The following is a 54,849-nucleotide window of genomic DNA, read 5'->3' on the forward strand; positions in this document are numbered from 1 at the left end:
ACCGTCGAGGCGCGCACGCGCACGAGGAGCTCGCCGGGCCCGGGTTCCGGCTTCGGCACTTCGGCAACGTGCACGACCTCGGGAGCGCCGAAGCGTTCGGTGACAGCAGCACGCATGGTCGTTCGAGTAGTGGCGGATGCCGCCGGCCGGCGCGATTCGATGGACATGAAACGGCTCCCTTACGTTGTAAGACTTACGGCGTAAGATACGCCGACGACGCCCCTATGTCCAGTCCCGGCGGACGATTGCCTGACGCTGTAAGGTGAGGGCATGCCGCAGCGGTCAGTCGTGCGCCCCCAACTCACTCGCGAGAGCGTGCTGCAGGCGGCGCTGCAACTCGCCGATCGTGACGGCATCGAGGCGCTCACGATGCGCGCCCTCGCCGAGCAGCTCGGCGTCGAGGCGATGTCGATCTACTACCACCTGCCGAACAAGGATGCGATCCTCGACGGACTCGTCGAGGTCGTCTTCGCCGAGATCGAGCTCGAGGTCGGCGGGTTCACAACTCCCCCGGCGACGGATGCCGCGAGCTGGACGTCGGCACTCCGCGAACGCATCCTCGGGGCGAGGCGGGTGCTGCTGCGGCATCCGTGGCTGCCGAACGTCATGAACGCGCGCGGCGCCTCGGGACCGGGCGCGATGCGCCATGTCGACGGCGTCGTCGGCATCATGCGGGCCGGCGGCATGTCGCACGACCTCATCCACCACTCGCTGCACGCGATGGGCAGCCGCATGTACGGCTACGTGCAGGAGCTCAGCGACGACGGGGCCGCCCCCGCACCCCGCGAACTCGAGCAACTGGCGGCACTCGCCCCGCATCTGGCCGCGATGCTCGCCGAGGTCGTGCACGACGACCCCGAGTCGACCCTCGGCTGGTGCGACGACCAGACGGAGTTCGAGTTCGGACTCGACCTGCTGCTCGAGGGGCTCGAACGGCGCCGGGCGGCGCAGGCTGCGCGGGACCAGCCGATCGAGTAGCGAGCGCCAGCGAGCGTATCGAGATCCGCCGGCGGGGCCGGACTCAGAGCGCCCCGGTCGCCGCCGTCTCGATCACGTTCGGCGTGCCATCGAACACGAGCAGCCGGTCGGCGAGCTTGTCGACGAAGAACCGGTCGTGCGACACGACGATGACGGCGCCCGGAAAATGCGTGAGCGCCCGCTCCATGACCTGCGTCGAGGTGATGTCGAGGTGGTTCGTCGGCTCGTCGAGCACGATCACCGCAGCCCCCGACAGCAGGCACTGCGCGATTGCGACGCGCGCCCGCTGCCCGCCCGAGAGCGTGCCGATCTTCTGCTTCAGGTCGGCCTCCGAGAACTGCAGCATCGCGAGGAATCGGCCGACGCTCTTCTTCGTCGCCGTGAAGGCGAGGGAGTCGGGGTAGGCGTTCACGGCGTGCCCGACCGTATCTTCGAGGTCGAGCTCGGCGTAGACCCGGTTGTACGAGACGTACCTGGCGCCCTTGGCCCAGCGCACCGTGCCGAAGTCCGCCTCGGTCTCGCCCGTCAGCACGTCGAGCAGCGTCGACTTGCCCGAGCCGTTGGAACCGAGCACCGCGACCCGATCACCCCTTCGCAGGTCGAACGAGAGACCTTCGAACAGCGGCGCACCGCCGAAGCTCTTCGTGAGTCCCGTCACGGTCAGTAGGTCGTTGCTGACCCGCAGCCCCTCGTAGATGCCCGTGATGATCTGGTCGATGGGGCGCGGCGCCTGCCGCTTCTTGATGTCGGCGAGGCGGCGGGCGACCGCGTTCGACGGGTTGCGGGCGGCCTCGCGGCGCGCGGCCGATGCCGCCTGCTCGTAGGCCAGTAGCTCCTCTTCGTGCGCGAACTGCTTCTCGAGCATCTTCAGCCGCGACTGCTTCGCGTGCACGTACGCGGAGTAGTCGCCCTCGTACTCCTGCAGGCGGTAGTTCTCGAGTTCGATGATGCGGGTGACGACCCCGTCGAGGAACTGGCGGTCGTGCGAGACCACGAGCACGGCGCCCGCGAAGCCCGAGAGCCAGTTCTCGATCCACTTCACGCCGTCGAGGTCGAGGAAGTTCGTCGGCTCGTCGAGCAGCAGCACGTCGGGCGACTGCACGAGGATCTGAGCGAGCGCGGCGCGGTTGCGCCATCCGCCCGACAGCCGGCCGACCGACAGCGCACGTCGCTCCTCGTCGAAGCCGAGCCTCGTGAGCACGGTGTCGATCGTGGTCTCGTAGGTCCAGCCGCCGATGTGGTCCATGCGCTCGAAGAGCTCGCCCTGCTCGGTCAAGAGTCGCGTCATCGCGTCATCCGCCATCGGCTCGACGAGCGCCATGCCGATCTCGTCGAGCCGAGCCTGAGTCTCGTGCACCTGGGCGAAGTGCCCGCTCAGGATCTGCTGGATGGACTGCTCGCCGTCGAGCTCCGAGAACTGCGAGAAGTACCCGATCGTGGTGCCGAGGGTGACGTCGCGCGTGCCGCCGCTCGGCTCCCTGCGCCCGAGCACGACCTCGAGCAGGCTCGTCTTGCCCGTGCCGTTCTTGCCGATGAGGCCGACCCGGTCGCCCTGCTTGAGCTTCAGGAACGCCTCCTTCAGCACCGGGCGGCCGTCGAACTCGATGCTGACGTCGTTCAGGCGGATCAGGCTCACGGGTGTCCTTGCGGTGAAGAGGTGGAGAGGTTCGGCGAGACGGATGCCTCGAGCCGCGCGCCAACTCTACCGACGCCGCCTGAGCGGCCGCCGTCCGGCGCCGGGGTCGGAAGGTTCTCGGCGCCCGCCGCGTTGGCCACTGCATGAGAGCGATCACGTATGCCAAGACCGGGGACTCGTCCGTGTTGCACCTCGTCGAGCGGGAGGTGGCTGAACCCGGCGCCGGCGAGGTGCGCGTGCGCATCGCGGTGTCGGGCGTCAACCCGACCGACTGGAAGGCGAGGGTCGGTGCACGGCCGGGCGCTGCGGCCCCGTTCGCGGAGGTCGTGCCGAACCAGGACGGCGCCGGCGTGATCGACGCTGTCGGCCCCGGTGTTGCCGGGTTCGAGGTGGGCGACCGGGTCTGGGCCTACCTCGCCGCGCACGAACGCCCGTCGGGCACCGCGCAGCAGTTCGCGGTCCTCTCGGCCGAGCACGTCGTGCCGCTGCCCGATACCGCGAGCTTCGACCTCGGCGCCACACTCGGCGTGCCCGCCATGACGGCGCACCGCGCGCTCACCGTCTCCGAGGCCGGTCCGTCCCGACTCGGCCCAGGCACGCTCGACGGCCGCGCGGTGCTCGTCGCCGGTGGTGCCGGCGCCGTCGGGCATGCGGCCATCCAGCTCGCCCGTTGGTCGGGAGCCACGGTCATCACGACGGTGAGCTCGCCCGAGAAGGCCGCGCTCGCGACCGCGGCCGGAGCCCACCACGTCGTGAACTACCGCACCGACGACGCTGCCGCCGCGATCCGCTCGATCGCCCCGCACGGCGTCGACCAGGTCGTCGAGGTCTCGCCTGCCCGGAATGCCGAGCTCAACTCGCGGGTCATCGCGAACCACGGGACGATCTCCGTGTACGCGACCGACGGCGGTGCCGACATGACCCTCGACGTGCGCCGGCATTTCGCGCTCAACGTGCGCTACCAGTTCCTGCTGCTCTACACCGTCGGGCAGGACGCCCTCTCGGCTGCGGCGGAGGACATCGGCCGCGCTCTGGCCGACGGCGCGCTGCCCGTCGGCGAGGACGCCGGTCTTCCGATCACCCGTTTTCCGCTCGAGCGCACGGCCGAGGCGCACGACGCCGTCGAGGCGGGCACCGTCGGCAAGGTGCTCATCGACGTCGACCCCGAGATCGCCTGACCCTTCGCCGGGCGAGCGGGGTTCACCCGGCGGTGAGGTGCCCGACCTGCTCCACGACGAGCGCCACGGCGAGCACGACCATTGCCGCGCCCGAGATGCGTGAGACGAGCCGTATGGCCGACGGCCGGGCGCGCAGCACCGTGCGAGCGCCCATGCCCACGGCGAAGTAGACGACCCCGCAACTGCCGACGAAGATGAGGCCGAGCACGGCGAGCTGCAGCGGGATCGGCCAGGCGCCCGCGGCATCCGTGAACTGCGGCAGCAGCACGACGAGCACGAGCAGCCCCTTCGGGTTCAGTCCGCTCACGCCGGCGCCCTGCACGAGACGGAGCCACGGTCGTGTCGGCGCCCCGCCGGTCGCCTCGTCACCCCCGGCAGCACCCAGTCCGGGCGGCTCCATCAGCACGCGCACGCCGAGGTACAGCAGGTACGCCGCCGCCGCGAAGGTGAGCGCGATGAGCACCCACGGCAGGGCCGCCACTGCAGCGCCCACCCCGACCGCGACGGCGAAGACCGCGGCGAGGTAGCCGATGAGGATTCCGGAGAGGGCCGGCAGGATGCTTCGATCACGCAGGCCCGAGGCGATGATGTACGCCCAGTCGGGGCCCGGCACGAGCACCATGAACGTCATCATCGCCCAGCAGGCGAGCAGCAGTTGCGTGTTCACGACGGCCTCCTTCCGGCGAATACGACGAACACGACGAGTGGAGCGACAGAAGCCGCTGCCATATTCACCCCGAATCACGCCGCCACGTGGAAGAATCCACCTCATGGATGCCATCGATCGGAGAATCCTTGCTGAACTCCAGCAGGACGGGCGGCTGAGCCTCACCGACCTCGCCGCGCGCGTGCAGCTGAGCATGTCGCCGACCCACCGCCGGCTGCATGCGCTCGAGGCATCCGGGGCCATCTCGGGCTACCGCGCAGTGATCGACCCGGAGGTGGTCGGGCTCGGCTTCGGCGCGCTCGTGTTCGTCACGATGGACCAGGCGAACCGGGCTACGATCCCGGCCTTCGACGCGGCCGTCGCGGAGATCCCCGAGGTGATCCAGGCACTGCGTCTGTTCGGCGACCCCGACTACCTGCTGCGCGTCGCCGTGCCCGACCTGCCGGCGTACCAGCGACTGTGGGATGAACGGCTCTCGGCGCTGCCCGGCGTCCGCCGCGTCGAGTCCACCCTTGTCATGAAGACCATCGTCGACGACCGCCCGCTGCCGCTCTGACGAGTCGGCCCGCGACTCCTGCCCCTCGACGCTGTCGGCGGCGAGGCGTACCGTGGCCGACGAAGCGTCAGCCCGAACGAGGAGGTTCCCGATGGCCGAGCTCTCACCCATCCAGCCGTGCCTGTGGTTCGACGATCAGGCCCGTGAGGCCATGGCGTACTACGTCGACGTCTTCCCGAACTCCCGCATCAGGCAGATCGACGAGTACCCCGACGAATCGCTCGACGAGCACTTCGCGGGCATGTCGGGCAAGGTGCTGAACGGCCAGTTCACGCTGAACGGCGTCGACTTCGTCTGCCTCGACGGCGGGCCGCTCTTCACCTTCAACGAATCGATCTCCTTCGTCGTCGAGTGCGCCGATCAGGCCGAGATCGACGACTACTGGTCGAAGCTCTCGCACGTGCCCGAGTCGGAGCAGTGCGGCTGGTGCAAGGACCGCTTCGGCGTCAGCTGGCAGATCATCCCCGCGAACATGGGCGAGCTGACCCGGCGGCCCGAGCAGATCCAGGTGATGATGCGACAGAAGAAGGTCGTGATCTCAGAGCTCGAGAACGCCTGAGATCAGCGGATGCCGCGGCTCGCCGTTCTTCGATCGCGCGCGCCGTTCGCCCCTCCTCCCCGCAGCTGTTGCACGCGTGCGCCGGTATCGACTCCGCACCGACTGCCCAGCTGGACGATCTAGGCTCGAGTCACCGCACCCACCTGAGAAGGAGCCAGCCCGCAATGAGCGACGCCGCGAACCTTGACGTCTTCGACCGCCGCGAGTCGGAGGTGCGCGGCTACGTCCGCGCCTTCCCCACCGTCTTCGACCGGGCGAACGGCTCCAAGCTGATCGACGCCGACGGCCGCGAGTACCTCGACTTCTTCGCGGGCGCGGGCGTCTTGAATTACGGGCACAACAACCCCGTCTTCACCCGCGCGCTCATCGAATACCTCGAGCGCGACGGCATCATCCACGGGCTCGACATGGCGACCTCGGCCAAGCGCGCGTTCATCGAGGCGTTCGAGCGGTACGTGCTCGAGCCGCGCGGCCTCGATCACAAACTGCAGTTCACCGGGCCGACCGGGGCGAACGCCGTCGAGGCGGCCCTGAAGGTCGCACGCCAGGCCACCGGCCGCACCAACGTCGTCGCGTTCACGAACGGATTCCACGGGCTGAGCGTCGGCGCCCTCGCCGCGACCGGCAACAGCACGTACCGCGAGGCCGCGGGCATGCCGCTCGGAGGCGTCACCCGCCTGCCGTTCGACGGGTACCTCGGCGCGGGGGTCGACACGCTCGACCTGTTCGAGAAGATGCTCGACGACCCCGGATCGGGCCTCGACCTGCCCGCCGCCGTCATCGTCGAGGCGGTGCAGGGCGAGGGCGGCATCAACGTCGCGAGCGTGCCCTGGCTGCAGCGTCTCCGCGCGCTGACCGCCGACCACGGCATCCTGCTCATCCTCGACGAGATCCAGGCAGGCGTCGGCCGCACCGGCGCCTTCTTCGCCTTCGAGGCCGCCGGCATCGTGCCCGACATCGTGACGGTGTCGAAGTCGATCTCGGGCTCGGGCCTGCCGATGTCACTCGTGCTGCTGCGCCCCGACGTCGACGTGTGGAAGCCCGGCGCCCACACCGGCACGTTCCGCGGCAACAACCTCGCCTTCGTGTCGGCGCGCGTCGCGCTCGAGACCTACTGGGCCGACTCCGCATTCACCGACGCCGTCGACGCGAAGTCGGCGCTCCTGCGCGCCGAGCTCGACGCCATCGCTGCCGCCCGCCCCGAGCTGGGCCTCGTTCCGCGCGGCCGCGGCCTGATGTACGGCCTCGCCTGCGACGGCGACCGCACGCTCGCCGGCCGCATCTCGAAGGAGGCGTTCACGCGCGGCCTCGTGATCGAGACGTCGGGGGCCTTCGACGAGGTGCTGAAGTTCCTGCCCGCGCTCACGATCACCGACGACGAGCTGCGCGCCGGCCTCGCGATCGTGCGCGAGAGCCTCGACGCGGTGCTCGCGGCCTGACAGGTCGGTCTGGGATTCAACATGTATCCTAGGCCGCGATGTCGAACTCCCCTGCACCGAAGCCCGTCCACCCGCTCGCGCGCAAGCTCCGCCTCGCGCGCATCCTGAACGTCGTGCTCGGCGCCGTGACGGCGTTCCTGCTCGTCGTCGTGATCGCGCAGTCGGTGCCGAACGCCGGGCAGGCCGCCACTGACTCGACGCAGCCCACCGCGACCGACGAAGCCGGCACGGCCGAGTCGGGCACCGGCTCGGGCACTGGCTCGGGCACCGGCGCCGAGATCGCCACGCGAGACCCGAACGACCCGCTCGCGATCGGCGACGTCGACGCTCCCGTCGTGCTCGTCGAATGGGCCGACTTCCGCTGCCCCTTCTGCGCGGTCGTGACGAACCAGACGTTGCCGACGATCTTCGATGAATACGTCGACGCGGGCCTCGTGCGCTACGAGTTCCGCGACGTCGCGTTCTTCGGCGAGGAGTCGATCGACGCCGCCGTGGCCGCTCGAGCCGCCGGCGAGCAGGGCAGGTTCCCCGAGTACCTCGAGGCCGTCTTCGCCGCCGCGCCCGAGAAGGGCCACCCCGACATGCCGCGCGAGAAGCTCATCGGCTTCGCGACCGAGGCGGGCGTGCCCGACCTCGCGAAGTTCGAGCAGGACCTCGACCGCGCCGACCTCCGCGATGCCGTGCTCGCCAGCACGGCGGAGGCGCAGAAGCTCGGCGTCACGAGCGTGCCGTTCTTCGTCGCGGGCGACCAGGCCATCGCCGGCGCACAGCCGATCGACAACTTCCGCGCACTCCTCGACGAGCAGCTGGCCACGGCGGGCGAGTGATCGACCTCGGGCTCGCGGGTGCCCTCGTCGGAGGCATCCTCACCCTGCTGAGCCCGTGCTCGGTGATGCTGCTGCCGGCGTTCTTCGCCTACGCGTTCACGAGTCCGAGCCGCCTGATCGCCCGCACCGGCGTTTTCTACCTCGGGCTCATCACGACGCTCGTGCCCATCGGCGTGCTCGCCGGCACCGTCGGCGCCTTCGTTAGCACGAACCGCACGATGCTCGTCACGGTCGCCGCGATCGTGATCATCGTGCTCGGCGCCGTGCAGCTCAGCGGCACCCCGTTGCCCGCGTTCACGCGCAGCGGGGCGGCCGAGGGCACCGGCGTGGCATCCGTGTACCTGCTCGGCACCGTCTACGGACTCGCCGGGGTCTGCGCCGGGCCGCTGCTCGGCTCGGTGCTGGCGCTCGCGGCCCTCGGCGGCCAGCCGCTGTACGGCGGCATCGTGCTCGCCGTCTTCGCGCTCGGCATGACCGTGCCGCTCTTCCTGCTGGCCTTCGCGTGGTCGCGGTCGCCGCGGCTCCGCGGCCTGCTGCGCCCCCGCACGGTGCGCATCGGACGCTGGACGAACACGTGGACGCAGATCGTCGGCGGCCTCCTCGGCATCGGCATCGGCGTGCTGCTCATCGCCACCGAGGGCACCGCCTCGCTGGGCGGCGTGCTCGGCGCCTCGCAGCAGTTCGCGGTCGAGAGCTGGGTGCTCGAACGCACCGCGGGCGTCTCCGACCTCGTCTTCGCCGCGGTCGCGGTCGCGGCGCTGGCGGGAGCGTGGGGTGTCCACCGGTGGCGCAGCCGTGCAGCACGGCGAGCGGATGCCTCGGGCAGCGACTCCCACGAGGCATCCGTGACACCTCTGGCAGCCGGCGAAGACGACGCCTCGTGACGTTCGTCGCGCACGAGACCGGGGCAGCGGATGCAGCGGGGCCGATGCAGCGCCATGATGGTGGGATGCCGACCGTCGACAGCGCAGCAGAGCGGGCCCGCACCGCGATCCGCGCCGGGATCCTGGACGGCACCCACCGGCCCGACACGATGCTCAGCGAGAACGAGCTCGCCGCCGAGCTCGGCATGAGCCGCACCCCCGTGCGGGCCGCGCTCACCCGACTGCAGGACGAGGGCTGGATCACGATCTACCCGAAGCGCGGTGCGCTCGTTCGCTCGCTCAGCGACGGGGAGATCGCCGACCTCGCCGACGCGCGGCTGATCCTCGAGTCCGCCGGGGTGCGCCGGGCCGGCACCGAAGCCCGCCGTGCCCTCGCCGACCGGCTCGAGCCAGGCCTCGAGGCGCAGCGCGCCGCCCTCGAAGCGCGCGACCTCGACGGCTTCGTGACGCTGACGATCGCCTTCCACCGATCGTTCGTCGAGGCCGGCGGCAATCGCACCCTCACCGAGATCGGCGACCGGCTCACCGCGCGACAGCGCCTGCTGCTGAGCGCCCACCGCGATGCGCTCTTCGAGCGGCCCGACCAGGTCATCGACGAGCATCGCGCCCTCGTCGAACGGCTGCGCGCCGACGACCCGGCCGGCTTCGCCGAGGCCCTGCGCACCCACCTCATGGAGACGCACGGCCCCGAACTCGGCCCGATCTGACAACTGCAATCAGTCGTCTTCGGGCACCGGCTCCGTACGACTCGCGCGCTGGTTCACGAGCCGACTCCGCCCGGCGCGCGTTCGACGTCGAGCGCGCTCGCCTCCGCGGCCACGGCCTCGAGGTTCCACTCGGGCCGCGGCACGGAGTCGATGAGCAGTCTCGTGTAGGGATGCTGCGGGTTGCCGAGCAGTTCGACCGTGCGTCCGCGCTCGACGATCTCGCCGGTCTTCATGACGACCGTCTCGTCGCAGAGGCGGCGCACGACGGCGAGGTCGTGACTGATGAAGAGCACCGTGAGGCCGCGCTCACGGCGGATCTCCTCGACGAGGGAGAGCACCTGCGCCTGCACCGACACGTCGAGCGCGCTCGTCGCCTCGTCCATCACGAGCACGTCGGGCTCGATCGCGAGCGCCCGGGCGAGCGCGACGCGCTGCCGCTGTCCGCCCGAGAGGGTGCGCGGGCGCGCCTGGGCGTGCACGTCGCCGAGGCCCACCTGCTCGAGCAGCTCGAGCACTCGCTCGCGCGCATCCGTCGTGCTGAGGCGCCGGTGCAGTCGCATCGCGTCTTCGATCGCCTTGCCCGCGGTGATGCGCGGGTCGAGCGAGAGGTACGGGTCCTGGAAGACCATCTGCACCGATCGCGCGTGCTCGAGCCGTTCGACGCGCGAGCTCGGCACCGAGGTGCGAACCCGCCCGGCGATGCGGATGTCGCCGGCATCCGCCTGCTCGAGGCCCACGATCATGCGGGCGAACGTCGACTTGCCCGAGCCCGATTCGCCGACGACGCCGAGGGCGCCGCCCCGTGGGATCTCGATCGAGGCGTCGATGACCGCGTGCACCGGCTCCTTGCCCCGGCGCACGTAGGTCTTCGAGATGCCGGTCGCCGAGAGCATCGGCTCGCTCGCAGGCACCGCGACCGACGGCGAAGCGGATGCCGCTTCGACGGTCGTCGCCGGAACCGCCGCGTCCGAGATCGTCGGCGCCGCGGCATCCGTGCCCGCATCGACCGACGCGCCCGAGCCGCGCGCGACGACGATCGTGGGCGTTGCCGCCACGAGTCGCTTCGTGTACGCCGCCTGCGGGTTGCGGAACACCTGACGGGCGTCGCCCTGCTCCTCGACTCGGCCCGCGCTCATGACGTAGACGCGATCGCAGATCGCGGCGGCGAGGTTCAGGTCGTGGGTGATGAACAGCATGCCCATGCCGCGGCTCGCGCGCTGCTCGGCGAGCACGCCGATGATCTCGGCCTGCGTCGTGACGTCGAGCGCGGTCGTCGGCTCGTCGCAGATGAGCAGCCGCGGCGAGCTCGTGAGCGCGCCCGCGATCATGACCCGCTGCAGCATGCCGCCCGAGAGTTCGTGCGGGTACTGGTGCAGGTGCTCTTCGGGGCGCGGCAGGCGCACCGCCTCCATGAGCGAGATGGCGACCGCTCTCGCGTCGGCCGCCGAGCGGCCCTCGCAGAGTCGCATCGTCTCAGTGAGGTGGTCGCCGACCGTGCGCATCGGGTTGATGCCCGCCCGAGGGTCCTGGAAGATCATCGACGCACGGGTGCGGCGGAGGCCCAGCAACTGCTTGCGGCTCGCGCCGAGCACCGACTGGTCGAGCAGCTGCACCGAACCGCCCATGGTCGCGCGGCTCGGCAGCAGGCCGAGCACGGAGCGAGCCGTGAGCGACTTGCCCGAGCCGGACTCGCCGACGAGGCCGACGGTCTCGCCGTCGGCGACCGTCAGGCTGATGCCGTCGAGCAGTCGCTTGCCGTTCGGCAGGTCGAGCGTGAGCTCGGAGATGTCGAGGAGTGTCATGCGGGGATCTCGCCTCCGATGCGGTCCGAGAGTTCTTCGCCGATCACGTTGACCGCGACGACGACGGCGACGATCGCGACCGCGGGCACGAGTGCGGGAAGGAAGTAGCCGCCGATGAGGCCCGACTGCGCCTCGTTCACCATCGCGCCCCAGTCGGCCATGGGCGCCTGGACGCCGAGGCCGAGGAACGAGAGGGCGGCCAGCTCCGCGAGCACGTAACCGAAGTTCAGCGTCGACTGCGCGCCGACGATCGGCATGACGTTCGGCAGCACCCGGCGGAGCGCGATGAACGAGCCGCCGAATCCCTGCACGCGATACGCGGCGACGTAGGGCCGCGATCGCTCGGAGGCGATGAGCGACCGGGTGAGCCTCGCGACGAACGGGGCATAGGCGATGGTCATGGCGACCACGGGGGCGACGAGGCCCTTGCCGAAGAGCGCGACCGCCATGATCGCGAGGAGCAACGCCGGGAAGGCGAAGATCACGTCGAAGATGCGGCCGAGCACCGAGTCGATCCAGCCGCCACGCCAGCCGGCCAGCAGGCCGAGGAGGATGCCGACGACCGTCGAGAAGATCACGACGAGCAGCGGTGCGAGCAGCGCGGTGCGCGCTCCGAACATCATGCGGCTGAGGGTGTCGCGACCGAGCGCGTCGGTGCCGAGCCAGTGCGCCGGGCTCGGGCCGGCCTGGATGTTCAGCAGGTCGACCTGGTTCGGCGGATACGGCGCGATCAGCGGGGCGAAGATCGCCGCGAGGGTCACGACGCCGAGGAACACGACGCTGATGAGGAACGTGGTGCTCGAGCGCCGCGCGCGCGGCGCCCGCAGCACCTTCATGGCCATGGTCGGGGTGGTCATCGGGCACCAGCTCCTGCAGCGGCTCGGGGGTCGATCCAGGGTTCGAGCACATCGATGATGGCGTTCACCACGACGAACGCCGTGACGATGAGCAGCACGATCGCCTGCACGACCGGGAAGTCGAGACGGTCGACCGAGGCCACGAGGAGCGAGCCGATGCCGGCGAGGCCGAACGCCGCCTCGACGATCGAGCTCGCGACGAGCAGGCCCGCCACGAGCACGCCGCTGACGGTGAGGATCGGGCCGATCGAGTTGCGGAAGACGTGGCGACGGATGACCGTGCCGCGCTTCAGGCCGCGACTCGTCGCGACCTCGACGTGCTCACGGCCGAGCTGCTCGACCATCGAGGAGCGGGTGACCTTGCCGACGAGCACGACGAACACGATCGCGAGCGCGATCGACGGCAGCACGAGGTGGTAGATCGTGTCCCAGAACCCCTCGCCCGACCCGAACGACGGGAACCAGCCGAGCTGCACCGCGAAGATCGCGATCAGCACGATGGAGCCGACGAACGACGGGATGGCGCCCAGCACGGTGAGCCCGATGAGCACGGCGCGGTCGAGCACCTTGCCGCGATTCAGGGATGCCACGATGCCCGCGGTGAGGCCGACGATCGCGATCATCGTGCCGGCCATGACGACGAGCCCGAGGGTCACGGGCAGTCGATCGCCGATCACCTGCGAGACATCCTGCCGATACTGCAGCGAGCGACCGAAGTCGCCCTGCAGCACGCCGGTCAGCCAGTTCAGGTACTGCTGCCAGGGCGGCAGGTCGAGCCCGTACTGGGCGGTGACCTGCGCCACGGCCTCGGGGCTCGGCTTGCGGCCGCGCAGCAGGAAGCTGATCGGATCGCCCGGCACGAGGAACCGCGAGAAGAACACGAGCAGTGAAGCGAGGAAGAGCGTGAGGAGCAGGGCGCCGAGCTTGCCCGCCACCCGGCGGAGCGTGGTCATCGAGAGACCCCCGCTCCGCCGAGGTGGACCAGACTGCGCCCGTCGGTGCTAGCGTGCACCAATGGTCGCTGCCCAGGGGTAGTACAGGAAGGCGACCGACGGGGCGACACCGGTGATGCGCTCGCCCATGAACAGCGTCACGGGCGCCTCGAACATCGGCAGCCACGGCAGTTCCTCGTTCGCGATCTGCTGCGCCTCCGCGGTCTTCTCCGAACGCGCGGCGGGGTCCTCGATCGCGAGCGCGTCGTTCACGACGGCGTCGAACTCGGGGTTCGACCAGCCACCGTAGTTGCTGAACTCATCGGTGCGCAGCACGCTGTACATCTCGAGCGGGTCGGGACTCGAGAGGTACCACGAGGTGTAGAACAGGTCGACGCCCTCGCGAGCCGTCGGGTCGGAGAACAGCGCCGTGTAGGCGTTCGGCGTGACGGTCTCGATGTTGACCTTCAGGCCGATCGACTCGGCTGCGGCCGCGGTGGCCTGTGCGTAGACGTTGAAGTCGCTGCTGATCGGGGCCGTCACATAGGTGAGCTCCTCGCCGGCGACGCCCGCTTCCTCGATGAGCTTCTTGGCTGCTTCGATGTCGTAGGGGTACTCCTCGACGTCGCCGAATGCGGAGGCGATCGCCGCGTCGCTCGCGCCGTCCCACACCGACTCGGTCGTCAGCACGTCGGTCGTGGTGCCGTAGCCCTTGACCGCCGCGTCGACGATGCCCTGGCGGTCGAGCGCCATGAGCAGCGCCTGGCGCACGCGCACGTCGCCGAGCGGGCCCTCGAGGTCGGAGATGATCAGGTTGTTGACGGCCGTGTTCAAGCCGAAGAGCATGTCGCCCTGGTCGGAGTCGAGGAGCTGGGGCACGGCGTCGGCCGGAATCATCCAGCCGCCGTCGACCTCGCCCGACTTGAGGGCGTTGGTGCGCGCGTTGGCGTCGTTCATGAAGATGAACTTCACTTCTGCCGAGCGCGCGGTGAGCTCGGGGTCCCAGTAGCCGTCGTAGCGTTCGAGGGTGATGGACTCGCCCGACTGCCATTCGCCGAAGCTGAACGGGCCGGTGCAGTTCACACCGCCGGTCGAGTTGCCGTAGTCGGCGCCCTTCTCGTCGAGCGTCGCGGCGGACTCGATGACACCGGCGGAGCCGCCCATGCCGAGGTTGAACTGCGAGTCGGGGCCGATCATCGTGACGGTGACCTGCATGTCGCCGGTCTGCTCGATCGAGGCGACGTTCTGGTAGGTCGAGTACCACGACGAGCCCACGGCGGGGTCGAGGTGGCGGTTCATCGACGCCACGACGTCGGCAGCGGTCAGCGGAGCGCCGTCGTGGAAGCTCACGCCGTCGCGGATCTCGTAGACCCAGGTCTCGGGGGTCGGGTGCGAGACCGACTCCGCGAGGCCGGGCGACAGCGTCCAGTCGGGGTTCAGGCGCATGAGCGACTCGCAGACGTTGGCGAGCACCATGTTGTCGGCGTAGTCGAACGCGTACGCGTAGTCGAGCGAGTAGGGCTCGGCGTAGTTCGCCCACGTGAACGACTCGAGATCACCCGAGGGTGCATCGGTCGTCGCCGTGAGCTCCCACTCGGCGGGCTGGGCCTTCTCGGGTTCGGCGCCGGAGCAGCCGGTCAGGACGAGTGCTGCTCCCAGCCCGGCGGCGACGATCGACGCGACGCGACGACCGTTGCCTCGGGAGGGCATGACGGGGGACGATGACATTTGGGGGGCTCCTCTTGGTCAGGCAGTGCGGGTGAATGCTGGCGTGCCCTCGATCCAGGTGGAGGTCACCGTCGCGCGGTGGATCTCCGCCTCGGGGAGGCTGAAGGGGTTCGGTTCGAGCACGACGAGGTTCGCGAGGTACCCCTCGCGGATGTACCCGGTGTCGTGGTCGCGGTGGTTCACGTACGCGGTGCCCGAGGTGTACGCCGCCATCGCCGTCTCGAGGTCGAGTCGCTGGTGCTCGCCGCCGAGGGGCTCGGCGTCGAGGCCGGGCGCGACGCGGGTGACGGCGATGTGAATCGCGTCCATCGGATCGGCGCTCGACACCGGCCAGTCGCTGCCCGCGGCGAGACGGGCACCGTGGCGCACGAGGTCGCCGAAGGGGTACTGGCGAGCCTCGGCGCCGTCCTGCAGGAACGGCAGCGTCAGGTCGTCGATCTGATCCTCATGGGTCGCCCAGAGCGCCTGCAGGTTGGCGACCGCGTCGAGCGGGGCGAAGCGGGCGGTCTCCGACTCCTCGACGATCTGGAGGTGGGCGAGGTGGTGACGGCCGTCGGTCGGACCGTTGGCCGTGCGTGCCGCCTCGATCGCGTCGAGCGCCTCCCGCACGGCGCGGTCGCCGAGGGCGTGGAAGTGCACCTGCATGCCGGCGGCGTCGAGCTCGGTCACGACCTGCTTCAGGAAGGCGGGGTCGACGAACGAGAGCCCCGTGTTGTCGGTGTCATGGCCGTGGCTGTCTCGGTAGGGCGTGAGCATCGCGGCGGTCTGGTTCTCGGCCACGCCGTCGACCATGATCTTCGTCGTGCCGAGCGAGTAGCGCTCCGTCGTGCCGGCGGCGACGAGTTCGTCGCGACGCGCGAGCATGCGGGTGACCTGCTCGATGCCGCCGTCGCGCTCCCACCACTGGGCACCGACGACGTGCACGCGCAGAGTGCCCTCGGCGACCGCGCGGCGGTAGATCGCGTCGAGGTCCTCGATGCCCGCGAGGCTGCCGATCATCGCGTCCTGCCAGCCGGTGATGCCGAGCGCGACCAATTCCTCCTGCGCGCGCAGCAGTCCGGCGTAGGCGAAGTCGGCGTCGACGCCGGGGCGCACCCGGTTGAAGAGATGCTCGGCACCCTCGTGGAAGGTGCCGGCCGGGAACCCGTCGGCCTCGCGCTCGATGCGCCCGTCGACGGGGTCGGGGGTCGACCCGTCGAGCCCCGCGAGCGCGATGGCGGCGGTGTTCGCCCACACGCTGTGGTGGTCGCGGCTCGAGAGCACGACGGGGCGGTCGGGCACGACCGCGTCGAGCAGCGCGCGCACGGGGGCACCGCCCGGGTACTGGTCCATCGACCAGCCGCCGCCGAGGATCCATGCCTCGTCGGGGTTGGCATCTGCGTACGCCTTCACCGCGGCGACTGCCTGTTCGGCGCTCTCCGCCTCGGTGAGGTTGCACATGAGCAGCTCGACGCCGGCACCGATCGGGTGCACGTGCGCGTCTTGGAAGCCGGGGCTCAGCAGGGCCCCGTCGAGCTGGATGACCTGCGTCCCCTCGCCGATGAGCGCCTGCGCCTCGGACTCGGGAACGACCGCCGTGATGCGATCGCCGGTGACGGCCACGACGTGGCCTTTTCTCGGTCGGCCGGTTCCAGTGAACACGGCCCCTCCGGTGAACAGCACGTCGGCAGCTGACACGTCGCCCTCGCTTCCTCGTCGAACGGGTTGGTGAAGGTGACGTTAGCGACGGTCCAGCACCGCTGTCAACTGTGTTGACAACATTGCTCTCGTATTCGTTATGCTGACGTTGTCGAGCGCGCTCCACGGTCCGACGAACCGCGGAGCGTGGCACGATGGACTTCGAACTTCGAGGATGAAGAGGGCGACTTGACTGCGACTGACTCCACCCGCGGCGGTGCCGCGCGCGCATCGACCGGCCGGGCCCGCCTCGACCGTGAATCGATTGTGGCGGCGGGCCTCGAGCTCGCGGCGACCTCTGCGACCCCGACGATCTCGGTGCGCGAGCTCGGCACGCAGCTCGGTGCCGATCCCACCGCGATCTACCGCCATTTCCGCAGCAAGGAACAGCTGATGGAGGCGCTCCTCGACGAGCTGACGCTGCGCGCCATCGCCTCGATCGACGCAGAGAAGCTCGATTGGCGCGAACGGCTGAGACAGCTCGCCCGCGCCACGCTGACGTTCTACTCCGCGCACCCGGCCGTCGGCGCCGAGGCCATCGTGCTCACGACCCACGGACCCGGCGAGCTCGAGGCCATCGAGATCATGCTCGAGTCGTTCGCGGAGGCCGGCCTCGAGGGCGACGATGTCGTGCGGCACTACGCACTGCTCGCCTCGCACGTACTCTCGAGCGCCGCGGGCATCGCCCGAGGCCGAGCCGAGCGTGGAGACGGCCCCGAACCAGGCCCTTGGTTCGACGGCCCCATCCTCGCCGACCCGCGCCGGTTCCCGCTGATCACGGCCTTCAACAGCGAGCTCGCCGACCTGAAGGACGAAGACCTCTTCGCCCTCGGCGTCGAAGCGGTCATCCAGTCGGCCGAGCTGACCGTGGCGCGGAACGCGGAGTAGCGGGGTTCACGCGCCGGTCGGCGCCGGTCGCAGCGCCGCGAGACCGAACTGTTGGCCCTCGCGCCGAACGGCACCGGGCGTCGAACCGTGCTGCCGCTTGAACGCCCGTCCGAATGACGCCTCCGAGGAGTAGCCGACCCGCCTCGAGATCGACGCGATCGAATCGGTCGTGCTCATGAGCTCGGCGCGCGCCTGCTGCAGGCGCCAGCCCGCGAGGTAGCGCATCGGCGATTCGCCGACGAGAGTCGTGAACCGATCGGCGAACGCCGACCGCGACATGTTCGCCTCACGCGCGAGCTCGACCAGCGTCCAGTCGTGGTCGAGCGTGGCGTGCATGCGGCCGAGGGCACGCCCGACGTGCGGGTCGCGGAGGGCGGTGAGCCATCCGGTCTCGGACGGTTCGCTCGTGCGGAGCCACGAGCGAAGCACCTGCACGACGAGCACGTCGGCCAGGCTCGTCATGACCGCCTCGCCGCCGGGCTGGATGGCCTCCGCCTCTCGCGCGAGCAGTCGCAGCACGGTCTGGAACGCCCCAGCCTCGCCGTCATCCCAGGCGTCCACCCGAATGAGCGGCGGAAGTTCCTCGATCAATCGCGCCGAGAGTGCACCGTCGACCTGCAGTGCGGCATAGGCGACCTGGGCGCGATCGCCTCCTCCCCCGAAGCGCATGTGCTCGTAGGTGTCGCTGACCTGCTCGACGGGGATGTCGAACAGGGGCGCGCTCGAGGCATCCGCTGCACTCAGCATTCGGTGCGATGCGCCGCGCGTGATGAGCGCCGCACTGCCGGCTTCGAGCGGATGCCGCGTGCCATCGATCTCGAGGATGCATCTGCCCGCGAGCACGACCGGCAGCATCATGAATCCCTCGAGCGCGGGGAACTCCACGCCCCACGGCGCAGTGAGCTCGGCGCGGCAGTAGAGCGCGCCGGTGAAGCGAAGCAGGTGGAGCCCGTCGCCGAGCAGATCGCCGGCGACGGGAGTGCGCGGGTTGACCATGCGTCCAGCGTGTCATGCCGTTCGACCGGACGTCCGGACTTCTGGACGAACGGCATATGAATGCGGTGATTGAGCGATTGCACATCCGGCGGCGCGACCTGAGAGTGGATGCACCACCCACCGAAAGGACACGCTCATGTCACTGGAATTCGCCGTCATCGGATCCACCGGCAAGACCGGCCGGCGCGTCGCCGACCTGCTCGAGGCGCGGGGCCACCGCGTTCGCCGCTTGGCCCGTCGCACCACCCCGGTGTTCGACTGGGAGCATCCGGAGCACTGGGCCGCAGCGCTGCAGGGCGTCGACCGCCTGTACGCGGCCTACGTGCCCGACCTCGCAGCACCCGGCTCCGAGGCCGCCATCACTCGCCTCGCCGAAGTCGCGCACGAGGCCGGCGTGCAGCGCATCGTGCTGCTCTCGGGCCGCGGGGAGGACGGGGCACGACGCTGTGAAGACATCCTGCTGGCGTCGACCGTGCCCGCGACCATCGTGCGTGCGAGCTGGTTCGCGCAGAACTTCACCGAGGGCGTGCTGAGCGATGCGGCCGTCACGGGAGTGCTGGCGCTTCCGGCCGGCGACGTGCGAGAGCCGTTCGTCGACGTGGACGACGTGGCGGCGGTCGCCGTCGAGGCACTCACGGGCGCGGGCCCCGACCACGAGCACCGCGTGCACGAGGTGACCGGGCCGGAGTCGCTGACGTTCGCCGAGATCGCCGTCATGCTGTCGGAGACCACGGGCCGCGAGATCGTCTACGTGCCGATGGGGTTCGACGAGTTCCACGCCGCCATCGCCGCCGAAGACGGCGAGGATGTCGCGACCCTGCTCACCGAGCTGTGCCGCGAGACCCTGGACGGCCGGAACGTGCTCCCGACCGATGGGGTGCGCGCGGCGCTCGGCCGGGCGCCGCGGGGCGTCCGGTCGGTGCTCGCTGCGGCGGCAACCGCATCGACTCCGACTCCGACTCCGGCGTCCTGACCAGGAAACCGCGTCAGGCGTCTCCCTGCCCCGCCTCCCCGGCGACCTCCTCGACCCACTCGAGGAGGTCGCCGGGCTGGCATTCGAGCACGCGGCACATCGCATCGAGCGTCGTGAAGCGCACGGCCTTGGCGCGGCCGTTCTTCAGCACCGCGACGTTCGCAGGCGTGAGCCCGATGCGATCGGCGAACTCCCCCACGCTCATCTTGCGCTTGGCCAGCTCGACGTCGATGCGCACGATGATCGGCATCAGATCACGTCCTCGAGGTCGCTGCGCAGCAGGGTCGCCTGACGGAGCAGCGCGCGCATCACGACCATGGTCAGCACGAGCACCGCACCGATGAGCACCATGCCCGTCAAGACGATCGGGATGCCGGGGTCGCGCAGCTCGGGCGTGAAGTAGATGATTGCCACGAAGTAGCCGGCCACTCCGGCGAGCAGCAGCCACGCGACGACCATCGCCCAGACGATGCCGTCGACCCAGGCGAACGCCTCCTCGCTGAAGATGCGGTCGGACCTGACGAGGGTCAGCAGTCGCCACGTGCAGACGATGACGACCTGGAAGCACAGCACCTCGAGGATCCCGAAGGTCAGCAGCAGCCACGGGATGAATCCGCTCTCGGGCTGCTCGCTCGCCATGTGCGAGAACTGGCCGGGCAGGCTGAACAGCTGGGCCACCAGCAGCCCGACGAAGACGAGCACGAGCAGCACTCGCAGGGGCACGATGACTCGTTCGATCGTTCGCATATATCGAGTTTCGTGACTTCTCTATCGTTTGTCAATCGATTTCGAACGAGACGGATGTCGCGGGCCGACGCCGATGGCCGCCCGATAGGCTCACGGCATGCTCGCCGCCATCGTGCTCTGCGTGATCCTCGCCGCACTCGCCGTCTTCCAGCTCGCGCTCGCCCTCGGTGCGCCGATCGGCAGGTTCGCGTGGGGCGGTCACCACCGCGTGCTGCCCGCGCGGCTCCGAATCGGCAGCGCGATCTCGATCGTGATCTACGCGGTCATCGCGGTGATCGCCCTCGACCGCGCAGGCGTCATCGACGTCGTCTCCGACGCAGTCTCGACCATCGGCATGTGGGTCGTGTTCGCGTACTTCGTGATCGGCATCCCGATGAACGCGATCTCGCGCAGCAGACCCGAGCGCTACACCATGACCCCGGTCGTCGCGGTGCTCGCCGTGCTGAGCCTGCTCGTCGCACTCGGGTAGACGCGGAGCGCCGTCGTCAGACGACGCGCACCCCAGTCAGAGCGCCCCGAGTCAGTCGACGAGCGCACCGGCCGTGAGGTTCGAGATCACGCCGGTCATCGAGCGCGCCCGATCGGATGCCGCGAACGCGAGGTACTCCGCGACCTCGGCGAGCGACGGCAGCCGGCCGAGCAGGGTCGTGCCCGCGAGGCCGGCGAGCCACTCGTCGCGCCCCATGCCGCCCGCCGCCGCGATACGGCCGAACATCTCCCCCGTGTACGAGGTCTCGTAGGCATCGGCCATCGCGTGCGGGCGTACGCAGACGACCCGCACGCCGCTCGGGCCGAGCTCACCGGCGAGCGCCCGCGAGAAGCCCTCGAGCCCGGCGCTCTGTGCGGCGTTGCCGATGAGCCCCGTGCCCGCGAGCCGCGCGCCCGGGGTCGAGATCGTGAGGATCACGCCGCCGCCCTGCGCGAGCATGGGCCGCGAGACGGCCTTGGCCGTGACGAAGTTCGTCTGCAGGTACCCGGTGACGGGGTGCAGGTAGTCGGCGAGGGAGGTCTCGGCGATCGGCAGGCCCTGCACGTGGTCGAAGCCGACGGCGTTCAGGGCGATGTCGATGCGCCCCGCGGCATCCGTCACCTCGTCGACGTGCCGGTCGACGGCCGCCTGGTCCATCGCGTCGACGACCGCGATGTCGACGGATGCCCCGAGCTCGCGCGCCTCGACCGCCGCGGCCTCGAGTCGCGGGAGGCTCCGACCGGCCAGGAACAATCGGGCACCCTCTCGCGCGAACACCCGTGCGGTCGCGGCCCCGATGGACCCGCCGCCGCCGTGGATCACGGCCACCTTGCCGTCGAGCAGCATCATGAAGCTCCGTTCTCTGCGAGTGTTCGGGCGAATCGGTCGATGATCTCGGTCCAGCCCTCGGTGTGCCGCTGCACGGCCGCCGCGTCGGGCAGTCGCTCGTGGCGCACCTCGACCACCGTGGCGTCGCCGTCGGGCGTGAAGGTGACGCGCACGAGCGAATCGGTCTGGTGCGTGGCGATCGAGCGCCACGTGAACTCGAGCGTGTGCGGCCGGTCGATCACGGTGTAGTTGCCGGCGTGCACGAAGGAGCCGCCCGGGTCGTTCATCGTGATCGCGAAGGCGCCCCCGACCCGGCGGTCGGCCACCGCGCCCGACGGCGCACTGCCGTCGCGGTGCATCCACACGGCGAGGCTCTTCGGGTCGAGCCAGGCGTCGAAGAGGCGCTCAGCGGATGCCGCGATGCGACGGCTGACCGTCACGACCGCGGCGTTCATCGCTCTCCCCCGCTGCCCGTCGTGTCCTCACCGTCTCCCAGCATGAAGGCCTCGAGCGCGGCAAGGCGCTGCTCCCAGAAGTCGCGATACTGCGTCATCCACGCGACCGCGTCGCCGAGGGCTTCGGCACGCAGCGACAGCACGTGGTCGCGGCCGCGCACGTGCCGCTCGACGAGCCGGGCGCGTTCGAGCACCTTGATGTGCTTGCTCGTGGAGTTCAGCGAGATCGGAAACTCGCTCGCGAGGTCGGTGACGCGAGCGTCGGAGACGAGGAGGCGGTCGAGGATCGCGCGTCGCGTGGGATCGGCGATGGCGCTCAGCACGGTGTCGAGTTGATATTCACCCATGAGGGTGAATATATGCCTGACATGCCCGCTCGTCAAGGGCCCCGACGGCCCGGGCCGCGATCTTGCCACGCCGGCACCGCGATGCGAGAGTGAATCGATGCCCTACGAACCGATGCCCTTCGCCCTGCGCACCGAACGACTGTCACTCCGCCTCTGGGAGGAATCGGATGCGCCGGGTTACCGGCTGCTCGTGGGCGAGCGCGGCGACGCGACGCCGACCCTCGAGGAGGCGACGGAGGAGATCCGCGGTGCGCGTGAGAGCGCCCCGGGTCGCGGCATCCACCTCCTGACGCTTCGCCGCCACGACAGGGCCGGGTTCCTCGGATACTGCGGGCTCGTCATCGGTCGCTCGAACCTCGACGAGCCCGAACTCGCGTACGAGCTGCTGCGGAGCGCGCACGGCAACGGCTACGCCACCGAGGCGGCGACCGCCGTGGTCGCCGCGGCGCGCGCGACGGGCCGTGAGCGGCTCTGGTCGACCGTGCGCGCGTGGAACACGCCGTCGTTCCGAGTGCTCGACAAGCTCGGCTTCCGCCGCGACCACTCGACGACCGACGAGCTCGGCGAGATCGTCTGGAGCGTGCTCGAGCTGGCATGAGATCACTGTGCGCGTCGCACGGTTCCGGATGTCGGCTGGCGGTGGCAGGCTGACGGCATGCCGATCGAGGTACGCCCCGCGACCGAGTTCGACGACGTCGCGGCCGTCGTCGGGCCGAAGAACCCTGCGTCGAACGTGTGCTTCTGCCTGAGCTACCGACTGCTCTCATCGAAAGAGAACGTCGAGCTGCGCGGGCCTGCGCGTGCCGATCGGGTGCGCGAGCTCTGCGCGCTCGACCCGCCGCCCGGCGTGCTCGCGTACGACGGCGACGAGGTCGTCGGCTGGGCCGGGGTGCATCCGCGCGCCGACACGAGCTTCGCGAAGAACCGCAAGATCCCCCACGTCGATGACCTCGACGTGTGGTCGGTGTGGTGCATCCGCGTGCGGCCCGGGCACCGCAAGAGCGGCATCAGCCACCACCTGCTCGCAGGCGCGGTCGAGTTCGCACGCGCCCACGGTGCGCCGGCGATCGAGGGCTACCCCGTCGACAATCAGGGCGAGAAGGTCGACCTGACCATGGCCTACGTCGGCACCCGCGCACTGTTCGAACGCGCCGGGTTCACGAAGGCCTCAGACACCCAGTCGGTCATCAGCGGGTTCCCGCGCGTGCTCATGCGCCTCGATCTGCGCTGAGCCCCGCCGCTTCGTCGGGCTCCGCGTCGCCGATCTTCACGTCGCCGGTCGAGGCATCCGTCGCCGTGTCGCCGGCCCTGGCCGTCGTCTCGCCCGTCGCCGCGCCGCTCGCAGGAGCCCCGTGCACCGGGTGGCTCCGCTCGAGCGCCGCGCCCTCGACGTCGACATCGGGCAGCAGGCGGTCGAGCCACTTCGGCAGCCACCACGCGGCCGGACCGAGCAGGTGCATGATCGCGGGCGTCAGCAGCATGCGCACGATGAACGCGTCGAACAGCACGCCGATCGCGAGGCCGAAGCCGAGCGGCCGCACCATCGTGAGGTGCGAGAAGACGAAGCCGCCGAACACGGCCGCCATGATGATCGCCGCCGCGGTGACGACGGCTCGCCCGCCGCGGAGGCCCGCGACGACCGCGAGGCGCGCGGGAGTGCCGTGCACGTACGCCTCGCGCATGCCGGAGACGAGGAACAGCTGGTAGTCCATCGCGAGGCCGAACAGCACGCCCATGACGATGATCGGCGCGAAGTTCAGCACCGGCCCCGGGTTGTGCACGCCGAACACCTCGCCGAGCCAGCCCCACTGGAAGATCGCCACCGTCGCGCCGAACGCCGCGAACAGTGAGAGCACGAAGCCGGCGGTCGCGATGAGCGGTACCAGGATCGAGCGGAACACGAGGATCAGGATGATGAGCGAGAGGCCCACGACGACCGCGAGGTAGAGCGGCAACACCCCGGCGAGCTTCGCCGAGATGTCGATGTTGCCGCTCGCCCCGCCCGCGACTCCGAGCTCGACGCCGTCGAGCTGGGCAGCGGATGCCGCGTCGCCGTCGATCGGCGACTGGCCGCGCAGCTCGTGCACGAGGGCCTCGGTCGACTCGCTCGACGGCCCGTCGCTCGGCACGACCTGGAAGGCGAAGAAGTCGCGCTCGTCGGAGACGCCCGCAGGAGCCACGGCGACGACGTCGTCGACGCTCATGAGCCACTCGGCGAGGTCGGCCTGGGTGGCGGCGACCTCGTCTTCGGCGACCGCGTCGGGCAGCGTCGCGGTCACGAGCAGGGGTCCGTTCTGGCCGGCGCCGAAGGCGTCGGAGACCGCAGTGTAGGCCTGGTAGGTCGTGGCATCCGGCGACTCGGATGCCCCGTCGGGCAGGCCGAGCCGCATCGAGAGCGCCGGAATCGCGATGACGAGGAGCAGCACGATCGAGACCACTGCCGTGACGATCGCCCGCCACGTCGGCATGGCGACGAGCTTCGGCGCCGCGTGCGACTCGTGGCCGATCTCGGCGCGAGCGCGCTTTCCGAGCACGCGCACGCCGATCAGCCCGAGGAGCGCCGGGGTGAGCGTGACCGCGATGAGCACGGCGACGAGCACGCAGACCGCGCCGACGGTGCCCATGATGCCGAGGAACGGGATGCCGGTGACGTTCAGGGCGAGCAGGGCCACGAGCACGGTCGAGCCGGCGAAGACGACGGCGTTGCCCGCGGTGCCGTTGGCGAGCTGGATCGACTCGCGCAGCTCCATGCCGGCGAGCACCTGGCGCCGGTGCCGGTTGATGATGAAGAGCGCGTAGTCGATGCCGACGGCGAGGCCCAGCATGACGCCGAGCACGGGCGTGACCGACGACATGTCGACGACGTCCGAGAAGGCGAGCGACCCGGCGACGCCGATGCCGACGCCGATGAACGAGGAGATGATCGGCAGCGTCGCGGGCAGGAGCGCGCGGAACACGATGATGAGCACGAGGGCGGCGATCAGCACGCCGACGATCTCGCCGATGCCGATGAGCCCGTCGATCGAGGCGGCGATCTCCGAGGAGTAGTCGACGTTCACGCCGTCGATGTCGGCGCCGTCGAGCGCGGCCGCGACCTCGGCCTTCAGCTCGCTCGAGAGCGAGAAGAGATCGTCCTCGAACATGACGACGCCGATCGCGGTGGACTCGTCGGTCGACACCGTGCGGATCTCGGCGGCGGCGTCCATCAGCCGCTCTCCGTCGTCGAGTTCGGCGGCCGACTCGTCGAGCTGGGCTCGGCCGTCGTCGAGCTGTGCCTGCTGGGCGTCGAGCTCCGCGGTGCCCGCGTCGAGCTGAGCCTGCTGCGCGTCGAACTGCGGGGCGGCCTGTTCGTAGACGCCGGCGGCCTTCGCCTGCTCGACCGCCGCGTCGAGCTGCGCCTGGCCCGCCGCGAGCTGGGCGCTCGCGGCGTCGAGCTGCGCCTGGCCCGCGTCGAGTTCGGCGCGGCCGGCCTCGATCTGCGCGGTGCCATCCGCGAGCTGGCCGGCTTGGTCATCGCGAGCGGATGCCGCGGCGAACGGGTCGACGACCTCCGCGACGCCGTCGATCTCGGCGATGTCGGCGAGGAGCGCGGAGATCTCCTCGCGCTGCGCCTCGGTCAGCGCCTCGCCATCATCGGTCTGGAAGACCACGGTGCCGTTGGCTCCGCCGAGACCGTCGAGCCGGGCGTCGAGCTGCTCGGTGACCCGCTCGGTCTCGGTACCGGGGATCGACATGCTCTGCGTGAGCGTGCCGCCAAAGGCGAGGAAGGCGCCGCCTGCGAGGGCGAGCACGCCGAGCCATCCGACGAGCACGAGCCATGCTCGTCGTGCCGAGAATCGACCGATGCGGTACAGAAGTTCAGCCATGGAGCCGAGGTGCCCTTCATGAAGTGTCGGGGAATCGGCGCTTCATCGAGCCCTCTCGAGGATAACCGACATCTGTTGGAAATCTTGACGCTTCGGGACATCCGGAGCTGGCAGAATCCCCCTATGGACGTCAGGGTGGAGCGAACGCGGCGACGCCTGCAGAGCGCCCTGCTCGAGCTCGCTCGGGAGCGGCCGCTCGACGAGGTGACGATCGCCGAGATCACCGCGCGTGCCGGCGTGAACCGCAGCAGCTTCTACCAGCACTACTCCGACAAGGAGACCCTGCTCGCCGACGCGCTCGACGCGGCTGCTGAGACGGCCGCCACGATGCTGCCCGATCGCTACGAACCGCCGAGCGGCCCGCCGCAGGCGCTCATCGTCTTCCTCCAGCACGTCGACGAGCACGCCGAGCTGTATCGCTCGGTCTTCGGGGCGACGGGGTCGGCCGTGGTGCTCGCCCGGCTCCGCGGCCGCATCGACGCGATCGTGCGTGCCGGCTTCGTTTCGGCCGACTCCGGGGCGTACGGCGGCCTGCCGCTCGACATCATCGCCGCGGGCATCACGGGCTCCGCGCTCGGAGTGGTCGAAGCGTGGCTCCTACGGGACCCGCGTCCGTCGGTCGAGGTCGGCGCCGACTGGGTCTGGCGTGCGCTGCTCGGCCCAGGCGTCGACTGGGAGTGACGCCGTCGGAGGTCTCCGCTAGGTTGACCCCGACGAAAGGACCGCGATGACCTCCGCATCCGAACTGCTCGCACTTCGCGCCGAACTCACCGGCACGCTCCTGCTCCCGGGCGACACCGACTACGAGGCGGCGCGGCGCCCATGGAACCTCAGCGTCGACCAGCACCCTGCGGCGATCGCAGAGCCGGCGGATGTCGCGGACCTGCAGGCGATCCTCCGCTTCGCGGCTGCGGCCGGGCTCGGCGTCACCGTGCAGCCCAACGGCCACGGCGCGAACGGCGACCTGCGCGGGGTCGTGCTCGTTCGGCCGGCGCGATTCGACTCCCTCGCCGTCGACACGCAGGCGCGGGTGCTGCGCGCCGGGGCGGGCGTCAATTGGGGCCGGGCGCTCGACGAGCTCGACGGCACCGGCCTCGTCGCGCTCGCGGGCTCGAACGCCGAGGTCAATGTCGTCGCGCTCGCGATCGCCGGCGGGCACTCGATGTTCAGCCGCCGGTACGGCATCACTGCCCGGTCGATCATCTCCGTCGAGCTCGTCGACGCGGCAGGCGTCGTGCATCGGGTGAGCGATGCCGACGACGCCGAGCTCATCTGGGCGCTGCGCGGCGGCGGCGGGCTCTTCGGCATCGTCACCGAGATCGAGCTCGCCCTCTATCCCGGTGACGCGATCTTCGGCGGCGGCCTGACCTTCCCCGCGGAGTCGGCCGAGGCCGTCATCACGGCCGCGCTCGAACTCGCCCGCGACGAGCCCGAACTCGGCGTCGACATCGGCATGATGCGCTTCCCCGATGTCGAGCACCTGCCGCCGCACCTGCGCGGCCGCACCGTCGCGACAGTGAACCTCGTGCACCTCGGCGACGAGGCGACCGGGCGCGCGTTCGCCGATCGCATCACCTCGGTCGCCGAGCCGATCGCCGACGCGCTCACGAACTTCACGATCGGCGGGCTCGCCGCTGTCGCGGCCGAGCCGGTCGACCCCATGCCGTCGGCCGAGTTCGGCGCCGCCATCACCGGTCTCGATGCCGCGTTCGCTCGCGAGTTCGTCGACGCGTTCCTCAGCGGCGCCGATCGCGGGCTCATGCGCTGCGGCATCCGCCTCCTCGGCGGCGCGATCGCCGACGAGCTCGGGGCCGACCGCGCCGTCGTCGGCGCGATGCAGGCCGACGGCCTGGTGAGCGCGGGAGTGCTGCTCTTCGATCCGACGATCGACGTCGACGCGGCGTTCGCGCCCCTCCGCGAACTCGTCGCGAAGCACCCCGGCGGGCGGCCGCTGCCCTCCTTCCTCGGTTCGGGGGCGACGCTCGCCGGCGCCTACGACCCCGACGTGCTCGAGCGCCTCGCCGCCGTCAAGCAGCGTGTGGACCCGGGCGGGGTGATCCGCAGCAACCGCCCGTTGGGCTGGCTGGATCAGACTGTCGGCTGACCTCGAATGCATCTCACGGCTGACGATCGGCGATCGCCCCGTCGGTAGCGTCGAGCGGATGAAGCACTCGCCCTGGCTCACCGCACCCGTGCTCGTCGTCGGCGGGCTCGCCGCACTCGTGATGTTCCTTCCGTTTCCCGGCAGCCTGAGCGTGGTGCTCTTCGAGGCGATCGCTCCGACGACGTCGCGCTGGCCGGGCATCGACGTGCCGGCGCTTGCCGGGCTCTTCCCCCTCGCCGCCCTGCTCGCGATCGCGCTCCTGCGAGCGTGGCGCACGGATGTCGCGCGCTTCGCCGCGGGCGGCGCTGCGGCGCTCGGGACGGCGCTCGCGTATCTCGCGAGTGAGGGGCTGAAGCTCGTGGTCGCCCAGGACCGTCCGTGCCGCGATGTCGTCGCGGTGGCGGAGTGCCCGCCCGCGGACGACTGGTCGTTCCCCTCGAACCACTCGACCGTCGCGTTCGCCCTCTTCGCCGCGATCGTCGTCGTGACCCATCGCAGCTGGGTGCCCTGGGCGGCCGCACTGCTCGCGGGCGTCGTCGCGAGCGCACGGGTGGCCGAGGGCGTGCACTACCCGCACGATGTGGCTGCCGGAGCCCTGCTGGGCATGGCGGTGGCATTCGCCGCGAGCGCGGCGTTGCGACGCCCTGCGCTACGGGCGTCGACGAGGGTTGCCGGGCGCCGCACGAATCGCGCGCACGATGGCGAGTCGCTCAGGAGATGACGAACCGCGAGATCAGTCCGCCCGACAGCTGAAAGGCGAAGTCTGCGGGCCCGTTGTAGCCATTGCCCGAGACCGCGACACTGACGACGTATTCATCAGGCGCGTCGCCCGCCCGCACGCTCAGCACCTCGAACCGCTCCTGCCGGCCGATGTTGTCGGTCTTGTTCCAACTCGCGACGCCATCGCGCCCGTGGAACTCCCGCGACATGTCCTTCAGGTAGGCATCGGGCGCGAACGCCGCCACGAATCCGTCCGAGTCGCCGAGGTTCGTCGAATCGACGAACGCCCGGATGGCACTCGGCAGTTGTTGCTCCGTCATGCTGGCTCCTCTCGTCGGCGGGCTCGCATCGACGACGGCACCGTATCGCGAAGCGGTGCGCAAGCCCAAGCTGACGGGCCGGCGTCGGATGCGATGAGTACCGTGGCCCCATGGAGCCGCATCGTCTCGATCGCAGCGAGGCGCGACGCGTCGCGATTCGCGCGCAACTGCTCGACGCCCCTCGACCGACCGAGCTGCTCGGGGTCGTGCGGCAGCTGACGCTGCTGCAGGTCGACCCGACGGCGGCGATCGCACCGAACGCGGACCTCGTGGCGTGGAGCCGCCTCGGCAACGCGTATCGGCCGGGCGACCTCGTTCGCGCCCTCGAGCAGGAGCGCACGCTGTTCGAGGTCGACGCGCTCATCCGCCCGATCGAAGACCTCGCGCTGCATCGCGCCGACATGGCGTCGTGGCCGACGTGGCAGCGGTCGCGAGAGTGGCTCGAGCAGAACGCGTCGTTCCGCCGCGACATCCTCCGCCGCCTCGCCGGCTCCCCCGAACCGCTGCTCTCCCGCGAGATCCCCGACACGAGCGCGGTGGCGTGGCAGTCGAGCGGGTGGACCCACAACCAGAACGTCGGTCGCATGCTCGAGCTGCTCGCGCTGCGCGGCGAGGTCGCGATCGCGGCCCGGCGAGGGCGCGAGCGGCTCTGGGCGCCCGCCGATCGCGTCTACCCCGCCGAGTCGCTCGCGTCCCCTGTGATGCCGGCCGACGAAGCCCTGCAGCGACGCAACGAACGCCGGTTGGCGGCCCTCGGCATCGCCCGCGAGAAGTCGACGAAGATGCCGCTCGAACCCGTCGATGTGGGCCTCGCCGGCGAGCCGGCGATCGTCGAGGGCGTGCCCGGCGTCTGGCGGGTCGACCCCGCGGCCCTCGGCCGGCCGTTCGCCGGTCGAACCGCGCTGCTCTCACCGTTCGACCGGCTGACCTACGACCGCGTGCGGGCACAGCAGCTCTTCGACTTCGAGTACGTGCTCGAGATGTACAAGCCCGCCGCAGCCCGCCGGTGGGGCTACTTCGCCCTGCCGATCCTGCACGGCGACCGCCTCGTCGGCAAGCTCGACGCGAAGGCCGACCGCAAGGCGGGCACGCTCACGGTCAACGCGGTGCATGAAGACGTGCCGTTCAGCCGCGACATCCGCCACGCCGTCGACGATGAGGTCGCGAGCCTCGCCGACTGGCTCGGGCTCGAGGTCGTCGCGGCCTGAGCGGTCAGCCGACGACGAGTCGCTCGTCTTGGGATGCCGCCTCGGTTGAGGCTGCGAGCCCCTCGGGTCGTGGCTGCGCCGAGTGCGGGGTGTCGAGGAGGTCGGCCTGGAGTCGCCAGAGCGTGACCTTCAGTTCTTCGCGAAGCTCGGCGTACGCGGGGTCGAAGTACACGTTGTTCAGCTCTTCGGGGTCGGCCTCGAGGTCGTAGAGCTCCCACTCCGGCGGGTAGCGGTGCGGGGACGCACCCGGCAGGCCGAGGCCGTCGTTGTAGAAGTAGATGAGCTTGTGCCGGTCGGTGCGCACTCCGTAGTGGGCGAACGCGTGGTGGTTGACGTCGTCGTTCTCGAAATAGCGGTAGTACATCGCGGGCCGCGTCGGTCGTGCCGGTTCGTCGGTCAGCTGCGGCCAGAAGCTCAGGCCCTGCATCCGCGGGTGCGACGCCAGCCCGACACCGTCGAGGATGGTCTGCGCGAAGTCGACGTTCGTGACGATCTGTTCCAGCGGTTCCTCGCGGTGCGGAATGCGTGACGGGCAACTGATGAGCAGCGGCATCCGGAGTGACTCGTCGTACATGAAGCGCTTGTCGAACCAGCCGTGATCGCCGAGGAAGAACCCCTGGTCCGAGGTGTACATCGTGAGGGTGTCGTCGAACTGGCCGCGATCGCGGAGCCAGTCGATGACCCGGCCCACGTTGTCGTCGACGGATGCCACGCAGGCGAGGTAGTCCTCCATGTAGCGCTGGTACTTCCAGAGCGCCGCCTGCTCGTAGTCGAGGCCCTCGGGCGGCGCCTGCTTCAGGTCGGTCAGCGTCAGGTGATCGGCGATCCGCATCGCGGCACGATGCGCGGCCGACGACCGGGTGCGGTAGTCGTCGCCGAACGTCGCCGGCACCGGGATCGGCTCGGAGTACATGCCCTTGTGCCGCTCGTCGGGCTCCCACGGCCGATGCGGTGCCTTGTGATGGATCAGCAGGCACCACGGCTCATCCCCCTCGAGGGACTCGAGCCACTCCAACGAGAGATCCGTGATCACGTCCGTCGCGTAGCCCTCGACGATGCGAACCCCGTCTTCGGTCAGGATCTGCGGATCGAAGTACTCGCCCTGGTCGCGCAGCACGGCCCAGTGGTCGAAGCCCTGCGGATCGTGCCCGGGGCCCTCCCCCATGTGCCACTTGCCGACGATGCCGGTGCGGTACCCCGACTCGCGAAGCTGCGAGACGAACGTCGGCTGCGACGCGTCGATCGGCGTCTCGAGGGTCGTGACCCCGTTCACGTGGCTGTAGGTGCCCGTGAGGATCGACGCCCGGCTCGGCGTGCACAAGGCGTTCGTGCAGAAGCAATTGTCGACGCGTACGCCCGCCTCGGCGATCTCGTCGATCCGCGGGGTGCGATTGACGACCGAGCCATACGCTCCGATGGCGTGCGAGGCGTGGTCGTCGGTCAGGATCAGCAGGATGTTCGGGCGGCGTTCGGTGGTGCTCATGGATCTCATTCGTCTCGTGCGTGCGGGGTCGGCCGGGTCATCCGCTGCCGACCGGCGCGCGACGGAGCCGGAGCTCCGCCGCGCGACCGGCGGGCAGCAGTGCCGTTCGGCCCTACTTGCCGGCCTCCACGAACTGGTCGCCCAGGTAGTACTCGGTGGGGTCGGTCGGCGACTCGAGCTTGCCGGCGCTCACGAAGTACTCGTTGAGGCTCGTGAGCCACGTCGTGACGGTGCCGTCCTCGGTGAGTTCGGTGAGCTCGGCCGAGGTCAGGTATTTGGCGTTCGCAGCCTCGGCCGCGAGGTCTTCGGGCTTGAGCTTGGTCATCGTCGCGGTGAGCTCGATCGCCTCGTCCATGTTCTCCACGCGGAAGTCGATGGCCTCGCGGATGACGGCGATCACCTGCTTCGTCAGTTCGGGGTTCTCTTCGACGAAGGCAGGGCTCGCGACGAAGGCGCTCGGGAAGGCGACCTGGTCGGCGAAGTCCTCGTTCTCGGCGAGGATCTCGAGTTCGGGCACCTGCTGCTGGATCGTGTCGATGAGCGGATACCAGATGCCCGCGGCGTCGACCTGCCCGGCCGAGAAGGCCGCGACCACGGTCGCCGGATCCATGGCGACCTTCTCGACGTCGTCCATCGTCATTCCGGCGTCCTTCAACGCCATGGTGAGGATCATGTCGCCGGACGTGCCCTCGGGCACCGCGACCTTCTTGCCCTTCAGGTCTTCGATGGAGGTGATGCCCGGTTGCGCGATCACCCGGTCGGCGTTGCCGAGCGCGTTGATGGCGGCCACCTTCGCCTGACCGGAGGCGGGCAGCCACATCGCGCCCGGGCCGATGTAGCCGAAGTCGAGGTCGTTGGTGCCGAGCGCCTGGATCTGCAGCGGACCGTTCGTGAAGACGGGCGTCTCGACGTCGATGCCGTGCTTCTCCCACAGGCCCTGGTCTTCGGCGATCGCGGCGATGCTCGCGCCGTTGAAGTCGGCGATGTAGCCGAAGCGCACCTTCTCGAGTTCGGCGGGAGCGCCGGCCTCGTCAGAACCTCCGGCCGCGCTGGGCGCGCAACCTGAGAGGGCGAGGGCGACGACGGCTGCAGCGGCGGCGAAGACGCCGCGCTGACGGGATGAGTGGGTCATGAGATCTTCCTTGATGTCGTGCTGTCGGTCGACAGCGATCGGGGGTCGTGCTGGTGGGTGTCAGTGGTTCTGGTGGTAGACCGCGTTCCAGACGCGGTTGCGCAGCGCCGCGAACTCTGGGCTGAGTCGCATCTCCTCGGTGCGCGGGTACGGCAGGTCGACCTCGACGATCTCGAAGATGCGCCCGGGCCGTGCGGCCATGACGACGACGCGGTTCGCGAGGAACACCGCCTCGTCGACGTCGTGCGTGATGAACACGACGGTGCGCTTGTCCCGGCTCCAGGTGTCGAGCAGCTGCTCCTGCAGCTTCACCCGGGTGAGGGCGTCGAGCGCGCCGAACGGCTCGTCCATGAGCAGGATGCTGGGATTCACGGCATAGGCGCGGGCGATCGCGCAGCGCTGCTTCATGCCGCCCGAGAGCATCTTGGGCAGTGCGTCGGCGAACTCGGTGAGCCCGACCATCTCGATGAAGTGCTCGGCCTTCTCGCGTCGTTCCTTCGCGGGGAGGCCCGCCGTCTTCAGTCCGAACTCGACGTTCTTGCGCACCGTGAGCCATGGGAAGAGGGCGTACTGCTGGAAGATGACGCCGCGTTCAGGGCCGGGTCCGTCGACGGCACGACCATCGACGAGCGCCTGCCCCGCGGTGGGCTCATCGAGTCCCGCGAGGATGTTCATGAGCGTCGACTTGCCGCAGCCCGACGGCCCGACGACGGTCACGAACTCGTTGTCGGCGACGTCGAGCGAGACGTCGCCCAGGGCGACGAACTCCTCGCCCTTCAGGTCGAAGGTCTTGCGCACGTGGCGCACCGAGATGCGGGCGTCGGTGAGCTGGGCGGTCGTGGTCATCGTCGTTCCTGCCATCCGGTGAGCTTCTTCTCGGCGAGCAGCAGCAGGCGGTCCATCAGGAGGCCGAGGATGCCGATCACGATGAGGCCGACGAAGATCGTCGGCAGGTCGTAGTACAGCTGCGCCTGCTGCATGCGGGCGCCGAGCCCCAGCTGCGCTGCGATGAGTTCGGCGGCGACGAGCGTCGCCCACGCGGCACCGAGGCCGACGCGCATGCCGACCAGGATGAACGGCACGGATGCCGGCACCACGACCCTGAGGAAGATGGCTGCGTCCTTCGCACCGAGCACTCGAGCGGCGTTGATCAGGGTGCGGTCGATGCTCACGACACCTTGGAACGTCGAGATCACGCACGCGAAGAACGCCGCGAGGAAGATGACGAAGATCTTCGGGACCTCGCCGATGCCGAGCAGCACGATCGCGAGCGGAATGATCGCGAGCGGCGGGATGGTGCGGAAGAACTGGATCCACGGCTCGATGAGCCCGCGTGCCCAGGCGTACCAGCCCATCATGAAGCCGACGGGGATCGCGACGAGGGTGCCGAGCGCGAAGCCGATGAGCACTCGGCTGAGGCTCGCGAGGAGGTCGGCGATGAGCGTGCCGTCGATGAGCAGCTCCCACGCGCGCACGGCGACCTCGACGGGCGACGGCAGGCGCAGGCCGGCGGCGGAGAGCGCCCACCAGAGCAGGATGCCGGCGGCGACGCTGATGAGGTTCAGGGCGAGCATCCGGCGACGCGGCGATCGGCCCTTCGGGGTCGTCGTGCGTTGCGCGGAGGTCTGGCGCACGGTGGCGTCGGTCACTGCGACCATGCGAGAACTCCTTCGTTCACGCGAACTCCTTCGTTCAGGGGGGACATCAGTTGCTGCTCCTTCGCAATGGGGCGGTCGCGGGTGCGACGTCGGTCGCCGACTGGTAGCCGGCCAGCAGGGGGGAATTCTGGAAGATGGCGATGATGGCGCCGATAGCGCCGCCCTCGTCGCCGAGCGAGGCGGTGCGGATCGTCGGGGCGTACTCGCCGACCGGCAGCAGCTCGTAGGCCGTGGTCGCGGCGACCTGCTCGAGGATCACGTCGGAGACGTGGGCGATCTCACCGCCGATCACGATCTCCGACGGATTCAGGGCCACCGCGAGCGAGCCGAGCACCCGTCCGATCGCCTCGCCGGCGTCACGGAGCACGCCGATGACGATGGGATCGCCCTTGCCCGCGGCATCCGCCAGTTCGTCGAGCGAGGCCGTGGGCACGCCCGCGTCGGTGCATCGCCGCAGGATCGCCTCGATCGAGGCGACGGTCTCGAGGCAGCCGCGCTTGCCGCACCGGCAGAGCTCGCCGTTGCCGTCGAGGCTGATGTGGCCGAACTCGCCGGCCAGCCCGGAGGCGCCCGTGACGAGGCGCCCGCCGACGACGAGGCCGCCGCCGATGCCGTCGGAGAGGCGCAGGTAGAGCAGGTGGTCCGCCCCGGCCGCGGTGTCCCAGGTGGCCTCGGCGAGTCCGGCGAGGCGCGTGTTGTTGTCGAGCAGCACGGGCGCATCGAAGCGCTCGACGAACGCGGTGCGCATGAGGACGGCGCCGGCGCGGCGCGCTTCGGCGACGGGCTCCGACGGTTCGTGCGGCACTCGCGGCGAGAACGGCCCGGGGAACCCGATGCCGACGCCGAGCACGCCCTCGAAGTGCAGCTCACCCTCGACGCCCATGCGGTCGATGAGGTCGAAGGCGGCGGCGATGCGCTCGCCCCACGATGCTGCCGCGTCGTAGGCGACGGCGTCGGAGGCGATCAGGTCATGGGCGGCGTTCGCGACGACGATGCGAACCCGTCGGCGACCGAAGTCGACGCCGAGGTACTGCCCGGCCGCGGGGTCGAGCGTGAGCTTCTCGGCAGGGCGCCCCCGGCCGAGGCGCGGCGTCTCGTCGGCCGAGACCGAGATCACACCGCGCTCGAGCAGCTGCGAGGCGATCTCCGAGAGGGTGGTGCGCGAGAGGCCGATGCGCGTGGCGAGCTCGCCGCGCGTCATCGCACCGTGCTCGCGCAGCACCTGGAGGACCCGGTCTTCATGGGTCCGTCTGACGAGTGCATGCACTCCACTGGGCAGGGTCACAACGGACACGCTAGGAGGGCTGATTTTTTCCGTCAACACTCCGACATAATTCGGTTCGAAATCCACCGTGATGCGGATGAAGATGCCTCGAGCGAGAGACCGCGCGAAGCCGACGACGAAGGGCACGAGGTCGACGACCCTCGTGCCCTTCGTTCACGGAGCGACCGGCAGCGCCGATCGCCCGTTCAGCGGATCATGCCGTCACCCGCACCTCCGTGCCTCGTAGGGCAAGGTCGAGGCGGTGGAGACCGCAGCACCGTCGACCACGGCGGTCGCCTCGACCGTCACCTCGCCGGCCGGCAACTCGGCCAGGCGGGTCGAGAACACGTGGAACGCGTTCTTGCCCGCCGCAACGGTCTCGAAGGCCTTCGCACCGTACGGCGACGTGAACGTCACCGCGAGCGGCACGTCCTCGCCGTTCGTCGCCCGCACCGAGAGCACGGCCTTCGACGCGACGCACCTGCTCGTCACCACGGTCTCGAGGGCGAGCCCGGCATCGACCACGGTCACCGAGACCTCACCCGCCACGACCGGCTCACCGCCGGCGACCGACACCTCGAGCTGCCCGACGTGAACGCCCGCCGACTCGAAGGTCCGGCTCGAGGCGCCCGTGTAGGCCGAGTTGATCGTCATCGCGGCGATGTCGGTCACGGCAGTGCCGGTCAGCTCGACCGGCTGGCGCTGCCCGTCGTCCCACACGAGTTCGGCCGTGACATCCGCTGCCGCCGTGTCGGGCGCCATCACGCGCCATCCGATGCCGACCGGCGACCCGACTGCAGACTCACCGCCGCCCGCGACGTCGGGTGCGGCGTCGATGCGCCAGTCGACCGTCGCGGTCGGGAAGACGTTGACGCCCTGCGCGGTCATGCGCGGGCCCAGCTGCCCGACCCGGTCGATGAACTCCGCGAGCACCTTGCCGTCCTGCGGGGTCCAGCCCGCCTCGGCCGTCGCCAGCAGGCGGGGGAAGGTGTAGAACTGCGCCTGGTCGACGCCGCGGATGAACTCGCCCCAGAACGCCGCCTCGACGCCGAGGATCGACTCCTCGGCGACGCCCGCGATCTGGGTCGCCGGGTTCCAGTTGTACGCGTTCTCGAGCGTGCACGGCCCGCCGCACGCCCACGTGCCGCCGAGCGGCTGGCGGGAGTCCTGCTTCTGGGGCATGTACGTCTTGTTCGCGGGCGACAGGATCACCTTCGCGCCGCGGGTGTCCACCGCGGCGCGCGTGGATGCCCCGTCGCCGGTCCAGAGCTGCACGACCGCGGCATCCTGCGGCAGGTTCGTGCTCGCGTACTCGTTCCAGCCCACGACGGTCTTGCCGAGGTCGGCGACCGTCGCCGTCGCGAAGTCCACCATCTCGACGTAGTCCTCGTGCGAGGTCGTGTGCGCCTCGTCACCGCCGATGTGCAGGTACTCGCCCGGCGTGAGCTCGGCGACCTGGCGCAGCACCTCGGTGATGAACGTGTACGTGTGCTCGTTGTTCGCATCGAACGTCGAGATGCCGACCTGGCCCGTGCCCTGGTGCGGGGCGGTGGTCTCGCCCGGCAGCGGCTTCGGGTTCGACCCCGCCGAGTTCAGCTGCGGAATCGCGTGCAGGGCGGCGTTCGTGTGACCGGGCAGGTCGATCTCGGGGATCACGGTCATGCCGTTCTCGCCCGCGTACGCGACGATCTCGCGGTAGTCGTCCTTCGTATAGAAGCCCGTGTGCCCGAGCTCGGTGCCCATGAGGGCGCCCGTCGGGCTGTACGTCATCGCGGTCGCGCCGCTGATCGTGGTGAGGGCGTCGTAGTCGATGCCCGAGGGGTTCTCGGCCGGCACGTCCATCGCGAGGCGCCAGCCCTGGTCGTCGGTCAGGTGCAGGTGCAGGCGGTTGAGCTTCAGCGGCGCCGCGCTGTCGATGAGGCGCTTCATCTCGTCGACGGTGTAGAAGCTGCGCGCCGAGTCGACCATGAGGCCGCGGTGCTCGAAGCGGGGGTAGTCGCTGATCGCGACGAACGGCACCGACCACGGCACGTCGGCGACATGGTCGGACTCGACCCACGCCGGCAGCAGCTGTCGCAGCGTCTGCACCCCGTTCAGCGCGCCGGCCGGGGTGTCGGCGGCGAGCTCGATGCCGGCCGCCGTCACGTCGAGGGTGTAGCCCTCGGCCTCGTGCCCGGCGGGTGCGAGGCCTTCGGCGACCGAGATCTCGATGGCGCGCTCGCCGGCGTCGCCTGCGGCGACGATCGGCAGTTCGAATCCGGTCGAGGGCCGCATCAGCTCGGCGAGGTACTCGGCCGCGTCGAGAGCATCACCGGATGCCGCGATCGCGACGTCATCGGCGAGCACGAACTCGCCCTCGGCGCGCTCGAGCGAGACGGGCGCCGGCACGAGCGGCAGCTGCGGCTCGGGCTCGGGCAGCGGCTGGTCGTAGACGCGGAACTCCGAGATCGAGTACCCCCACGTCGACCAGCGAGTCACGCCCTGCATGCGCACGAACCCGACGGGCTCGTCGACGTCGATGTTGATCTCGTCGATGCGCGGGCAGGTGGCCTGCGCGCTGCGCTCGGCCTCGGTCGTCCACGAGACGCCGTCGACCGAGGTCTCGATGCGGAACGATCGCGCGCACGCGTTCGGCCAGTCGATCACGACGGTCGCGACGTCGGCGGGCTCGGCGAGCTCGAGCTGCAGCCAGCTCGCGTCGACGTACTTCGACGACCATCGCGTCGAGACATCGCCGTCGTTGACCTGCGTCGGCGCGAATCGCGCTTCGTCGAGCTCGGTCGACGAGGCCGTGGCGACGGCATCGAGAGCGAGGTTCGCCGGCATCGCGACGAGCGCGGTGGAGCCGGTGGCCGTGGAGCCGGGAGATGGCGCGGCTGGTGCCTGCTCGGTGGCCGAGGCGGCGACCGGCGCCGCCGCGAAGGCGAGCACGGCCACCGTCACGGCAGCGGCGAGACGGAATCTGGTTGGCATTGAACACTCCTCGTCGAGGCTTCAGCAATTGCTGCCCAACGCTAGGGAGGGCGATTTTTTCCGTCAACACTCCGTCGGAACTCGGCGGCCGGCGAGGCCCGTCACGGCCATAGAGTGAGCAGATGATCCGTCACACCGTCGCCTTCCGCCTGCACCACGCCTCGGGCTCGGCCGAGGAGGCCTCCTTCCTCTCCGACGCCGAGGCGCTCGCCGCGATCCCGGGCGTGGAGCGCTTCGAGCAGCTCCGTCAGGTGAGTTCGAAGAACGGGTTCTCGTACGGCTTTTCGATGGAGTTCGCCGACCAGGCCGCCTACGACGCCTACAACGAGCACCCGGCGCACGTCGCCTTCGTGCAGGACCGCTGGGTTCCCGAGGTCGAGGACTTCCTCGAGCTCGACTACGTGCCGCTCGACGCCTGAGCCGCAGACCTGCGCATGGATGTCACCGAGTGGCTGCTCGACTCCGATCCGGCGATCCGCTGGCAGGTCATGCACGACCTGCTCGACGCACCGCCCGATGAGGTCGATCGCGAGCGCGCCCGCGTCGCCACGGAGGGATGGGGCGCGCGCCTGCTGGCACTGCAGGCCGACGACGGCTACTGGGGCGGCCAGGAGTACGGCATCGACGGCGACCGCCGGAGCGTGATGTGGACCCTCCACCTGCTGCGACGACTCGGCATCGACCCGGAGGCCCCGCAGGCCCGCGCAGCGATCGCCCGGGTTCGCGACGGCGTCGTCTGGCGCGAGTGGGGCGACCTGCCGTTCTTCCACGGCGAGGTCGAAGAATGCGTGAACGGCGGCGTGCTCGCGCTCGCCGTCTACTTCGGCGAGCTGGGTGCCGGCAGCGAACGCATCATCGATCGGCTGCTGCAGGAGCAGCTCCCCGACGGCGGCTGGAACTGCGAACCGATCGAGGAGTCGACCCGCTCGTCGTTCGACTCGACGCTGTGCGTGCTCGAGGGGCTCGCGGCGTACGAGCAGGCGGTGCCGGGCGCGCCGCCCGAGATCGCGGCATCCCGCCGTCTCGGCGAGGAGTACCTGCTCGAACGCGAGCTGTTCCGCCGACGCTCGACCGGCGAGATCGTGCTCCCCCGGTACGCGAACCTGAAGTTCCCGCCGTACTGGACCTACGACGTGCTGCGCGCGCTCGACTACTTCCGCTCGGCCCACGATCGCCCCGACCCGCGGGTCGCCGACGCCGTCGAGCTCGTGGCCTCGCAGCGCGGCGACGACGGCCGCTGGCTCGCTAGCACCCCGTGGAACGGCCAGGTCTTCTTCGCGGTCGACGCTCCGGAGGGCGAGCCGAGCCGGTGGAACACGCTGCGGGCGATGCGCGTGCTGCGCTGGTTCGATCAGCGGTAGGCGTCAGCCGAGACGGGCGCCCAGCCGGTCGCGGCGGAACTGGCCGGCCGCCACGAGTACCGCGACGAGCACGGCCATCACGGCGCACGTGATGAGTCCGGCCGGTCCGGCGAGCCACGCCGGCGGCACCGGCGAGTCGGCGGCGACGACGAGAGCGCCGAGCCCGGCCGCCGCATTGAACGCTCCGTGCCCGAACACGGCGGGCCACACCGAGCCGGTGCGAAGCCTGGTCCATCCGAGCAGCACGCCGAGCACCATGCAGGTGAGCATCATGAGCAGCACGCCCGTGAGGTCGGTGAGCCCGAAGTTGTAGCCGAGCAGAATGAGCGGCGAGTGCCAGAAGCCCCAGAACGCACCGGAGACGAGGAGCGCCGGCCAGACGCCGAGCGGCCGCAGCGCCGGCAGCAGCCAGCCGCGCCATCCGATCTCCTCACCGAACGCGAACGGCGCGTTGAGGATCGCGCCGACCGGGATCATGACGAGCTGCATGACGACGAGCAGCAAGATCGGCGGTGCCGGCGTGCCGGGAGGGAGCATCGAGTCGAGTTGTTCGGCGAACCCCGAGAAGCCGACGAGGTCGAAGCGGGCGAGATCGAGCAGGCCGACCACGACGAGCCCGACCGCGATGAGCAGCGGCAGCACGACGATCGCGGCCGCCGACATGCCGAGGGTGCGGCCGACGGGCCGCAAGGGCCACATGCCGAGATCGCGCAGGATGCCGCGGGCTCCGCGCCGCCCGCGCTGTCGCCGTTCCACGAGGAGCGCGGCGACCGTCGCGATCGCCGGGCTGAGCATCATGGCGGTCGCGATCAGCGGCAGCAACGGGTCGGCCATGCCGAGCCCGCGCACCCACAGGGGCGAGGCGACGGCCCAGGCGAGCCCGCACGAGACGACCGCGAAGACGGCGACGGCCGCCCATGGCACGCGCGTCGGCGCGGTGGGGAGGGCTACTGCCTCGGCGGTTGCGGGCCCCGCCTCCGTTTCGGGCGCTGCCTGCGGCACGGCGTGGTCGGGTGTCGTCGAGAGGGCCGGCTCGGCACGTTCATCGCTCACGCGATCCACGCTAGCCAGGCGCGCCCGCTCGCGGATCCCCCGCGAGACGGAGTTCAGCGGCCCGACGGAGTTCAGCACTCAGAGGAAGAGCTTGAACCCTACATGGGATGCCGCGAAGCCGAGCCGCTCGTAGAAGCGATGCGCATCGGCCCGGCGCGCATCCGACGTCAATTGCACGAGCGACACGCCCTGCTCGCGGGCGTGGCCGACCGCCCACTCGATCATCGCCGAGCCGAGCCCCAGGCCGCGTAGTTCCTCCGCCACGCGCACCGCCTCGATCTGCATCCGCATCGCCCCGCGCCGCGCGAGCCCCGGGATGACGGTGAGCTGCATGGTGCCGACCACCCGGCCGTCGGCGGCCTCGAGCACCGTCAATGTCTGCGCGGCATCGGCGTCGATGGCTTCGAACGCACGCTCGTAGGGCGCGGCGCCGTCGGGGTCGGGGGTCTCCTCGGCGGCGCGCAGAGAATCCGCGGCGATCAGCGCGACGAGGCCGACGAGGTCGCCGCGCTGCGCACGTCGCAGCACGAAGGTGGAATCGCCGGCTTCGAGGGTCGCGAACGTCATGCCCTCAACCTCCCACACGATCGACTGAGCGGATGCCGCGGCATCCACTGCCCTCACTCCGGGTCCTGCGCGAGTCGTCGCAGCAGGGCCGCGAGGGTCGCCTGCTCCTCGCGGCTGAGCCCGCGGAGCTCTTCGGCCTCGCGTTCGGCGAGCGTGCGCATGGCCGCGTCGACCCGGGTCGCGCCCTCGTCGGTGAGCCGCACGAGCACGCTGCGGCCGTCGCGCGGATTCGGCCGGCGCTCGACGAGGCCTCGGCGCGTGAGGTTGTCGAGCCGGTTCGTCATGGCGGCGCTGCCGATCATGGTCGCCTCGATGAGCTGGGCCGGGCTGAACTCGTGCGGCGGCTCCTCGCGGCGGAGCGCGGCCAGCACGTCGAACTCCCAGACCGCGAGCCCCGCACCGCTGAAGGCCGCCGCCCGCAGCCGCCCGAGGCGATTCGCCACGCGCCGGAGCCGCGACATGACGTCGAGCGGCGTCAGGTCCACCCCGGGCAGTCGGTGCGACCACGCGTCGATCAGCAGGTCGACCTCGTCGTCGCGGTCGCCGCGCTCACTCACGCTCCGGGGCATACCGCCACGGTATCCGAAGCGACGCGTCGAACGCATTCCGAGCGGCGAGATGACGGATGACCCGTCTCACGGCGATCACCGATCGAAACTGCGTCAGACTGGAAGGGTGCCGGCACCTGCCGGCGCGGCCCGCTGGGAGGAACAGTGACCCTCGATCGAACGACGACCATCGACGGTCTGCTGCCGGCGCAGCTCCGGCGGGACTTCCCGTACCTCGACCAGGAGCTGAACGGGCATCCGCTCGCCTATCTCGACTCCGGCGCGACCGCCCAGCGACCGGTCGCCGTGCTCGACGCCGAGCGCGCCTACCTCGAGCACGCGAACGCCGCCGTGCACCGGGGCGCGTCGACCCTCGTCGGCACGTCGACGACCGCGTTCGAGGAGGCGCGCGAGACGGTCGCCCGCTTCGTGGGCGCCGGCACCCGCGAGATCGTCTGGGCCTCGAACGCGACGGACGCGATCAACATGGTCGCGCTCGGCATGGCGGATGCCGCGGCCGGCCTCGGCGGGCCAGAGGCCGAGATCTACCGGCTCGCGGCCGGCGACGAGATCGTCGTCACCGAGGCCGAGCACCACGCCGACCTGATCCCGTGGCAGCGCCTCGCGGCGAAGACCGGCGCGACGCTGCGCTGGATCCCCGTGAACGACGACGGCACGTGGACGATCGACGACGCGGCATCCGTCATCGGGCCGCGCACCCGGCTCGTCGCCTTCGGGCACGTCTCGAACGTCACCGGCTTCCTCGCCCCCGCGGCGGAGGTCGTCGAGCTCGCCCACCGCCACGGTGCGCTCGTCATGCTCGACGCGTGCCAGTCGGTGCCGCACCGCTCCGTCGACTTCGCCGAGCTCGACGTCGACTTCGCCGCGTTCTCGTCGCACAAGATGCTCGGCCCGACCGGCATCGGCGTGCTCTACGGCAAGGCGCACCTGCTCGACGCGCTGCCGCCCGCACGCACGGGCGGGTCCACGATCACCACCGTGACGATGGAGTCGGCGGCGTTCCTGCCGGCACCGCAGCGCTTCGAGGCAGGCACGCAGCCGGTGTCGCAAGCGATCGCCCTCGCCGAGGCGGTGCGCTACCTCGACGGCCTCGGCATGAAGAACGTGCACGCGCACGAGGAGGCACTCGCCGAGCTGCTCGTGGAAGAGACGTCCCGTGTCGCCGGCGTGCGGCTCGTCGGCCCTCCCCCGGGCAACCCGCGGGCAGCACTCGCGAGCGTCGACGTGCCGGGCGTGCACGCGCACGACGTCGGCCAGTTCCTCGACTCGCGGGGCATCGCCGTGCGCGTCGGGCACCACTGCGCCCAGCCCCTCCACCGGCGGCTCGGACTCCGGGCGACCACGCGCGCGAGCGCCTACGTCTACACGACCGCCGACGAGGTGCGCCGCTTCGCCGCGGCGCTCGCCGAGGTGCGCGGCTTCTTCGGGGTCGACGCATGAGCGACCTGTCGGGGCTCTACCAGGAGCTGATCCTCGACCACTCGAGGCGACGCCTGGGCGACGGTGAGCTCGCCGAGCCGCACGCGACGCACCACGAGCTGAACCCCACGTGCGGCGACGAGATCACGATGGGTGTCCGCCTCGACGCATCGGGTACCGCGATCGAGGCGATCGGCTGGACCGGCGACGGTTGCAGCATCTCGATGGCCTCGGCCTCGGCGCTGACCGAGCTCGCTGCGGGCGCCGACCTCGACCGGGTGCGTGAGCTCATAGACGGGTTCCGCACCATGATGCGCTCGCAGGGCGCCGGCGAGGCCGACGAGGAGCTGCTCGGGGACGCGATCGCCTTCCACGGCGTCTCGAAGTACGTCATGCGGGTCAAGTGCGCGATGCTCGCGTGGGTCGCGCTCGAGGCGTGCATCGCCGCGGCGAGCGCGGATGCCTCGAGTTCCTGAGCATCCCGACCGCCTGCGCGCGCCGCGAACGAGCAAACGAGCACGCTCCACTCACGGCGCACCCTCGGCGAGCAGTCGCGTCGTGTCCGGCTCTCTCCCAGATCAGCCTGTATTTCCGCACACAATGGTGACCGATTCACTCGATCGACGGTCGCGACGAGCTGGAGTCGGCACTCATTTTGACTGATCACTTGTGATTGATATACGCAATATTCAGTCAACTCTTGACACGAAACGATCAGGCTACGAAGGTATGGGATACCGAGCTTCACCGAGCATTCCCTGACCCACCTGGAGAGTGTCATGACGCGTTTTCTCACCACCCCTCGCCCGACGGAGGGCTCGATCAGCGCTGATCGAGATCCGGGGGCATTCGGCTTCAGCCGGCGGAACCTCCTCGGCGGGATCCTCGCCGGCGTCGCCGTCACCGCCGTCGTCCCATCGATCGCGCACGCCGCGAGCACCCCCGACCGGAAGGGCGGCGCGACCTCGATGGCGAACGAGCCCTTCGAAGCCGTCGATGTCGTCAGGATCGGCCTCATCGGCCTCGGCAACCGCGGCATGGGCATGCTGAACGGCTGGGTCGACGTGCCCGGCACCGCCGTCACGGCGGTGTGCGACATCCGTGCCGACCGGGCCACCAATGCGGCCAACCGGGTCGCCGGCAAGGGCAAGCCGCGGCCGCGCGAGTACGGCGGCAGCGACGAGTCGTTCCAGCAGATGCTCGACACCGAAGAGCTCGACCTGGTCTATGTCGCGACGCCGTGGGAGTTCCACCACGCGCACGGCAAGGCGGCCCTGCTCGCCGGGGCCCACGCGGCGATCGAGTTGCCGATCGCAACCGAGCTCGACGAGCTCTGGGACCTCGTCGACACCTCCGAACGCACGCGCAAGCACCTGTTCCTCGCTGAGAACTGCAATTACGGCCGCAACGAACTCGCGATGCTGAAGATGGCGCACGAGGGCGTCTTCGGCGAGGTCACGAGCGGCCACGGCGGCTACCTGCACGACCTGCGCGCGCTGCTGTTCAACGACGGCTACTACACCGACGACTGGCGCCGGCTCTGGCACACGCGGAGCACCGCGAGCTTCTACCCCATGCACGGGCTCGCCCCCATCGCAGCTGCCATGGACATCAACCGGGGCGACCGCATGCAGACGCTGACCGCGACGGCGACCGCAGCTCGCGGCCTCGCCGACTACCGCGAGCGGTTCGTGCCGCGCGACCACCGGTCGTGGCAGGAGGAGTACATCAACGGCGACCTCGTCACGTGCATGATCACGACCGCGAACGGCCGCACGATCCGCGCCGAGCACAACGTGAGCCAGGCGCGCCCCTACAGTCGCATCAACACGCTCGAGGGCAGCCGCGGCATCTTCGAGGACTACGTCGGCGCCGACTCGACGGGCGCCCGCATCTACGCCGAGCCGTACCACGGCGGCGACACCTGGCGCGGAGCGAGCGCGATGCGCACGGAGTTCGACCACTGGCTATGGAAAGACCTCGAGGGCCCGGCCGCCGGCGGCGGCCACGGCGGCATGGACTACATCCTGCAGTGGCGGATCGTGCAGCAGATGCGCTCGGGTCTCGTGCCCGACATCGATGTCTACGACTCCGCCGCCTGGTGCGCACCCGTGCCGCTGAGCGTGACGTCGCTCGAGAAGGGCGGCAAGCCCGTCGAAGTTCCTGACTTCACGCGAGGCGAGTGGAAGAAGCTGCGCCTCGGCCTCGATTCCGTGCGATCCACCATGCCCGCCGTCGTCTGATCGATCAGCTGAGAGGAGATCCCATGTCCAAGAAGTTCCTTCGCCGGGCCGCCATCGCCGGCGTGCTCGTGCTCGCGGCATCCACCTGGTCGACCGCGGCGGGTGCGTTCGCCGAGGAGTCGCCGGCGACGACGCAGTCGCCCGCGACGACCGAGGCTCCGTCCACCGAGGCACCCGAAACGGATGCCCCGGCGAGCGAGGCACCCGAGACGGATGCCCCGGCCGCCGAGACGCCCGAATCGACCGCTCCCGCGCCGGAGTCCTCGAAGACGGACGAACCTGCGCCCGAGGCATCCGATGCGGCCGCGCCCGCACCCGAGATCACCGTCACGGTTCCCGAGATCGGACTCGACGGCCCGGCGATCGCCGACGTCCAGATCACGGTGTCGAACGACTCGGCAGAGAAGATGAGTTCGGTCGTCGCCTCCTTCGCCGGCCCGGTCGGCTGGCAGGTCGTGCCCTCGAGCCAGAAGCTCGACGCGATCAAGCCCGGCCGCGAGCAGACCGCGACCTTCCAGATCCGCATCCCCGAGAAGCGCCCCGGCTTCGCGCTGCGCATCTTCACGGCCACCGTCACCTACAAGGGCGGCGACGGCGCGGGCAGCGCGACCGGCGTGCGTGCGATGCCGACGACACCGCCCACCGACTCGCTCGCCGCGCTCTTCAACAACGTGGGCATCACGGCCCTGTCGCAGACGACTGCGGGCAACTTCGACGGCGAGGGCAACACGTTCTCGGCGGAGCAGCTCGCAGCGGTCGGCGCAGCGCCGGGAGCGACGCTCGAGGCGCTCGGCGCCACGCTCACGATGCCGGCGTCGCAGCCCGGCACCGCCGACAACGTCACGGCGGCGGGGCAGGCACTCCGCATCAGCGGGCAGGGGCAGCGACTCGTCTTCCTGGGATCGGGCTCCAGCCTCGGCGCGACCGGCACCGCGACCGTCTTCTACACCGACGGCACGACGAGCTCGGGCGCGATCGGATTCCCGAACTGGTCGTTCCACGACGAGAACGCGCACGGTGCCGAACTCGCGATCTCGACGAACGGACGCAACCGGCCGAGCGGGTACGGCGATGCCGCCTACCAGTACCGCATGTTCGCGCACTCTGTGCCGCTGACGGCGGGCAAGACGGTCGACTTCGTCGTGCTGCCGACCAACGCGACGATGCACATCTTCTCGATCGCGATCGCTCCCTGATCCACTGGAGCTGATCGACTCGCGCCCGGCCGATGCCCATCGGCCGGGCGCGAACGCGTCGGGGCACCGCGTCGGTGGTCGATCACGCGAGGCTCAGGCGTTCAAGCGTTCAGGCCGTCCACCACGGCCGCAACGGCAGGTCGCCCGTGCCGCCGCGTTCGTCGGGTCGCACGGCGAGCACCTGGTGCAGCTGGATGCCGCCCGTCTCGAACGCGAGCCGCGACCCGGCCATGTAGAGCCCCCACACCTTCGCGGTCGGCAGCCCGACCTCGGCGACCGCCTCGTCCCAGTGCGCGACGAGGTTCGCGCACCAGTCGCGCAGCGTCATCGCATAGTGCAGCCGCAGGTTCTCTTCATGCATGAGCTCGAGCCCCACGTCTTGCGCCTCGGTGATGATGCGGCCCGATCCGGTGAGCTCCCCGTCGGGGAAGACGTAGCGGTCGATGAAGCCCTTCGCCGAGGGCTCCGATCGGTTGTCGGGGCGCGTGATGCAGTGGTTCAGCAGCAGCCCGCCCGTGCGCAGCCGCGACTGCAGGAAGGTGAAGTACGACGCGTAGTTCTTCACGCCGATGTGCTCGAGCAGGCCGATCGACGAGACCGCGTCGAATCCCGACTCGGTGATGTCGCGGTAGTCGCCGTACCGCACCTCGGCGAGCTCGCCGAGCCCCTCGTCGACGATGGCCTGCTGCGCCCAGGCCGTCTGCTCCGCCGACAGCGTGACACCGAGGGCACGGATGCCGCGCCGCGCGGCGTAGCGCACCATTCCGCCCCATCCGCAGCCGACGTCGAGCAGCCGGTCGCCCGGCTGCAGGCGAAGCTTCTCGAACACGAGCCGGTACTTGTTCTCCTGCGCCTCGTCGAGCGAGGCAGCTGCGTCGGGGTAGCACGCGCACGTGTAGGTCATGGAGGGACCGAGCACCCACTCGTAGAAGGTGTTCGAGACGTCGTAGTGGTGGTGGATCGCCTCGGCGTCGCGGTGCTTCGAGTGCCGCAGCCCCTCGGCGACGCGGCGCCAGCGCGGCGGTGCCTCCTGCGGCGGCGGCGCGATCGGGCGCAGGTGTTCGAGCCCGATCGAGCGGATGACATGGGCCATCGTGCGCGGCGGCGGCAGCTTGAAGACGAGTTCGTCGGCGAGCGCCTTCAGCAGCTCGTACGGGTCGCCGGGATGCACGCCGTGGATGTCGAGGTCGCCCGCGACATAGGCACGGGCGAGACCGAGGTCGCCGCGTCCGGTGGCGAGGTAGGTGGTGCCGCGCGGGCTCTTCAGCTCGATGCCGAGCGCCGCGTCGGCCGGCCCGGCCGAACTGCCGTCGTAGGCCGTGAAGCGCAGCGGCAGCCTGCCACCGGCGAAGATCTCGAGGATCTCGGCGAGGGTGAGCTTGCCCGAGGCATCCGTCGCCTCATGGTTCTCGGGCGTCTCGGGTGCTGCCGCCTCCGCCGCCGTGCCCTTGGTCGTGGTCATCGTCGTTGCACCGCCTTCGCGTAGAGGTCGAGGAGTCGTGAATCGGGGTCGTACCGCGCCTTGGCGGCTCGATACGCGTCGCCGCCGTAGAGGGCGTCGAACTCGGCGCGCTCGTAGAACGCGTCGGAATAGAGCGACTTGTGGCCGTCGAGCGCGCTGACCTCGCGTTCGATGCGCCGGTTCGTCTCGCCCTCGCTCGCGCCGACCGGCACCGTCGACCAGAAGCCGACGTTGACGTAGGTGCGGTGCGGCTCGAGCGGGTAGAGCGGCCAGGCATCGTCACCGCGCAGCCGCAGCGGGCACAGCCAGATCGGCTCGATCGGCACGTGCTCGAGGAACCAGTCGAGGAACTCCGCGCATCGCTCGATCGGCACCTCGACGTCTTGGATGACGCGTTCGCGCGGCGGCAACCCCTTGAGCGCCTCGATGCGGTTGCCGAGGTCGTAGCGGCGTTCGAGGCGCATGAGCTTCGCGTAGGAGCGGCTGCGTCGGTACCGGCGCGGCCACAGGCGGCGAACGAGCGGATGCTGCGCGCCGAACGCCTCGGAGCACCAGAACCAGTCGGTGTCCCACCGCCAGAGGTAGTCGTGGGTCGTCAGCCGGTCGTGGGTTTCGCCGTCGCCGTGCTGAATGGAGCGATAGAAGACGCGCTGCCCGGTGTAGTCGCTGACGGGTCCGGATGCCGCGGTGCGCCGGCCGAGGCAGAGGTACGACTTGTCGGCGCTGAACACGACGCCGTCGAGGTAATCGACGTCCACACCGTCATGCTGGCCCGATTCGACGATGCCCGTCATCGCGTCGACGAGGTCGGCGATGGCGTGGAACCGCACGTGCGTGAGCTCCACGAACGGCAGCACGGGCTCGAGCTCGATCCGCAGGCGCACCGCGTAGCCGAGCGTGCCGTACGAGTTCGGGAAGGCGCGGAACAGGTCGGCGTGCTCGGTCGGCGAAGCCGTGAGCACCTCCCCGGCCCCCGTGAGGAGGTCCATCTCGAGCACCGACTCGTGCGGCAGCCCGTTCCGGAACGACGTCGATTCGATGCCGAGGCCGGTGACCGCGCCGCCGAGGGTGATCGTCTTCAGCTGCGGCACGACGAGCGGCGCGAGCCCGAACGGCAGCGTCGCCGCGACGAGGTCCTCATAGGTGCACATGCCCGCGACATCGGCAGTGCGCCCCTCGACGTCGAGCGAGATGACGTGCGTCAGGCCCGAGGTGTCGAGGCCCGGGGCATCCGTCGCCGCCCTCGATCGGAAGAGGTTCGAGGTGCGCTTGGCGAGCCGCACCAGCGAGCCGGACGGCACGGCCCGGTAGCTCGCGAGCAGGCGCTCCACGCCGGCGGCGTGGGTCGCGCGTGCGTCGATCGCGGGTGCGGACACGCCTCCAAGCTAGTCCTCGCTGCCCTCGTGCGCATCAGGCTCGTGGACGTGCGAACGCGTCGCGGCAGGCGCGTCAGCGGGTGCTGGCAGACTCGGGGCATGACCACCGAGATCGGCACGCCCGGCGGCACCCCAGAGCGCCCCGCGCGCTTCTTCGCCTCGCCCGAGGAGTTCCGGGCGTGGCTCGAGGCCAACCACGACACCGAGACCGAACTCTGGATGGGGCTCTACAAGAAGCACGTGCCCGATCACGGGCTGACGTGGGAGCAGGCGGTGCCCGAGGCCCTCTGCTTCGGCTGGATCGACTCGGTCTCCCAGCGCATCGACGACGACGCCCGTCGCCAGCGGTGGACCCCGCGCAAGGCCACGAGCACGTGGTCGAGCGTCAACATCGCCCTCGTCGAGAAGCTCACCGCCGAGGGGCGCATGCACGAGGCCGGCATCGCCGCGTTCGAGCGCCGGCGTGAAGATCGGTCGGGCATCTACTCCCACGAGAACCCCGACCAGGAGCTGCCGGCCGAGGCCGCGGCCCGCATCGAGGCAAACCTCGCGGCATCCGCCTTCTGGCAGGCCGCGACGCCGACCTACCGCCGGGTGGTCGCGCACTGGGTGCTCAGCGCAAAGCAGGAGGCGACCCGCGAGCGGCGGCTCGCCCAGCTCATCGACGACAGCGCCGCCGGCGTTCTCGTGCCGTTCCAGCGCTACGGCGAGACGCCGAAGTGGGTGGAGCGGGCGGCCGAGGCCGCGCGAGCCGCGGCATCCGGCCAGTCAGCCGACTGATCGCCCGCGATCGAACATGACCGACCGCGGTCGGATCAGGCCGGCCCGCCGAAGAACTCGATCGCGCCCCGGCGGAAGTCCCGTGACCCCGGCGCATTGAAGTGATGGCGCCCCGGCAGCTCGAGGAAGGTGCCGTTCGGCGTGGCCGCCGCCAACAGCTTCGACTGCTCGAGGATCGCATCTTCGCTGCCGGTCGCGAAGAGCACGGGCTGGCGCGGCGGGTGGGAGACGTCGGGGTCGGCGTCGCCGAGGCGCATCCCCTCGGCGAGCGCGACGAGCGCGAGCAGCTCGTTGCCTGGCACCCGCTCAGTGAGGGTGACGTAGTTCTGCGTGACGCGGTCCTCGATCGGAGTGCCGTGCTCGGCGTAGGCGCGCACCTGCTCGATCTGCAGTCGCGCGAGCGGACGCCCGTCGGGGATGCCGCCGAGCACCGCGCGCACGACGTGGTGGGGCGCCTGCACGGCGAGCTGCCAGCCCACGCGTGCGCCGAGGGAGTAACCCGCATAGACGACGGTGTCGAGCAGATACGTGTCGAGCACCGTGACGAGGTCGTTCACGAGCGCGTCCATGCTGTACTCGGCCGCATCGTGCGGCTTGTCGCTCGCGCCGTGCCCGAGCTGGTCGACCCCGAGCACGCGGTAGCCGGCGCGGGTGAGGTCGCGCACCCAGCCGGTGTTCACCCAGTTGTCGCGGCAGCTCGAGGCGAAGCCGTGCACGGCCATCACGGTCGGTGCGTCGTCGTCGCCCCACAGGTAGGTGGCGATGCGCCGCCCCTCGGCGGTCATCACGTACTGCGGCGCTGGCATCTCGGTGAGGGCGGGGAGCGAGGCATCCATGTCAGCCATTCTCGCGCGGGCGTGGTCTCGATACGGCGCTGGCGCGCCTACTCGACCGACGGAGGCGGCGGCGCTGGCGCGCCTACTCGACCGACGGAGGCGGCGGCGCTTGCCTCGGCCGAAGGTACGAGGCGAGTCGAGCCGATCGCCCGATGTCGCGCACCGCAGTTCCGGCGAGTATCGGGGCATGACCGAAGCATCCGCTCGCCCCACCGTGCCGCGCACGACGGCGCACCCCATCCGCGAATGGCTCGCGCCCGCCGGCCTCATCCTGCTCAGCCTCGTGCCCGTCGTCGCTGGCAGCCTGCGGCTCACCGAACTCGCGAGCGACCCCGTCGTGACGGCCGACAACGCGCGGTTCGTGGTCTTCCCGGCACCCGTCGTCGTGCACATCGTCGGCGCGACGGTCTTCGCGCTGCTCGGCGCCCTGCAGTTCGCGCCGTCGCTGCGCCGATACCGCTGGCACCGCATCGCCGGGCGCATCGCGGCACCGGCGGGCTTCCTCGCCGCCGTGTCGGGCCTCTGGATGACGCTGTTCTCCGACCTCCCCGCCTCCGATGGGCAGGCGCTCGGCGTCATCCGCCTCGTGTTCGGCACGGCGATGGCCGCGAGCATCGTCGTCGCGTTCATCGCGATCCGGCGCGGCGACATCCGCTCGCACAGCGCCTGGATGACCCGCGGCTACGCGATCGGCCTCGCCGCCGGCACGCAGGCGTTCACCTTGACGCCGTGGCTCCTGCTCTTCGGCATGCCCGACGTGAACGAGCGAGCGGTGCTCATGGCCGCGGGATGGGTGATCAACCTCGCCGTCGCCGAGGTCGTCATCCGGCGCCGTGATGCGCGCGGCATGTTCCGTGCTTCCGGCCGATCCGTGGGCGGCGCGGCAGCCCTACGATGAGTGGCATGACGAGCCCCGCACGCGCGATGTGGCATGCGCCGGCCGCCTCGCCGCCGCCGCCCCGCCGTGTCTGGCGCGACTGGGTGCTGGTCGCCGTGATCCCGCCGCTCGTGCTGATCGAGGCGGCGCTGCGCACCGAGATGGCGTGGCGCTGGCTCTGGGCCGTCGTGCTCATCGCGCTCGTGCCGACCCTGCTCTGGCGGCGAACGCGGCCGATGCTCATGCTCGTCATCGCGTTCGGCACCGGTGGGGTCGTCGGCGCGGCGACGGGCGGCGACCCGCAGTTCGTGACGACCGCCTACATGCTCCTGCTCGTCTACGCCGCGTTCCGCTGGGGCGACGGCCGGGCCCGCATCGTCGGCGCGGCACTGCTCGTCGCCTCCACCACGCTCTCGCTGGCCTTCGGGCCGATGATGCTCACCGACCTCATCGGCGGCGCCGCCGTGCTCGTCGCCACGATCTCGCTCGGCGCGGCGTTCCGCTGGCGGGCGGCGTCGCGGGCCCGCGAGCTCGACCGGGTGAAGGTCGACGAGCGCGTGCAGCTCGCGCGCGACTTGCACGACACCGTGGCGCACCACGTCTCGGCGATCGCCATTCAGGCGCAGGCCGGCACCGCGCTGGCCGCCACCGACCCCGCCGGCGCGGTCACCGCACTGCAGACGATCGAGCGCGAGGCCTCGCTCACCCTCGCCGAGATGCGCTCGATCGTGCGGGTGCTGCGACGAGCGGATGCCGCGGAGCTCGCGCCGGGGCCAGCCCTCGGCGATCTTCGCGGGCTCGCCTCGACCGCCGCCGACGCTCCCACTGCCGGCGCCGCCGCTCCCACTGCCGGCGCCCCGCGCGTCGAGGTGCGCCTCACGGGTGACTCCGCCTCCGTGCCGCCCACGATCGGGGCCGCCGTCTACCGCATGGCGCAGGAGTCGGTCACGAACGCACGGCGGCACGCTCGAGGTGCGACGCGCATCGAGGTGGCCGTGCAGGTCGACGACGGCGGCATCAGGCTCGACGTGCACGATGACGGGGATGCCGCGGCATCCGCTTCGCCGGGGTTCGGCATCATCGGAATGATCGAGCGCGCGACGCTGCTCGGCGGCACCTGCTCGGCCGGCCCAGCCGCCGAGGGCGGGTGGACCGTGACCGCGGCACTCCCCCGCAGCGGGTGGTCGAGATGACCGTGCGCGTGCTGATCGCCGACGACCAGGAGCTCGTGCGCACCGGGCTCCGGGTGCTGCTCGACACGCAGCCGGGCATCGAGGTCATCGCCGAGGCCGCCGACGGCGCCGAGGCGATCGCCCTCGCGCGACGCCTGCGGCCCGACGTCTGCCTCCTCGACATCCGCATGCCCGGCACCGACGGCCTCGAGGCGACCAGGGCGCTCGCGGGCCCGGATGTCGCGGAGCCGATCCCCGTCGTCGTGATCACGACCTTCGACCTCGACGAGTACGTCTACGCGGCGCTGCGGGCCGGGGCCCGCGGCTTCCTCCTGAAGGACGCCGGACCGGCCATGCTCGCCGAGGCCGTGCACGCCGCCGCCCGTGGCGACGCGCTCATCGCGCCGAACGTGACAATGCGGCTGCTCGAGGCCTTCGCCGGCACGGAACCAGCGGGTTCTTCGGGTGCGGCGGGGTCGGCGTCGGGCACCTCATCGGGCTCGACTCCCGCCCAGCCCGCCGAACCGCTGACCACTCGCGAGCGCGAGGTGCTCGCGGCCGTCGCCCGCGGCCTCGGCAACACCGAGATCGCCGGCGAGCTGCACATCTCGCTCAGCACGGTGAAGACGCACGTCGCGAGCCTCATGACGAAGCTCGGCGCCCGCAACCGCGTCGAGCTCGCGATCTGGGCGCTCTCGCAACGGTGACGGCGGCGTTCAGCCCTGGAAATCCTCGGGGTCGACGTCTTCGAGGAACCGCTTGAACTCGTCGAGCTGGGCGGCATCGTCGCCCTCGGTGTCGAAATCGACCAACTCGGCGGGGATGCCGGCCTCGTCGAGCACCGCGTCGGCGACCTGGATGTCGGCGTTCGCCCGCAGGGCGAGCGCGATCGCGTCAGAGGGTCGTGCATCGATCACCTGCGGGCCTGTCGGGGTGGTCAGCGTGATCTCCGCGTAGAACGTGCCCTGCTCGATGCGCGTGACCTCGACGCGCTGGATCGACGCCCCCACCGCCCCGAACAACGTCGTGATGAGGTCGTGCGACAGGGGGCGCGCCGCCTGCCGCCCCTCCAGCGCGATG

56 protein-coding genes (2 of these 56 only partly in view) are annotated in these 54,849 nt (G+C 70.5%); 27 read left to right on the forward strand and 29 right to left on the reverse strand.

From position 1 onward, the window contains the following. Positions 1-167, reverse strand: the 5' end (the start) of a protein-coding gene (locus VPH61_RS01045) for an NAD(P)-dependent alcohol dehydrogenase (RefSeq protein ID WP_332061664.1). Its footprint begins 880 nt before the window's first position; 167 of the gene's 1,047 nt are visible here — the first part of the coding sequence; the start codon lies at positions 165-167; its stop codon lies off the left edge, out of view. Between the two features lie 103 nt (positions 168-270). On the opposite strand from VPH61_RS01045, the gene VPH61_RS01050 reads away from it, so the two are divergent. Further along, positions 271-978, forward strand: a complete 708-nt coding sequence (locus VPH61_RS01050; RefSeq protein WP_332061665.1) for a TetR/AcrR family transcriptional regulator — start codon at positions 271-273, stop codon at positions 976-978. A gap of 43 nt (positions 979-1,021) precedes the next feature. On the opposite strand, the gene VPH61_RS01055 is transcribed toward VPH61_RS01050, so the two are convergent. Continuing rightward, complete coding sequence (locus VPH61_RS01055; protein WP_332061666.1) at positions 1,022-2,614, reverse strand: ABC-F family ATP-binding cassette domain-containing protein; 1,593 nt, start codon at positions 2,612-2,614, stop codon at positions 1,022-1,024. 143 nt (positions 2,615-2,757) lie between these two features. Between VPH61_RS01055 and VPH61_RS01060 the strand changes: the two genes are divergently transcribed. Further along, on the forward strand, positions 2,758-3,792 hold the full coding sequence (locus VPH61_RS01060) for an NADPH:quinone reductase (RefSeq protein ID WP_332061667.1): 1,035 nt from the start codon (positions 2,758-2,760) through the stop codon (positions 3,790-3,792). A 22-nt stretch (positions 3,793-3,814) separates the two neighbouring features. Here the strand turns inward: VPH61_RS01060 and VPH61_RS01065 are convergent, their stop codons facing one another. After that, entirely contained in the window at positions 3,815-4,459 is a 645-nt protein-coding gene (locus VPH61_RS01065; RefSeq protein WP_332061668.1) for a LysE family translocator, read from the reverse strand. Positions 4,460-4,562: 103 nt separating this feature from the next. Here VPH61_RS01065 and VPH61_RS01070 point away from each other — a divergent pair, with 103 nt between their 5' ends. From VPH61_RS01070 to VPH61_RS01095, 6 genes are all read left to right on the forward strand, one after another. Then, the gene (locus tag VPH61_RS01070) at positions 4,563-5,015 is read left to right on the forward strand and encodes an Lrp/AsnC family transcriptional regulator (RefSeq protein WP_332061669.1); all 453 of its coding nucleotides are present in this window, start codon (positions 4,563-4,565) and stop codon (positions 5,013-5,015) included. Between the two features lie 91 nt (positions 5,016-5,106). Further along, positions 5,107-5,574: a VOC family protein gene (locus VPH61_RS01075; RefSeq protein ID WP_332061670.1), complete on the forward strand. Its 468-nt coding sequence runs from the start codon at positions 5,107-5,109 to the stop codon at positions 5,572-5,574. Positions 5,575-5,738: 164 nt separating this feature from the next. Further along, positions 5,739-7,013 (forward strand): diaminobutyrate--2-oxoglutarate transaminase, encoded by a 1,275-nt coding sequence (gene ectB, locus VPH61_RS01080; RefSeq protein ID WP_332061671.1) that lies wholly within the window; start codon positions 5,739-5,741, stop codon positions 7,011-7,013. A 38-nt stretch (positions 7,014-7,051) separates the two neighbouring features. Then, positions 7,052-7,840 carry a DsbA family protein gene (locus VPH61_RS01085; RefSeq protein ID WP_332061672.1) on the forward strand — a complete coding sequence of 263 codons (789 nt, stop codon included), beginning with the start codon at positions 7,052-7,054 and terminating at the stop codon, positions 7,838-7,840. Next, a complete protein-coding gene (locus VPH61_RS01090; RefSeq protein ID WP_332061673.1) occupies positions 7,837-8,724 on the forward strand; it encodes a cytochrome c biogenesis CcdA family protein in 888 nt (295 codons plus the stop codon). Before VPH61_RS01085 ends, VPH61_RS01090 begins: the two co-directional genes overlap by 4 nt. Beyond that, positions 8,721-9,431 (forward strand): GntR family transcriptional regulator, encoded by a 711-nt coding sequence (locus VPH61_RS01095; protein ID WP_332061674.1) that lies wholly within the window; start codon positions 8,721-8,723, stop codon positions 9,429-9,431. The genes VPH61_RS01090 and VPH61_RS01095 overlap by 4 nt, the downstream gene beginning before the upstream one ends. A gap of 53 nt (positions 9,432-9,484) precedes the next feature. Here VPH61_RS01095 and VPH61_RS01100 read toward each other — a convergent pair whose 3' ends face one another. Genes VPH61_RS01100 through VPH61_RS01120 form a run of 5 tightly spaced genes read right to left on the reverse strand, consistent with a single transcriptional unit; the run spans position 9,485 to position 16,427 of the window. Further along, positions 9,485-11,233, reverse strand: coding sequence for an ABC transporter ATP-binding protein (locus VPH61_RS01100; protein ID WP_332061675.1), 1,749 nt, complete (start codon positions 11,231-11,233; stop codon positions 9,485-9,487). Then, positions 11,230-12,090 carry an ABC transporter permease gene (locus VPH61_RS01105; RefSeq protein WP_332061676.1) on the reverse strand — a complete coding sequence of 287 codons (861 nt, stop codon included), beginning with the start codon at positions 12,088-12,090 and terminating at the stop codon, positions 11,230-11,232. The genes VPH61_RS01100 and VPH61_RS01105 overlap by 4 nt, the downstream gene beginning before the upstream one ends. Next, positions 12,087-13,043, reverse strand: coding sequence for an ABC transporter permease (locus VPH61_RS01110; RefSeq protein ID WP_332061677.1), 957 nt, complete (start codon positions 13,041-13,043; stop codon positions 12,087-12,089). Before VPH61_RS01110 ends, VPH61_RS01105 begins: the two co-directional genes overlap by 4 nt. A 48-nt stretch (positions 13,044-13,091) precedes the next feature. Beyond that, a complete protein-coding gene (locus VPH61_RS01115; RefSeq protein ID WP_332061678.1) occupies positions 13,092-14,750 on the reverse strand; it encodes an ABC transporter substrate-binding protein in 1,659 nt (552 codons plus the stop codon). 18 nt (positions 14,751-14,768) lie between these two features. Further along, positions 14,769-16,427 (reverse strand): amidohydrolase, encoded by a 1,659-nt coding sequence (locus tag VPH61_RS01120; RefSeq protein WP_442879034.1) that lies wholly within the window; start codon positions 16,425-16,427, stop codon positions 14,769-14,771. 189 nt (positions 16,428-16,616) lie between these two features. On the opposite strand from VPH61_RS01120, the gene VPH61_RS01125 reads away from it, so the two are divergent. Then, positions 16,617-17,315, forward strand: coding sequence for a TetR/AcrR family transcriptional regulator (locus VPH61_RS01125; protein WP_332061680.1), 699 nt, complete (start codon positions 16,617-16,619; stop codon positions 17,313-17,315). Between the two features lie 6 nt (positions 17,316-17,321). On the opposite strand, the gene VPH61_RS01130 is transcribed toward VPH61_RS01125, so the two are convergent. Then, on the reverse strand, positions 17,322-18,311 hold the full coding sequence (locus tag VPH61_RS01130; RefSeq protein ID WP_332061681.1) for an AraC family transcriptional regulator: 990 nt from the start codon (positions 18,309-18,311) through the stop codon (positions 17,322-17,324). A 136-nt stretch (positions 18,312-18,447) separates the two neighbouring features. Between VPH61_RS01130 and VPH61_RS01135 the strand changes: the two genes are divergently transcribed. Further along, complete coding sequence (locus VPH61_RS01135; RefSeq protein WP_332061682.1) at positions 18,448-19,284, forward strand: NmrA family NAD(P)-binding protein; 837 nt, start codon at positions 18,448-18,450, stop codon at positions 19,282-19,284. 13 nt (positions 19,285-19,297) lie between these two features. Here VPH61_RS01135 and VPH61_RS01140 read toward each other — a convergent pair whose 3' ends face one another. Together VPH61_RS01140 and VPH61_RS01145 are read right to left on the reverse strand one after the other, a co-directional pair. Further along, a complete protein-coding gene (locus tag VPH61_RS01140; RefSeq protein ID WP_332061683.1) occupies positions 19,298-19,534 on the reverse strand; it encodes a helix-turn-helix domain-containing protein in 237 nt (78 codons plus the stop codon). Continuing rightward, complete coding sequence (locus VPH61_RS01145; RefSeq protein WP_332061684.1) at positions 19,534-20,031, reverse strand: DUF2975 domain-containing protein; 498 nt, start codon at positions 20,029-20,031, stop codon at positions 19,534-19,536. Before VPH61_RS01145 ends, VPH61_RS01140 begins: the two co-directional genes overlap by 1 nt. 97 nt (positions 20,032-20,128) lie before the next feature. Here VPH61_RS01145 and VPH61_RS01150 point away from each other — a divergent pair, with 97 nt between their 5' ends. Then, positions 20,129-20,500, forward strand: coding sequence for a hypothetical protein (locus VPH61_RS01150; RefSeq protein WP_332061685.1), 372 nt, complete (start codon positions 20,129-20,131; stop codon positions 20,498-20,500). 51 nt (positions 20,501-20,551) lie between these two features. Here VPH61_RS01150 and VPH61_RS01155 read toward each other — a convergent pair whose 3' ends face one another. The 3 genes from VPH61_RS01155 to VPH61_RS01165 are packed head-to-tail and all read right to left on the reverse strand — an operon-like array spanning position 20,552 to position 22,130. Then, entirely contained in the window at positions 20,552-21,349 is a 798-nt protein-coding gene (locus tag VPH61_RS01155; RefSeq protein ID WP_332061686.1) for an SDR family NAD(P)-dependent oxidoreductase, read from the reverse strand. Continuing rightward, entirely contained in the window at positions 21,346-21,783 is a 438-nt protein-coding gene (locus VPH61_RS01160) for an SRPBCC family protein (RefSeq protein ID WP_332061687.1), read from the reverse strand. The genes VPH61_RS01155 and VPH61_RS01160 overlap by 4 nt, the downstream gene beginning before the upstream one ends. Then, positions 21,780-22,130, reverse strand: a complete 351-nt coding sequence (locus VPH61_RS01165; RefSeq protein WP_332061688.1) for an ArsR/SmtB family transcription factor — start codon at positions 22,128-22,130, stop codon at positions 21,780-21,782. Before VPH61_RS01165 ends, VPH61_RS01160 begins: the two co-directional genes overlap by 4 nt. A 97-nt stretch (positions 22,131-22,227) precedes the next feature. Here VPH61_RS01165 and VPH61_RS01170 point away from each other — a divergent pair, with 97 nt between their 5' ends. Both VPH61_RS01170 and VPH61_RS01175 read left to right on the forward strand, forming a co-directional pair. Further along, positions 22,228-22,728 carry a GNAT family N-acetyltransferase gene (locus VPH61_RS01170; protein ID WP_332061689.1) on the forward strand — a complete coding sequence of 167 codons (501 nt, stop codon included), beginning with the start codon at positions 22,228-22,230 and terminating at the stop codon, positions 22,726-22,728. A gap of 57 nt (positions 22,729-22,785) precedes the next feature. Next, on the forward strand, positions 22,786-23,361 hold the full coding sequence (locus VPH61_RS01175) for a GNAT family N-acetyltransferase (RefSeq protein WP_332061690.1): 576 nt from the start codon (positions 22,786-22,788) through the stop codon (positions 23,359-23,361). On the opposite strand, the gene VPH61_RS01180 is transcribed toward VPH61_RS01175, so the two are convergent. Further along, positions 23,339-25,996 carry an MMPL family transporter gene (locus VPH61_RS01180; RefSeq protein WP_332061691.1) on the reverse strand — a complete coding sequence of 886 codons (2,658 nt, stop codon included), beginning with the start codon at positions 25,994-25,996 and terminating at the stop codon, positions 23,339-23,341. The genes VPH61_RS01175 and VPH61_RS01180 overlap by 23 nt on opposite strands. Positions 25,997-26,119: 123 nt before the next feature. Between VPH61_RS01180 and VPH61_RS01185 the strand changes: the two genes are divergently transcribed. From VPH61_RS01185 to VPH61_RS01195, 3 genes are read left to right on the forward strand one after another with little or no spacing between them, the layout of a single operon-like run. Next, positions 26,120-26,677: a TetR/AcrR family transcriptional regulator gene (locus VPH61_RS01185; RefSeq protein ID WP_332061692.1), complete on the forward strand. Its 558-nt coding sequence runs from the start codon at positions 26,120-26,122 to the stop codon at positions 26,675-26,677. Between the two features lie 46 nt (positions 26,678-26,723). Then, a complete protein-coding gene (locus VPH61_RS01190) occupies positions 26,724-28,100 on the forward strand; it encodes an FAD-binding oxidoreductase (RefSeq protein ID WP_332061693.1) in 1,377 nt (458 codons plus the stop codon). Between the two features lie 58 nt (positions 28,101-28,158). Beyond that, positions 28,159-28,821, forward strand: coding sequence for a phosphatase PAP2 family protein (locus VPH61_RS01195; RefSeq protein ID WP_332061694.1), 663 nt, complete (start codon positions 28,159-28,161; stop codon positions 28,819-28,821). Here VPH61_RS01195 and VPH61_RS01200 read toward each other — a convergent pair. After that, positions 28,811-29,140 carry a nuclear transport factor 2 family protein gene (locus VPH61_RS01200; RefSeq protein WP_332061695.1) on the reverse strand — a complete coding sequence of 110 codons (330 nt, stop codon included), beginning with the start codon at positions 29,138-29,140 and terminating at the stop codon, positions 28,811-28,813. The two genes, VPH61_RS01195 and VPH61_RS01200, sit on opposite strands and share 11 nt — an antisense overlap. Before the next feature lie 110 nt (positions 29,141-29,250). On the opposite strand from VPH61_RS01200, the gene VPH61_RS01205 reads away from it, so the two are divergent. After that, complete coding sequence (locus tag VPH61_RS01205; RefSeq protein ID WP_332061696.1) at positions 29,251-30,348, forward strand: DNA glycosylase AlkZ-like family protein; 1,098 nt, start codon at positions 29,251-29,253, stop codon at positions 30,346-30,348. A gap of 4 nt (positions 30,349-30,352) precedes the next feature. On the opposite strand, the gene VPH61_RS01210 is transcribed toward VPH61_RS01205, so the two are convergent. From VPH61_RS01210 to VPH61_RS01235, 6 genes are all read right to left on the reverse strand, one after another. Then, entirely contained in the window at positions 30,353-31,831 is a 1,479-nt protein-coding gene (locus VPH61_RS01210) for a sulfatase family protein (RefSeq protein WP_332061697.1), read from the reverse strand. Positions 31,832-31,943: 112 nt separating this feature from the next. Next, positions 31,944-32,963, reverse strand: a complete 1,020-nt coding sequence (locus tag VPH61_RS01215) for an aliphatic sulfonate ABC transporter substrate-binding protein (protein WP_332061698.1) — start codon at positions 32,961-32,963, stop codon at positions 31,944-31,946. A 60-nt stretch (positions 32,964-33,023) separates the two neighbouring features. Further along, positions 33,024-33,809, reverse strand: a complete 786-nt coding sequence (locus VPH61_RS01220) for an ABC transporter ATP-binding protein (protein WP_332061699.1) — start codon at positions 33,807-33,809, stop codon at positions 33,024-33,026. Further along, positions 33,806-34,621 carry an ABC transporter permease gene (locus tag VPH61_RS01225; RefSeq protein ID WP_332061700.1) on the reverse strand — a complete coding sequence of 272 codons (816 nt, stop codon included), beginning with the start codon at positions 34,619-34,621 and terminating at the stop codon, positions 33,806-33,808. The genes VPH61_RS01220 and VPH61_RS01225 overlap by 4 nt, the downstream gene beginning before the upstream one ends. Before the next feature lie 46 nt (positions 34,622-34,667). After that, positions 34,668-35,906, reverse strand: coding sequence for an ROK family transcriptional regulator (locus VPH61_RS01230; RefSeq protein WP_332061701.1), 1,239 nt, complete (start codon positions 35,904-35,906; stop codon positions 34,668-34,670). A gap of 201 nt (positions 35,907-36,107) precedes the next feature. Beyond that, positions 36,108-38,858, reverse strand: coding sequence for a family 20 glycosylhydrolase (locus VPH61_RS01235; RefSeq protein ID WP_332061702.1), 2,751 nt, complete (start codon positions 38,856-38,858; stop codon positions 36,108-36,110). A gap of 122 nt (positions 38,859-38,980) precedes the next feature. Here VPH61_RS01235 and VPH61_RS01240 point away from each other — a divergent pair, with 122 nt between their 5' ends. Both VPH61_RS01240 and VPH61_RS01245 read left to right on the forward strand, forming a co-directional pair. Beyond that, positions 38,981-39,277 (forward strand): Dabb family protein, encoded by a 297-nt coding sequence (locus VPH61_RS01240; RefSeq protein WP_332061703.1) that lies wholly within the window; start codon positions 38,981-38,983, stop codon positions 39,275-39,277. 15 nt (positions 39,278-39,292) lie between these two features. After that, on the forward strand, positions 39,293-40,219 hold the full coding sequence (locus tag VPH61_RS01245) for a hypothetical protein (protein ID WP_332061704.1): 927 nt from the start codon (positions 39,293-39,295) through the stop codon (positions 40,217-40,219). A gap of 3 nt (positions 40,220-40,222) precedes the next feature. Here VPH61_RS01245 and VPH61_RS01250 read toward each other — a convergent pair whose 3' ends face one another. The 3 genes from VPH61_RS01250 to VPH61_RS01260 form a co-directional block, all read right to left on the reverse strand. Further along, positions 40,223-41,272, reverse strand: coding sequence for a CPBP family intramembrane glutamic endopeptidase (locus tag VPH61_RS01250; RefSeq protein ID WP_332061705.1), 1,050 nt, complete (start codon positions 41,270-41,272; stop codon positions 40,223-40,225). Positions 41,273-41,350: 78 nt separating this feature from the next. Continuing rightward, on the reverse strand, positions 41,351-41,839 hold the full coding sequence (locus tag VPH61_RS01255; protein ID WP_332061706.1) for a GNAT family N-acetyltransferase: 489 nt from the start codon (positions 41,837-41,839) through the stop codon (positions 41,351-41,353). Between the two features lie 53 nt (positions 41,840-41,892). Beyond that, positions 41,893-42,408 carry a MarR family winged helix-turn-helix transcriptional regulator gene (locus VPH61_RS01260; RefSeq protein ID WP_332061707.1) on the reverse strand — a complete coding sequence of 172 codons (516 nt, stop codon included), beginning with the start codon at positions 42,406-42,408 and terminating at the stop codon, positions 41,893-41,895. Between the two features lie 144 nt (positions 42,409-42,552). Here VPH61_RS01260 and VPH61_RS01265 point away from each other — a divergent pair, with 144 nt between their 5' ends. From VPH61_RS01265 to VPH61_RS01280, 4 genes are all read left to right on the forward strand, one after another. Next, the gene (locus tag VPH61_RS01265; protein ID WP_332061708.1) at positions 42,553-43,848 is read left to right on the forward strand and encodes a SufS family cysteine desulfurase; all 1,296 of its coding nucleotides are present in this window, start codon (positions 42,553-42,555) and stop codon (positions 43,846-43,848) included. Then, on the forward strand, positions 43,845-44,303 hold the full coding sequence (gene sufU / locus VPH61_RS01270) for a Fe-S cluster assembly sulfur transfer protein SufU (RefSeq protein ID WP_332061709.1): 459 nt from the start codon (positions 43,845-43,847) through the stop codon (positions 44,301-44,303). Before VPH61_RS01265 ends, sufU begins: the two co-directional genes overlap by 4 nt. A 303-nt stretch (positions 44,304-44,606) precedes the next feature. After that, on the forward strand, positions 44,607-46,070 hold the full coding sequence (locus VPH61_RS01275) for a Gfo/Idh/MocA family protein (RefSeq protein WP_332061710.1): 1,464 nt from the start codon (positions 44,607-44,609) through the stop codon (positions 46,068-46,070). A 23-nt stretch (positions 46,071-46,093) separates the two neighbouring features. Further along, positions 46,094-47,266: an NEW3 domain-containing protein gene (locus VPH61_RS01280; RefSeq protein WP_332061711.1), complete on the forward strand. Its 1,173-nt coding sequence runs from the start codon at positions 46,094-46,096 to the stop codon at positions 47,264-47,266. A 109-nt stretch (positions 47,267-47,375) separates the two neighbouring features. On the opposite strand, the gene VPH61_RS01285 is transcribed toward VPH61_RS01280, so the two are convergent. After that, complete coding sequence (locus tag VPH61_RS01285; protein ID WP_332061712.1) at positions 47,376-48,728, reverse strand: class I SAM-dependent methyltransferase; 1,353 nt, start codon at positions 48,726-48,728, stop codon at positions 47,376-47,378. Beyond that, positions 48,725-50,104, reverse strand: coding sequence for an FAD-binding oxidoreductase (locus tag VPH61_RS01290; RefSeq protein ID WP_332061713.1), 1,380 nt, complete (start codon positions 50,102-50,104; stop codon positions 48,725-48,727). The genes VPH61_RS01285 and VPH61_RS01290 overlap by 4 nt, the downstream gene beginning before the upstream one ends. Before the next feature lie 99 nt (positions 50,105-50,203). On the opposite strand from VPH61_RS01290, the gene VPH61_RS01295 reads away from it, so the two are divergent. Beyond that, on the forward strand, positions 50,204-50,884 hold the full coding sequence (locus VPH61_RS01295) for a YdeI/OmpD-associated family protein (protein ID WP_332061714.1): 681 nt from the start codon (positions 50,204-50,206) through the stop codon (positions 50,882-50,884). Between the two features lie 35 nt (positions 50,885-50,919). Here VPH61_RS01295 and VPH61_RS01300 read toward each other — a convergent pair whose 3' ends face one another. Beyond that, positions 50,920-51,720 (reverse strand): alpha/beta fold hydrolase, encoded by an 801-nt coding sequence (locus VPH61_RS01300; RefSeq protein WP_332061715.1) that lies wholly within the window; start codon positions 51,718-51,720, stop codon positions 50,920-50,922. Between the two features lie 187 nt (positions 51,721-51,907). Between VPH61_RS01300 and VPH61_RS01305 the strand changes: the two genes are divergently transcribed. From VPH61_RS01305 to VPH61_RS01315, 3 genes are read left to right on the forward strand one after another with little or no spacing between them, the layout of a single operon-like run. After that, a complete protein-coding gene (locus VPH61_RS01305; RefSeq protein ID WP_332061716.1) occupies positions 51,908-52,618 on the forward strand; it encodes a DUF2306 domain-containing protein in 711 nt (236 codons plus the stop codon). 5 nt (positions 52,619-52,623) lie between these two features. After that, positions 52,624-53,790 (forward strand): sensor histidine kinase, encoded by a 1,167-nt coding sequence (locus VPH61_RS01310; protein ID WP_332061717.1) that lies wholly within the window; start codon positions 52,624-52,626, stop codon positions 53,788-53,790. After that, positions 53,787-54,476, forward strand: a complete 690-nt coding sequence (locus tag VPH61_RS01315; protein WP_332061718.1) for a response regulator transcription factor — start codon at positions 53,787-53,789, stop codon at positions 54,474-54,476. Before VPH61_RS01310 ends, VPH61_RS01315 begins: the two co-directional genes overlap by 4 nt. A gap of 9 nt (positions 54,477-54,485) precedes the next feature. Here the strand turns inward: VPH61_RS01315 and VPH61_RS01320 are convergent, their stop codons facing one another. After that, positions 54,486-54,849: the 3' portion of a bifunctional nuclease family protein gene (locus tag VPH61_RS01320; RefSeq protein ID WP_332061719.1), read on the reverse strand. The gene runs 140 nt beyond the window's last position; only the last 364 of its 504 coding nucleotides appear in the window; the start codon falls outside the window, past its right edge — the gene reads right to left on this strand; the stop codon is at positions 54,486-54,488.

Source organism: Agromyces sp. CCNWLW203 (genome assembly GCF_036576125.1).
Lineage (GTDB): Bacteria > Actinomycetota > Actinomycetes > Actinomycetales > Microbacteriaceae > Agromyces.

Excerpts from the sequence above, each read along its gene's own strand:
- VPH61_RS01050 (WP_332061665.1), top strand. The coding sequence starts at position 271 with ATGCCGCAGCGGTCAGTCGTGCGCCCCCAACTCACTCGCGAGAGCGTG.
- VPH61_RS01060 (WP_332061667.1), top strand. The coding sequence starts at position 2,758 with ATGAGAGCGATCACGTATGCCAAGACCGGGGACTCGTCCGTGTTGCAC.
- VPH61_RS01070 (WP_332061669.1), top strand. The coding sequence starts at position 4,563 with ATGGATGCCATCGATCGGAGAATCCTTGCTGAACTCCAGCAGGACGGG.
- VPH61_RS01075 (WP_332061670.1), top strand. The coding sequence starts at position 5,107 with ATGGCCGAGCTCTCACCCATCCAGCCGTGCCTGTGGTTCGACGATCAG.
- ectB (WP_332061671.1), top strand. The coding sequence starts at position 5,739 with ATGAGCGACGCCGCGAACCTTGACGTCTTCGACCGCCGCGAGTCGGAG.
- VPH61_RS01085 (WP_332061672.1), top strand. The coding sequence starts at position 7,052 with ATGTCGAACTCCCCTGCACCGAAGCCCGTCCACCCGCTCGCGCGCAAG.
- VPH61_RS01100 (WP_332061675.1), bottom strand. The coding sequence starts at position 11,233 with ATGACACTCCTCGACATCTCCGAGCTCACGCTCGACCTGCCGAACGGC.
- VPH61_RS01105 (WP_332061676.1), bottom strand. The coding sequence starts at position 12,090 with ATGACCACCCCGACCATGGCCATGAAGGTGCTGCGGGCGCCGCGCGCG.
- VPH61_RS01110 (WP_332061677.1), bottom strand. The coding sequence starts at position 13,043 with ATGACCACGCTCCGCCGGGTGGCGGGCAAGCTCGGCGCCCTGCTCCTC.
- VPH61_RS01115 (WP_332061678.1), bottom strand. The coding sequence starts at position 14,750 with ATGTCATCGTCCCCCGTCATGCCCTCCCGAGGCAACGGTCGTCGCGTC.
- VPH61_RS01130 (WP_332061681.1), bottom strand. The coding sequence starts at position 18,311 with ATGGTCAACCCGCGCACTCCCGTCGCCGGCGATCTGCTCGGCGACGGG.
- VPH61_RS01135 (WP_332061682.1), top strand. The coding sequence starts at position 18,448 with ATGTCACTGGAATTCGCCGTCATCGGATCCACCGGCAAGACCGGCCGG.
- VPH61_RS01140 (WP_332061683.1), bottom strand. The coding sequence starts at position 19,534 with ATGCCGATCATCGTGCGCATCGACGTCGAGCTGGCCAAGCGCAAGATG.
- VPH61_RS01145 (WP_332061684.1), bottom strand. The coding sequence starts at position 20,031 with ATGCGAACGATCGAACGAGTCATCGTGCCCCTGCGAGTGCTGCTCGTG.
- VPH61_RS01150 (WP_332061685.1), top strand. The coding sequence starts at position 20,129 with ATGCTCGCCGCCATCGTGCTCTGCGTGATCCTCGCCGCACTCGCCGTC.
- VPH61_RS01155 (WP_332061686.1), bottom strand. The coding sequence starts at position 21,349 with ATGATGCTGCTCGACGGCAAGGTGGCCGTGATCCACGGCGGCGGCGGG.
- VPH61_RS01160 (WP_332061687.1), bottom strand. The coding sequence starts at position 21,783 with ATGAACGCCGCGGTCGTGACGGTCAGCCGTCGCATCGCGGCATCCGCT.
- VPH61_RS01165 (WP_332061688.1), bottom strand. The coding sequence starts at position 22,130 with ATGGGTGAATATCAACTCGACACCGTGCTGAGCGCCATCGCCGATCCC.
- VPH61_RS01170 (WP_332061689.1), top strand. The coding sequence starts at position 22,228 with ATGCCCTACGAACCGATGCCCTTCGCCCTGCGCACCGAACGACTGTCA.
- VPH61_RS01175 (WP_332061690.1), top strand. The coding sequence starts at position 22,786 with ATGCCGATCGAGGTACGCCCCGCGACCGAGTTCGACGACGTCGCGGCC.
- VPH61_RS01180 (WP_332061691.1), bottom strand. The coding sequence starts at position 25,996 with ATGGCTGAACTTCTGTACCGCATCGGTCGATTCTCGGCACGACGAGCA.
- VPH61_RS01185 (WP_332061692.1), top strand. The coding sequence starts at position 26,120 with ATGGACGTCAGGGTGGAGCGAACGCGGCGACGCCTGCAGAGCGCCCTG.
- VPH61_RS01190 (WP_332061693.1), top strand. The coding sequence starts at position 26,724 with ATGACCTCCGCATCCGAACTGCTCGCACTTCGCGCCGAACTCACCGGC.
- VPH61_RS01195 (WP_332061694.1), top strand. The coding sequence starts at position 28,159 with ATGAAGCACTCGCCCTGGCTCACCGCACCCGTGCTCGTCGTCGGCGGG.
- VPH61_RS01200 (WP_332061695.1), bottom strand. The coding sequence starts at position 29,140 with ATGACGGAGCAACAACTGCCGAGTGCCATCCGGGCGTTCGTCGATTCG.
- VPH61_RS01205 (WP_332061696.1), top strand. The coding sequence starts at position 29,251 with ATGGAGCCGCATCGTCTCGATCGCAGCGAGGCGCGACGCGTCGCGATT.
- VPH61_RS01210 (WP_332061697.1), bottom strand. The coding sequence starts at position 31,831 with ATGAGCACCACCGAACGCCGCCCGAACATCCTGCTGATCCTGACCGAC.
- VPH61_RS01215 (WP_332061698.1), bottom strand. The coding sequence starts at position 32,963 with ATGACCCACTCATCCCGTCAGCGCGGCGTCTTCGCCGCCGCTGCAGCC.
- VPH61_RS01220 (WP_332061699.1), bottom strand. The coding sequence starts at position 33,809 with ATGACCACGACCGCCCAGCTCACCGACGCCCGCATCTCGGTGCGCCAC.
- VPH61_RS01225 (WP_332061700.1), bottom strand. The coding sequence starts at position 34,621 with ATGGTCGCAGTGACCGACGCCACCGTGCGCCAGACCTCCGCGCAACGC.
- VPH61_RS01235 (WP_332061702.1), bottom strand. The coding sequence starts at position 38,858 with ATGCCAACCAGATTCCGTCTCGCCGCTGCCGTGACGGTGGCCGTGCTC.
- VPH61_RS01240 (WP_332061703.1), top strand. The coding sequence starts at position 38,981 with ATGATCCGTCACACCGTCGCCTTCCGCCTGCACCACGCCTCGGGCTCG.
- VPH61_RS01245 (WP_332061704.1), top strand. The coding sequence starts at position 39,293 with ATGGATGTCACCGAGTGGCTGCTCGACTCCGATCCGGCGATCCGCTGG.
- VPH61_RS01255 (WP_332061706.1), bottom strand. The coding sequence starts at position 41,839 with ATGACGTTCGCGACCCTCGAAGCCGGCGATTCCACCTTCGTGCTGCGA.
- VPH61_RS01260 (WP_332061707.1), bottom strand. The coding sequence starts at position 42,408 with ATGCCCCGGAGCGTGAGTGAGCGCGGCGACCGCGACGACGAGGTCGAC.
- sufU (WP_332061709.1), top strand. The coding sequence starts at position 43,845 with ATGAGCGACCTGTCGGGGCTCTACCAGGAGCTGATCCTCGACCACTCG.
- VPH61_RS01275 (WP_332061710.1), top strand. The coding sequence starts at position 44,607 with ATGACGCGTTTTCTCACCACCCCTCGCCCGACGGAGGGCTCGATCAGC.
- VPH61_RS01280 (WP_332061711.1), top strand. The coding sequence starts at position 46,094 with ATGTCCAAGAAGTTCCTTCGCCGGGCCGCCATCGCCGGCGTGCTCGTG.
- VPH61_RS01285 (WP_332061712.1), bottom strand. The coding sequence starts at position 48,728 with ATGACCACGACCAAGGGCACGGCGGCGGAGGCGGCAGCACCCGAGACG.
- VPH61_RS01295 (WP_332061714.1), top strand. The coding sequence starts at position 50,204 with ATGACCACCGAGATCGGCACGCCCGGCGGCACCCCAGAGCGCCCCGCG.
- VPH61_RS01300 (WP_332061715.1), bottom strand. The coding sequence starts at position 51,720 with ATGGATGCCTCGCTCCCCGCCCTCACCGAGATGCCAGCGCCGCAGTAC.
- VPH61_RS01305 (WP_332061716.1), top strand. The coding sequence starts at position 51,908 with ATGACCGAAGCATCCGCTCGCCCCACCGTGCCGCGCACGACGGCGCAC.
- VPH61_RS01310 (WP_332061717.1), top strand. The coding sequence starts at position 52,624 with ATGACGAGCCCCGCACGCGCGATGTGGCATGCGCCGGCCGCCTCGCCG.
- VPH61_RS01315 (WP_332061718.1), top strand. The coding sequence starts at position 53,787 with ATGACCGTGCGCGTGCTGATCGCCGACGACCAGGAGCTCGTGCGCACC.